Below are 57366 nucleotides of genomic sequence, written 5' to 3' on the forward strand. Positions count from 1 at the left end.
ACCGCAAGACTATTCTCCTGCCCACCGATCCGTGTCTGTTTCAAAGAAAGTGTTCTGCTGCCTGTTCTGGGTGGCGCTGACCGTGTACGGCGTCGTGGCCATCGGGCTCCTGGGCGTGCGCTATTGGGTCTTGCCGCGCGTGGACCAATGGCGCCCCCAGATCGAAGCCTACGCCAGCCAGGCGCTGGGCGCACGCGTCGCGATCGGGGCCATCCGGGCGGATTGGCAGGGCCTGAACCCCAAGCTCGAACTCAGCTCGGTGCAAGTCTATGACGACGTGCCGGAGCCGGTCCTGAGCCTGCCTTCGGTGTCGGCGGTGCTGGCCTGGCGCAGCCTGTTCACCCTGTCGCCCACGTTGCTGCGCCTGCGGGTGGAGCAGCCGGACCTCACCTTGCGCCGCGACGCCGCCAACCGCCTGTGGGTGGCGGGGCAGGGCATCGACCTGAATGCCAGCGATCACCAGTCGGACCTGAATCATCCGGCGCTGCGCTGGCTGACCGGGCAGCGCGAGGTGCAGATCCGTGGCGCCCGGATCCGCTGGCAGGACGAATTGCGCCAGGCGCCGGATCTGGTGCTGAACAATGTCGATCTGCTGGTGCGCAATGGCAGCTTGTCGCATCGCTTCGTGCTGCGCGCCGACGGCGATCCGGTGTTGGCGCGCAAAGTGGACCTGCGCGGAGAATTCAATCGCAGCCTGTTCTCGGCCAATGCCGCCAGCCCGGCCAACTGGAGCGGGCAGCTCTACGCCGCGCTGGATGACGCCGAACCCCTGGCCTGGGCGCCCTGGCTGTCGCCCCCGCCGATCAAGGGACGCATCAGCACCCGCGCCTGGCTGCAGCTCGATCATGGCAAGTTCACCACGCTCACGGCCGACGTGGCCACGCGCGGGGTGGACTGGTCGGCGGCGCCTGGTGCGACCGCGGTGCGCGCCGGCTATGCGCAAGTCCGCATCGAGGGCGTGCCGGGCGATTTCATCGACGGCGAGCGGGTGCCGCTGGCCCGCAGTTCCGGCGCGGCCAACCTCTCGGTCATTGGCCATGCCGAGCAATTGCGCGTGGCGCTGCCGGGCATATTCGAACAACCCGAGCTGGGAGCCGACGAGGTGGCGCTGGACGCCCGCATCAAGGGAACCAGCGAACACGACTGGTTCATCGACGTGGCCCAACTGCGGATCGCCAATGACGATCTGGATGTGCGCCTGCAGGGGCAGTGGCGCAGGGAAGGCAAGAGCGCGGCGGGTAGCGTCGACATGCGCGGCACGCTGGTGCGCGGCGCCATGAACGCGATCCATCGTTATCTGCCGCTGGAGGTGAACGCGGACGCGCGCGAATGGCTCGCGACCGGATTGCCGGCCGGCCAGATGGAGTCGGCGTCGATTGTGCTCAAGGGCGACCTGGACGAATTTCCCTTCGGGGCGGCCGGATCGAGCGGCGAGTTCGTCATCGCCGGCGCCTATTCCGGCGCCAAGGTCGACTACGCGCCGGCGCGCCCTCACCGCAAGGGCTGGCCGATGCTGGAGAACCTGTCGGGCAGCTTCCGCATCGACAAGGTTGGGCTGGTGCTCGACAGTCCGGGCGGCGCGCTGGCGCATACCGGCCCAGGCCAGACCGTGACGCTGGGCGCGGTGACCGCCTCCATTCCCGACATGGAACACAATGCGCAATTGACCGTCAATGGTGAAACCAGCGGTCCGGTGCCGGCCTACCTGGCGCTCTCGGAAAGCTCGCCGCTGGGCCAGTTGCTGGACGGCGCGCTGGACGAGGCGCGCGGCACTGGCACCTGGCGCATGCCGCTCAAGTTGAAAGTGCCGTTGATGAACACCGACGACACGCAGGTGGAAGGCAAGATCCAGTTCGCCGACAACACCTTCACCTTCATGCCGGAAATGCCCTTGCTCAGCCAGATGCATGGCGACCTGGATTTTTCGGAGAAGGGCGTGCGCACCAAAGAGATCCGCGCCCAGTTCCTGGGCGGGCCGGTCAAGCTCAGCGGCAGCCTGGCGCAACCGACCGATGCCTTGCGTTTCGAGGGCGTGCTGGCGGGATCCGGGCTGACGCAGATCAGCAATACGCCGTCGATGGGCCGTTTTACCGGGAAGACCGCCTACAAGGGCCGGATCGGCTACCAGCGCGGCGGTTCGGTCGAGTTGTCGGTGGAGTCCGATCTGACCGGCCTGGCGATCGATATGCCGGCACCCGTGGGCAAGCCGGCGTCGCTGGCCCGGCCCCTGAAGTTGCAATGGGGGGCCGCGCAGGATCCGGGAGCCAAGGGCAGGCGCTGGCTCACCGCCAGCCTGGGCGACAATCTCAATGCGCTTTTCGAACGTGATCCGGCCGATGCCTCGCCGTCATACTTCACCCGCGGCGCGCTCGGGATCGAGCGTCCCGCCAGCCTGCCCGAACGCGGCTTGAGCCTGAACGCCAGCCTGCCGGAACTGGACATGGACGCCTGGGAAGCCGTGTCCAACGGCTTCAACCCGCCGCCAGCCAAGGGGCGCGCGGCGGCCCGGCCGCTGCTGCCGGTTGCCGAGCGCGTCAGCCTGAGCGCGGGCCTGCTGCGCGCCAGCGGCTACACGCTGAACGACCTGACCCTGTACGCCACCCGTCCGGCGCCGGCCCAATGGCGCGTGGACATCCAGTCGCGCCAGGCAGCCGGTTCGCTGTCATGGCGCGAAGCGTCCGGCGCGATCGCCGGCCAGATCACCGCCCGTTTCAAGTATCTTGCGCTGGGCGGCGCCGACGACACCAACGAGGCCGACAAGGCGCTTTCCTCCGGCAACGACCTGTCGGACATTCCCGCCATCGACCTGCAGGCCAAGGAATTCCGCCTCTATGGCAAGAACCTGGGCGAATTGCAGGTGCTGGGCACGAATCTGGAGCGTGGTCGCCAGTGGCGCCTGGATAAACTGTCGATCACCAATGACGCCGCGGCCTTGAATGCGACCGGTGCCTGGCGCCTCGAAGGCCCGGAGCGTGGCTTGACGGTGGACGCCACCGCCAAGTTCGAGAACGTCGGCAGCTTCATGGATCGTATCGGCTTTGACCGGGTCGTGTCCGGCGGGACCGGCAGCATCAAGGGCAAGGCGACCTGGCGCAACCTGCCATGGACCCATGACATCGCCGACCTGGTGGGCGACGCCGAGATCAGCCTGGACAAGGGCCGCTTCATGCACGTGAATTCGCGTACGGCGCGCCTGCTGGAGCTGCTGTCACTGCAGTCGCTGCAGCGCCTGGCCCGGCTTGACGTGAATCCGACCAACCTGCTGCGCGACGGCTTTCCTTTCGATACCGTGCGCGGCCAGATCAAGCTGGCCGATGGTTCGCTGAATACCGAGGGCTACAAGATCAATGGCCCGGTCGCGGCCATCGTGCTGGCGGGGGGCGTCAACATCGTGCAGGAGCGTTGGGATCTGAAAGCGGTCGTGATCCCCAATCTCGACGCCAGTGGCGCAGCCATGGTGACGGCGCTGGCGGTCAATCCGCTGATCGGCCTGGGCGCCTTCGTGACCCAATGGGTGCTCAAGCAGCCGCTGGCCCGCGCCATGACCATGGAATACGCCGTGACCGGCAGCTGGGACGATCCCAAGATCGACCCGATCGACGCGTCGGGCAAGCCGGCGCCCAAGCAGACGCCCAAGCCACGCAGCCTGGAAGAGTTCATCGAGCACTGATCCGGCTGCCCCAGCGATCGCTGGCATGGCGATACAGACCCCCAAAAAGCATTTGGCGAGGACCGCCGTGGGGCAATCCTCGCCAAATCGATGCGTGCGCCCGGCATGCGGGCGGCGACGGCTTATTTCTTCTTCATCATGTCGAAGAATTCGGCGTTGGTCTTGGTGGCGCGCATCTTGTCCAGGATGAATTCCATGGACTGGACTTCGTCCATGTCGTGGATGAACTTGCGCAGCACCCAGACCTTCTGCAGCAGGTCCGGCGCGATCAGCAGTTCTTCGCGGCGGGTGCCCGACTTGTTCAGGTTGATGGACGGGTAGACGCGCTTTTCCGCCAGGCGACGCTCCAGGTGCACTTCGGAGTTGCCGGTGCCCTTGAATTCTTCGTAGATGACTTCGTCCATGCGGCTGCCGGTCTCGATCAGCGCGGTGCCCAGGATGGTCAGCGAGCCGCCTTCCTCGAGGTTGCGCGCGGCGCCGAAGAAGCGCTTGGGACGTTGCAGGGCGTTGGCGTCGACACCGCCGGTCAGCACCTTGCCGGAAGCCGGCACCACGGTGTTGTAGGCGCGGGCCAGGCGGGTGATCGAGTCCAGCAGGATCACCACGTCCTTCTTCATTTCGACCAGGCGCTTGGCCTTTTCGATGACCATTTCGGCGACCTGCACGTGGCGGGTGGCGGGCTCATCGAAGGTCGAGGCGACCACTTCGCCGCGCACGGTGCGCTGCATTTCGGTCACTTCCTCGGGGCGCTCGTCCACCAGCAGGACGATCATGACCGCGTCGGGGTAGTTGGTGGTGATGGCGTGCGCGATGTGCTGCATCATCACCGTCTTGCCGGACTTGGGGCTGGCGACGATCAGGCCGCGCTGGCCCTTGCCGATGGGGGCGAAGACGTCGAGGATGCGGCCGGTGAGGTTTTCCTCGCTCTTGATGTCGCGTTCCAAGCGCAGCGGCTGGTTCGGATGCAGCGGCGTCAGGTTCTCGAACATGATGCGATGCTTGATCGCCTCGGGCGCCACGCCGTTGACCTTGTCCACCTTGACCAGCGCGAAGTAGCGTTCGCCATCCTTGGGCGTGCGCACTTCGCCTTCGATCGAGTCGCCGGTGTGCAGGTTGAAGCGGCGGATCTGGGACGGCGAGATGTAGATATCGTCCGTGCTGGCCAGATACGAGGTCTCGGGCGAGCGCAGGAAACCAAAGCCATCGGGCAGGACTTCCAGCACGCCGTCGCCAAAGATCTGCTCGCCCTGCTTGGCGCGCCGTTTCATGATGGCGAACATCAGCTCCTGCTTGCGCAGGCGGTTGGCGTTCTCGATTTCCAGGCCAGCGGCCATTTCCAGCAGCTGCGAGACATGCAGCGCCTTCAGTTCGTTGAGGTGCATCGCGGTGAGTGTTGGGGGAAAAGTAAAGGAGGGTTCTGGCGGCGCGCCACGGACGGGCTCGCGCGGTATTGAATGCGCGCCGCCCCCAGGGCGGCGCGTTCGTTCACAGCACGCAGTTTACAACGCGCCGTCCAGGAATGCCGTAAGTTGCGACTTCGACAGCGCGCCAACCTTGGTGGCGGCAGCCTGGCCGTCTTTAAAGAGCATGAGGGTGGGGATGCCACGGATGCCGTACTTGGCGGCGGTGCCCTGGTTCTCGTCCACGTTGAGCTTGGCGATCGTCAGGCGACCGGCGTATTCGGTGGCGACTTCTTCCAGGATCGGGGCGATCATCTTGCAGGGGCCACACCAGGCAGCCCAGTAGTCCACCAGCACCGGCTGGCCGGATTTCAACACATCGGCATCGAAGCTGGCGTCACTGACGTTCTTGATTTGGTCGCTCATGATGGTGTTTCTCGGTTCGGCAGCAAAAGGCGCGTAAAAAGGGACGCGCCTTGCCGTTGTTCTTGTTTGTGGAATGGATTAAAGCATACCACTGTCAATAACAACAGGCATACCACTGTTTATAACAACAGTATTCGCCGCTTTTGTGTAGGATATCGCGGCGCAGTTATCGCGATCCGGCGCATTGAACCCGGATCCGCTGGCTGTGTCTCTATCGTCATCCTACCGAATTCGGAGCTGGTCAGGTCGTGCGCATCCCACCCGGAGCCGCGCAGAATCTGGGCTTATCCGTAAAATGTCGGTTTTTTTCCACAGATGTTGGGGATAACTTGGCCACTCCACGTTACAACGAGGCGTCCATCCGCGTCCTGAAAGGGCTGGAGCCCGTGCGGCAGCGCCCGGGCATGTACACCCGCACCGAAAACCCCCTGCACATCGTGCAGGAAGTCATAGACAACGCCGCGGACGAGGCCCTGGCCGGCCACGGCAAGCAGATCCTGGTTACGCTGCACATCGATGGCAGCGTCTCCGTCGAGGACGACGGCCGCGGCATTCCGGTCGGCCTGCACCCCGAGGAAAACGCCCCCGTGGTCGAGCTGGTCTTCACCCGGCTGCACGCGGGCGGCAAGTTCGACAAGGCTGGCGGCGGCGCCTACGCCTTTTCCGGCGGCCTGCACGGCGTCGGCGTGTCCGTCACCAACGCCCTGGCCACCCGCCTCGAAGTGGTGGTGTGGCGCGATGGCGCCGTCAACCGGCTGGTGTTCAAGGGCGGCGACGTCGCCGAACCGCTGGCGCCCTACGACCAAGGCGGCCGCAAGAAATCCGGCACCCGCGTGCGGGTCTGGCCCGACGCCAAATATTTCGACAGCCCCAATATCCCGCTGGGCGAGCTGACCCACCTGCTGCGCAGCAAGGCCGTGCTGCTGCCGGGCGTGAAGGTCTCGTTGGTCAACGAAAAGACCGGCGACACCAAGACCTGGCAGTACCAGGACGGCCTGCGCGGCTACCTGTCCGAGGCGCTGGCGGGCGCCGAGCTGATGGTGCCGTTCTTCGAGGGCCAGCAGTACGCCGGCGCCGACCACGAAACCTTCGCCGAAGGCGAGGGCGCCCAATGGGTGGTGGCCTGGACCGAAGACGGCAACGCGGTGCGCGAGTCGTACGTCAACCTGATCCCGACGCCGGCCGGCGGCACCCACGAGTCGGGCCTGCGCGAAGGCCTGTTCGGCGCGGTCAAGGGCTTTGCCGAGCTGCACAGCCTGCTGCCCAAGGGCGTCAAGCTGCTGCCCGAGGACGTGTTCGCGCGCGCCAGTTTCGTGCTGTCTGCCAAGGTGCTGGACCCGCAATTCCAGGGCCAGATCAAGGAACGCCTGAACAGCCGCGACGCCGTGCGCCTGGTGGGCGGGTTCGCCAAGAGCGCGCTCGACCTGTGGCTGCACAGCAATGTCGAATACGGCAAGAAGCTGGCCGAACTCGCCATCCGCCAGGCGCAGGCGCGCCAGCGTTCGGCGCAGAAGGTCGAAAAGCGCAAGAGTTCCGGCGTGGCGGTGCTGCCCGGCAAGCTGACCGACTGCGAATCCAGCGATGCCACCCGCACCGAGGTTTTCCTGGTCGAGGGCGATTCGGCCGGCGGCTCGGCCAAGATGGGCCGCGACAAGGAATTCCAGGCCATCCTGCCGCTGCGCGGCAAAGTGCTCAATTCCTGGGAAGTCGACCGCGACCGCCTGTTCGCCAACAACGAAATCCACGACATCTCGGTCGCCATCGGCGTCGATCCGCACGGCCCGGGCGACACCCCCGACCTGTCGGGGCTGCGCTACGGCCGCATCTGCATCCTGTCCGATGCCGACGTCGACGGTTCGCACATCCAGGTGCTGCTGCTGACGCTGTTCTACAAGCACTTTCCCAAGCTGGTCGAGGCCGGCCACGTCTACGTCGCCAAGCCGCCCCTGTTCCGCCTGGACGTGCCGGCGCAGGGCAAGCGCCCGGCGCGCAAGATCTACTGCCTTGACGAAGGCGAGCTGGAAGCCGCGCAGGACAAGCTGCGCAAGGAAGGCTCGCGTGAAAGCAGCTGGGCGGTCAGCCGCTTCAAGGGCCTGGGCGAAATGAATCCCGAGCAGCTGTGGGAAACCACCATGAATCCGGACACGCGCCGGCTGCTGCCGGTGGGCTATGGCGACCAGACCCCCGAAGACACCACCCGCATGTTCGACATGCTGATGGGCAAGGGCGAGTCCTCGCAGCGCCGCGCCTGGATCGAAGAGAAGGGCAACCTGGCGGAGCTGGACATCTGATGTCGTTGCCCTCGTCCCCGCCGCTGTCCGCCGCCATGGCGGTCGACCTGACCGCCGACGACTACGCCGAATTCGCGGCCTATGTGTACAAGCGGCCCGAATTGCGCCGCCGTCGCTACCTGTCGCACCTGCGTTTCGCGGTGTTGATGGTCGTGGTCCTGCTGGGCTACCTGGTCTGGCAGACCTGGGACGGGCATGGCCCGAACTGGGGCCTGCTGCTGCCGGTGTACTTCGAGGGGCTGGCGGTCGGCCTGGGCATCCTGGCGCTGCTGGCGCTGGCCTACGAGTTCGTGCTGCCGGGACTGGTGCGCATGAACACGCGCCGCATGCTGGCCAAGCGGCCGGACGGGATGTTCCTGGGACGTCACCAGCTGGTCTTCGGCGCCGACGGCATCGAGGACAGCATCGCCGACGCCTCGGGGCGCATCGACTGGGTCGACGTGCGGCGGGTCGAGGAAACGCCGCAGCATCTGTATGTCATCCTGGGGACGCTGCAGGGCGTGATCATTCCCAAGCGCGGGCAGGACGCCGCCACGCTGGACGCGGTGCGGGCCCAATTGCGCGAGCACGTGGCCGACTCCCAGCTGCTGGGCGCCGCGCGTTCCCAATGACGCCGTTTCAATGAATTTGTCTACCTGAAACCATCATGACCGACAGCAATCAACAAGGTTTGTTCGACGCCGCGCCCGACGAGGGCGGCGACGCCGCCATCACCCTGGCGCGCTATGCCGAACAGGCCTATCTGGACTATGCAGTGTCCGTGGTGCGGGGCCGGGCCCTGCCCGACGTCGGCGACGGGCAGAAGCCCGTGCAGCGCCGTATCCTGTTCGCCATGCAGGCCATGGGCCTTGCGGCCGGCGCCAAGCCGGTCAAGTCCGCGCGCGTCGTCGGCGACGTGCTGGGCAAATACCACCCGCACGGCGACCAGGCGGCCTATGACGCCATGGTGCGCATGGCGCAGGACTTCTCCCTGCGCTATCCGCTGATCGACGGCCAGGGCAACTTCGGTTCGCGCGACGGCGACAACGCCGCGGCGATGCGCTACACGGAAGCGCGCCTGACGCCGATCGCCAAGCTGCTGCTGGACGAACTGGACGAGGGCACGGTCGATTTCGTGCCCAACTACGACGGCAGCCAGCAAGAGCCGCAGATGCTGCCGGCGCGCCTGCCGGTGATGTTGCTGAACGGCGCTTCCGGCATCGCGGTCGGCATGGCCACCGAAATCCCGCCGCACAACCTGCGCGAAGTGGCGCAGGCCTGCGTGGCGCTGATCAAGCAGCCGCAACTGCCGGACGCCGAGCTGTTCGGCATGATCCCCGGCCCGGACTTCGCTGGCGGCGGCCAGATCATCACGCCGGCCGCCGACATCGCCCAGATCTACGCCGGCGGGCGCGGCTCGCTCAAGGTGCGGGCGCGCTGGCAGTTCGAGGAAATGGCGCGCGGCCAGTGGCAGTTGGTGGTCACCGAGCTGCCGCCCGGCACCTCGTGCCAGAAGGTGCTCGAAGAAATCGAGGAAATCACCAATCCCAAGGTCAAGAGCGGCAAGAAGAGCCTGACGCCCGAGCAGACGCAGGCCAAGGCCGTGATGCTGAACCTGCTGGACGCGGTGCGCGACGAATCCGGCAAGGACGCCGCCGTGCGCCTGGTGTTCGAACCCAAGACCTCGCGCGTCGACCGCGACGAGTTCGTCAACACCCTGCTGGCGCAGACCAGCATGGAAAGCAGCGCCTCGGTCAACCTGGTCTGCATTGGCACCGACGGCCGTCCGCGCCAGAAGGGCCTGCGCGACATCCTGGCCGAATGGCTGGCGTTCCGCACCAATACCGTGCTGCGCCGCACCCGCTTCCGTCTGGACAAGGTCATCGACCGCATCCACGTGCTGGAAGGCCGCATGGTGGTCTACCTGAACGTGGACGAAGTGATCCAGACCATCCGCGAATCGGACGAGCCGCGGGCGGCATTGATGGAGCGCTTCAACCTGTCCGACCGGCAGGCCGAGGACATCCTGGAAATGCGCCTGCGCCAGCTGGCGCGCCTGGAAGGCTTCAAGATCGAGCAGGAGCTCGAGGACAAGCGCAAGGAGCAGGTCGCGCTGCAGGAACTGCTGGACAATCCCAACACCCTCAAGCGCTTGCTCATCAAGGAAATCGAGGCCGACGCCAAGCAATATGGCGACGACCGCCGCACCCTGATCGAGACCGCCGAGCGCGCCGTGCTCGAAACCAAGGTGCTGGACGAACCGGTCACCGTGATCGTGTCGCAGAAGGGCTGGCTGCGCGCCCGCCAGGGCCACGGCCACGATGCCTCGCAGTTCGGCTTCAAGCAGGGCGACGATCTCTATGGCGCCTTTGAATGCCGCACCACCGACACGCTGATCGCCATGGGCGACAACGGCCGTGTCTACTCGGTGCCGGTGGCCGGGCTGCCTTCGGCGCGCGGCGATGGCCAGCCGGTCACCACCATGATCGACCTGGAAAGCGGCACCCGCATCGTCCACACCATCGCGGCGGCGGCCGACAGCCGCTGGCTGCTGGCCACGCGCGGCGGCTATGGCTTTGCCGCCAAGCTGTCGGACATGACCAGCCGCCAGCGCGCGGGCAAGCAGTTCATCACGCTGGAGGCGGGCGACGAACTGCTGCGTCCGGTGCCGCTGTTCGAGGGCGCCACGCAGCTGGCGCTGCTGTCGCAGAAGGGCAAGTTCCTGGTGTTCGGGCTGGATGAAGTCAAGTCGCTGTCCGGCGGCGGGCGCGGCACCATCCTGATGGGGCTGGACGGCGCCGACAAGCTGGACCAGACCGTGCCGATCGGCGCGCTCGGCCTGCGCGCGGCGGGCATCTACCGCAACAAGCACACCGAGGACATCCTGGCGGGCGCGGCGCTGGCCGTGTACGTCGGCAAGCGCGCCCGCAAGGGGCGGGCGCTGGACGTGCGGCCCAAGCAGCCGCTGCTGTCGCCGGTGCTGGGCTGACCTGCCGGCGGGCGACGCGGCCATCAACGGCGGACCCTCGGGTCCGCCGTTTTTTCATCCCTTGGCTTGACCGTCGCCCGTGGCGTGATATTTAATAGATAGATCAATCAGTCTATTAATTAATCCTCCGTCAGCCGCATGCGCAAGATCGATCCCGCCCGGCAACTGGAGCGGCGCCGCCAGATACTGGCCGCGGCCGCCGAGTGCTTCGCCGAAAATGGTTTCCACGCCACCTCGACCGCGCAGATCTGCGCACGCGCCGGGATGAGTCCCGGCAACCTGTTCCACTACTACGCCAGCAAGGCCGAGATCATCGAGGCGCTGATCGCCTCGGATACCGACACATTGCGCGAACGCCGGCAGGCGGATCCTCCGGCGGCCGATGCGCGTGCCGCCTTGATCGGCTGGATCGACGAGAACCTGGCGCAGTACCGTGATCCGGGCTTTGCCCGCCTGGGCATGGAGATCCTGGCGGAGGCGGTGCGCAATCCTCGGGTGCACGCGCTGGTCATGGCCAACGAGAACGAACGCAAGGCGTCGCTTTCGGCGCTGCTGGCGGCCGTGTGGCGCAACCTGCCGCAAACCGCCATGCCGCGGCCGGTGTCGGAAATGGCCGACATGCTGTTGCTGCTGTTGGATGGGATCTACAGCCGGTCCGTGGTCGATCCGCAATTCGACGCGGCGGCGGGCGGCCGCTTGCTTGACGCGGCGTTGCAGGGGTGCCTGCCGCCGGCGCCCGGCGCGGCGGGAGAGCGGCCATGAGCGCCGCCCACGGCAGCATCGCCAATGACGCCACCGGCGGCGCAAACGGTGTCGCGATGGCGCCGCCGCGGCTGGCGCAGGTCGACGCGTTGCGCGGCTTCGCCTTGCTCGGCATCCTGGTCGTCAACATCGGCGTATTCGCCTCGCCGTTCTATGCCAATGGCATCGCCGATCCGGCGTTTTCGAGCCGGGCGGACCTGGCCGTGCGGTGGCTGGTGGCGTGGCTGTTCGAGACCAAGTTCTACCTGCTGTTCTCGTTCCTGTTCGGCTATAGCTTCACCTTGCAGATGGCCGCCGCCGAGCGCGGCGGCGCGGCCTTCGCGCCGCGTTTCCTGCGCCGCCTGGCAGGGCTGGCGGCGTTGGGCCTGGCGCACGCCGTGCTGTTCTACCAGGGCGACATCCTGTTGACCTACGCGCTGCTGGGGCTCGCCCTGATGGCCGTTCGCGGCATGGCGCCGGGCCGTGCCTTGCGCCTGGCGTTGTGGCTGATCGGGCTGGTGTCGCTGGCCTGGGCGCTATTGGCCGGCCTTAGTCTGCTGGACCCCGCCGGCACCGAAGCCCTGAGCCGTTCTGGCGCCGCCGCGTACGTGGCCGACGCGCAGGCGGCGCTGGTGGCCTACCGCGGTACCATCGGCACCACTATCGCGCGGCACTGGTACGAACTGACCTCCAGTATCTGGGGTGTCATCCTGCTGGTGCAGGGCCCCTTCGTTTTCGCGATGTTCCTGGTCGGATATGCCCTGGGGCGCCGGCAGGCGCTGGCCGATCCATGGCGGCAGCCGCGCGTGCTGTGGCTGCTGTGCGCGCTGGGGGCCTTGCCCGGACTGGCGGGATCCGCCGCCTATGCGACCAGCGCGCTGCCTGCGATGAGCGCCCTGTGGGAGACGCCGGGCCTGGCGGTGGATCTGTTCACCGCGCCGTTGCTGAGCATGTCATACGCCGCCGCCTTCCTGCTGGCGATGCGCACGCGGCCGGGAGCCTGGCTGGCGCGCTGCCTGGCGCCGGCGGGCCGCATGGCGCTGACCAATTACCTGATGCAATCGTTGCTTTGCGCCTTGATCTTCAAGGCGTGGGGGCTGCGGCTGTCGGGCAGTGTTTCGCCCGGGGCGGGGGTGCTGATCGCGGTGGCCATCTTCGTGGCGCAGTTGCCGCTGTCGGCATGGTGGCTGCGCCGCCATGCCTACGGCCCGGTCGAGTGGTTGCTGCGCGCGCTGACCATCGGCGCCTGGCCCGCCTGGCGCCGCGTGGCGGCGGAACAGGGAAGCTAGCGCGGGGTCAGGCGCCGCCGCCAGCGATGGCGGCGTCGATGGCGCCCGCCAGGCGCTCGGTCAGTTGGTCCAGTTCGTCGTCGGAGATGATGAAGGGCGGGGCCAGCAGCACGTGGTCGCCGTGGCGGCCGTCGATGGTGCCGCCCATCGGATAGACCATCAGGCCGCGCGCCATGGCTTCGCGCTTGATGCGCGCATGCAGCGACAGCGCCGGATCGAAGGTCGCCTTGCTGGCGCGGTCGCGCACCAGCTCCACGCCCATGAACAGGCCGCGGCCGCGGATGTCGCCGACGTGCGGGTGCTCGCCCAGGGCTTGCTGCAAGCGCTGGCGCAAGCCGTCGCCCTGGGTGCGCACGCGCGCCAGCAGATGGTCGCGCTTGATCACCTCCTGTACCGCCAGCGAGGCCGCGCACGCGGTGGCGTGGCCCAGGTAGGTGTGGCCGTGCTGGAAGAAGCCGCTGCCTTGCTGCATCGCCTGCACGATGCGCTCTTGCGCCATGACCGCGCCAATCGGCTGGTAGCCGCCGCCCAGGCCCTTGGCGATGGTGATCAGGTCGGGCGTGATGCCTTCCTGCTCGACCGCGTAGAGCGTGCCGGTGCGGCCCATGCCGCACATCACCTCGTCGGCGATCAACAGCACGCCATGGCGATCGCAGACTTCGCGGATGCGGCGGAAGTAGCCCGGCACCGCGGTCACCGCGCCCGAGGTCGCGCCCACCACCGGCTCGGCGACGAAGGCCATCACGCTGTCGGGGCCGAGGCGCTGAAAGGTCTGCTCCAATTCCTGCGCCAGGCGTTCGGCGTACTGGTCGTCGGTTTCGCCGTCGTGGCGGTCGCGATAGGCGTAGCAGGGCGCAACGTGGGCCACGTCGATCAGCAATGGCGCGAACTGCGCCCGGCGCCAGGCGTTGCCGCCGACCGCCAGCGCGCCCAGCGTGTTGCCGTGATAGCTCTGGCGCCGCGCGACGATATGGCGGCGCTGCGGCTGGCCGATCTCGACGTAGTACTGGCGCGCCATCTTCAGCGCGGCCTCGACGGCTTCCGAGCCGCCAGAGACGAAGTAGGCGTGCGAGGTGCCGGCGGGCGCGTCCGCGACCAGCGTCGCCGCCAGCCTTTCGGCCACCTCGGTGGTGAAGAAACTGGTGTGGGCGTAGGCCAGCGCGTCGATCTGCGCATGCATCGCGGCCTGCACGTCGGGATGGTTGTGGCCCAGGCACGAGACCGCCGCGCCGCCGGAGCCATCCAGGTAGGCGCGGCCCTGCTGGTCATAGAGCCACACGCCCTGGCCACGGACCGCGACCGGGGGTGTGCTGCGCAGGGAACGATGAAGGACTCGGGTGCTGGTCATGGCGAGGAACTCCGGGGCGGGAACGTTGGCAAGGGGCGTGAAATGTCGGGGCTGGCGTGAGCGCGGGGCGCGGGCGCGTTCAATCAGGGACCGGAGCGCGGTCGCGGCCGCGCCGCGGCGGCGGCTCCTGCCAATAGGCGCCTTCGTCCCGCAATCGTGTTTCGATCTCGGCCAGTCGTTGCAGCACCTCGTCGCCGCCACGGGCCGCGAGCCGCGCGATCAGGTGTTCGGCCAGGCCCAGCAGGCCCGCGGTGCTGTGGAAGAACGAGGCGGGGCCGCGCGGCGCCGATGCGTCCGCGCCGGCCTCGGCGGGGCGGGCAAAATGCAATACATGGCGGGCGGCCCGGGCCATCGGGCTGGCGAGGCTGTCGGTCAGCGCCAGCACGGTGACACCGCGGGCGGCGATCTGGGCCGTCAGGCGCACGGTGGCGCCGGGATAGGGGGCTTGCGACACCACTACCAGCACATCGCCCGCCTGCAGGCTGTCGGCATCTTCGGCCGACGCGCCGCCCAGGCCATCGATCAGGATGCCGTTGCGGCGCAGCAGGTGGTAGGCATAGCGCATCTGGAAGGCGATGCCGAAAGCGGAGCGCGTGCCCAGGAAGCCGACCTGGCGGGCCCGCAGCAGGGCATCGACGGCGGCGTCCAAAGCGGCGTCGTCGTTGACCTGCCGGATCGAGGCCAGGGCTGCTGTCTGCCATTGCGTCAGCGCGTCCTGCCCGCGGCCGCCGGACTGCCGGGCGTGCGAGGCTTGCAGGCGCGCCGCGCGCTCGCGCAGCCCACCCTCGGCGGCACCGGCCAGCGCGCGCTGGAACGGGGCGCGGAAGGCCTCATAGCTGTCGTGGCCCGCGGCGCGCGCCAGCCGCAGCATGGTGGCGGGCGACACGCCCACCGCCTGCGCCTGCCGGCGCATCGACCAAAGCCCCACTTCGGCCGGGTTGGCCAGCACCCATTGGGCGGCGCGCTGCAGCTCGGCGGGCAGCGTGGCGCTGAGGTGGCGCAGATGGTCTTGCAGAGGCGCGATCATGGCAGCAGGGAAGGAGCAATAAAACAAATGCTACATCCGTCTCGGCAAAAAGAAAAACAGATGTTTTATTTGCGGAATGTAGAACAATTCTGGCAAATCGTAACGCCGGCGTTTCCCTGGAACGCCCCCGGCGACTTGACGGCGGATTGCGCGGAAATGATTACAAAATGAGGGTCAATCCGGTTTGACACGGGGATGGGTCACCCATATCATTCGTATAGAAATCAATTTAGCTGAACTAATTCAGTCATGAATAAACAGACCGTAACCGACCCCGCGCAGCAATACGACCTGCGCATCCTGCGGGCGCTGCGCCGGATCACGCGATCCATTGCGTTGCATTCGCGCCAGCTGTCCGCGGTGAGCCACATTACCGCGCCGCAGCTGATGTGCCTGCGCACGGTCATTGCAAACGGGCCGCTGACGGCCACGGCGATCAGCCGCGAGATCCACGTCAGCCCCAGCACGGTCGTCGGCATTCTCGACCGCCTGGAAGACAAGGGCCTGATCCGCCGCGAGCGCGGCCGCGAAGATCGCCGCATCGTCTTCGTGACGGCCACCGATGCCGGCCGCGAAGTCGCGCAGCAGGCGCCGTCGCCGCTGCAGAAGCACCTGGCCGACGCGCTCAACGCGTTGCCGGAGCTGGAGCAGGCCACCATCACCCTGTCGCTCGAGCGCATCGTCGCGCTCATGGAAGAAGAGAGCGGGGTGGCGACGGAAACCCAGGGCGACGTCTCGTCGCCCATCCTCGAGGTGCCCACGGGTGGCGCGCCTCCCGAATCAGGATTGGTTGTATGAGAGCAAACGAACTGAACGACCCTACGACCTCAAGTGCCGTGGCGCCGGCGGCGGGCAGCAAAACGCATCTGTTGCGTGAGCCCCGCCGCAAGGACGGCGCCGCGATCCACCAGCTCATTTCCGAGTGCCCGCCACTCGACCTCAATTCCCTGTACGCGTACCTGCTCCTGTGCGAGCACAACCGCGGCACCTGCGTCCTGGCCGAAAGCGCCGGTGGACGCATCGATGGATTTATCTCCGCTTACGTGCTTGCCGACAGGCCCGACGTGTTGTTCGTCTGGCAGGTCGCCGTGCACACCCGCGCACGCGGCCAACGGTTAGGCCGCGCCATGCTCCGGGCGCTCTTGCAACGCGAGGGGCTCGTGCATGTTCGTCATCTTGAAACCACGGTGGCGCCTGACAACCAGGCCTCGCGCCGCACGTTCGCCGGCCTGGCCAGCGAGCTGGGCGCCCACGTCTCCGAGCAGCCGTTCTTCGATCGGCAGCTTTTCGGCGGCGCGGACCATGACGACGAGATGTTGTTGAGGATAGGCCCGTTCACCCTGCCCGCCCCCTAGGCGGCAACGCGGTTCTGTCGAAAACCGGGATGGCTTTGACGCATCCGGATGCGCCCGGCGCGCATGCGGAAGGGATCTGGCCGTCTGTCAACTTATGAGATGAAAGGGAGGATTAATCACATGGACTTGAAAATCTTTGACCGGATGGAGTCGGAAGTACGAGGCTATATCCGGTCGTTTCCCGTGATCTTCAGCCAGGCCAGGGGTTCGACGCTGGTCGATGAGGAAGGCAGCGAGTACATCGACTTCTTCAGTGGCGCCGGCACCTTGAACTACGGCCACAACAATCCGATCCTCAAGGAAAAACTGCTCGAATACGTGCAGGCCGATGGCGTGGTGCATGGCCTGGACATGGCCACCAGCGCCAAGAAAAGCTTCCTCGAGGCGGTCGACCGCGTGCTGCTCAAGCCGCGCAACTGGCAATACACCCTGCAGTTCACCGGCCCCACCGGCACCAATGCGGTCGAGGCGGCGCTCAAGATCGCGCGCCAGGTGAAGGGGCGTCCCAATGTGATTTCCTTCACGCACGGTTTTCACGGCGTCAGCGGCGGCTCGCTGGCGGTGACCGCCAACATGAAGTTCCGCGACGCCTCCGGCTACCCGCTGGCCAACACCACCTTCATGCCCTATGACGGCTACTTCGGCCCGGACGTGGACACCATGGCCTACCTGGAGCGCATGCTGGAAGATCCCAGCAGCGGCATGGACAAGCCCGCCGCCGTCATCGTCGAGACGGTGCAGGGCGAGGGCGGCGTCAACGTTGCCACGCTGCGCTGGCTCAAGGAACTGGACAAGCTCTGCAAGCGCCACGACATGCTGCTGATCGTGGACGACATCCAGGTCGGCTGCGGCCGCACCGGCACCTTCTTCAGCTTCGAGGCCGCCGGCATCCGCCCGGACATCATCACGCTGTCCAAGTCGCTGTCGGGCTTCGGCCTGCCGATGTCGTTGGTGCTGATGAAGCCCGAGCTGGACGTCTGGAAACCCGGCGCCCACAGCGGCACTTTCCGCGGCAATAACCTGGCGTTCGTCACCGCCACCCAGGCGCTGGAGACCTACTGGGCCAACACCGCGTTCACCGCCGAGATCCAGCGCAAGGAGCGCCTGGTGCGCGACTGGCTGGAGAACCTGGTGCACAGCTATCCCAACGCCGGCCTGTCGGTGCGGGGCCGCGGGCTGATCCAGGGCCTGGTGAGCAACGCCACCCCGGCGCTGTCCAACCGCATCGCCGCCAACGCCTTCAAGCGCGGCGTGGTCATCGAGACCTCGGGTGCGCATGACGAAGTGCTCAAGCTGCTGCCGGCCCTGACCATCGAGGAAGAACTGCTGTCCAAGGGCCTGGAAGTGATCGAGGCCAGCGTGGCCGACGCGCTGGCCGAAGAGGGGCAGTCCGCCCGCATCCTGAAATTTGGAGGAAAACGTCAATGATCGTACGCAATGTCAAAGATGTGATCGGCACCGCCGACGAAGTCCGCACCGATACCTGGGTCAGCCGCCGCGTGCTGCTCAAGAAGGACGGCATGGGCTTCTCCTTCCACGAGACCACTATCTTCCCGGGCGGTCGCACCCACATCCACTACAAGAATCACCTGGAGGCGGTGTGGTGCATCGAGGGCGACGGCTCCATCGAGACGATTGCCGACGGCAAGAAGTATGAACTTGGCCCGGGCGTGGTCTACGCGCTGAACGAGCATGACGAGCATTGGCTGTGCGGCGGCAAGGAGCCGCTGCGCGTCATCTGCGTCTTCAACCCGCCGCTGACCGGCCAGGAAGTGCATGACAAAGAGGGCGTCTACGCCCTGCCTGAAGCCGAAGCCCAAGCGGCCTGATACAAGGAGGTTCGCATGATCTCACCTGCGCAGGATCCGTACGCCTCCCGTACGGATCGAAGTTCCGCCATCATTTCCCGCCAGGATCCGGTGGTCTATGGAGAAGGCAAGTACGCCGACGCCCTGAGCGGCGAGCAGATCGGCAGCTACGAGCGCGATGGTTTCCTGCTGCTGGAGAACCTGTTCTCCGAAGCCGAAGTGCGGGCGTTGTCGGCCGAGGTCGAGCGCATGACGCGCGACCCGTCGATCGTGCGCCGCGAGGAGTCGATCACCGAGCCCGGCAGCAACGCCGTGCGCTCCATTTTCATGGTGCACGTCCTGAACCCCGTGCTGGCGCGCCTGGTGCGCGATCCGCGGCTGGTCAACGTGGCGCGCCAGATCCTGGGGTCCGAGGTCTACATCCACCAGTCCCGCGCCAACATGAAGCCCGGCTTCAAGGGCAAGGAGTTCTACTGGCACTCCGACTTCGAGACCTGGCACGTGGAAGACGGCATGCCGTCGATGCGCGCGCTCAGCTGCTCGGTGCTGCTGACCGAGAACAATGACTGCAACGGCCCGCTGATGCTGGTGCCGGGCTCGCATCGGCAGTTCATTTCGTGCGTCGGCGAAACGCCCAACGACCACTACAAGCAGTCGCTCAAGAAGCAGGAGTACGGCGTGCCGGATCCGGTCAGCCTGCAATTGCTGGTCGAGCAGGGCGGCATCCGCACGATGACGGCCAAGGCGGGGTCGGTGGTGTTCTTCGATTGCAACACCATGCACGGCTCCAACAGCAACATCTCGCCGTGGCCGCGCGCCAACGTGTTCATGGTCTACAACAGCATGGAAAACACGCTGGAGCCGCCCAAGTACGGCCTGACCCCGCGTCCCGAGCACATCGCCACCCGCAAGGCGTTCAAGGCGGTCACGCCGCTCGACACGTTGAAGCTGGTCGGCAGCTAGCGCTGCACCTTGTCCGCGGCGGATGCTTGCCGGCGCTGGTCGGGGCGTGGCCTGACCCACCGCGCGCGGGGGCGACCCATGCCGTTCCCGCTGCGCGCTTTCCCGTGAGGGAAAGAACGCCCGCGCCGCTTGCATGCGCCGCAGCCCAGGCCTTTCGGCCTGGGCTTTTTTTCGTCGTTCCGCTATGCTCTGCCGTCTTTCCCTGCCGGAAGTCGCATCATGTCCGCCCGTATCCTCAGCCTGCATATCTACCCCGTCAAATCCTGTGCCGGTATCGACCTGTCCGAGTCGCCGGTGGACCGCGCCGGGTTGGCCCACGACCGCCGCTGGATGCTGGTGGGGGCGGACGGCCATTTCATGACGCAGCGCCAGTGGGCGGCCATGGCCCTGATCCGCACGGCGCTCACGGCCGATGCCTTGCGGCTTTCGGCGCCCGGCATGCCGGACCTGGACGTGCCGCTGGACGGCTCGGCGCTGCAACCCGGCGTCGAAAGCGTGGGTGTCTGGAAGGACACGCTCGACGCGCGCCGCGAGAGCGAGGCGGCGGCGCAGTGGTGTTCGGATTTCCTCAAGACGCCTTGCCGCCTGTACAAGGTCGACGCCGGCGCGACGCGGCCCGCCAAGCCGGAATGGGTGGACAAGTGGGCCGAAAGCCATCCAGATCTGGCGCAGACGTTCGGGGGAGATCACTTCTTCGGCTTTGCCGACGGCTTCCCCCTGCTGGTGGCGAACCAGGCATCGCTCGATGACCTGAACGCGCGCCTGCGGGCCAAGGGCGTGGCGCCGGTGCCGATGGACCGGTTCCGGCCCAATATCGTGGTGCAGGGCGAGTGGCAGGCCTTCGAGGAAGACCATACCGCCATGATCACCACGGGCGCGGTCAGCATGGCGTTCGTCAAGCCGTGCACGCGCTGCTCGATTCCCGACATCGATCAGCGCACCGCCGTGCAGCACGACGAGCCGGGCCGCACGCTGGCGGGCTACCGCAACCTGGAGATCGGGGTGGTGTTTGGCCAGAATGCCATCGTCGATGCGCCGGCCGGCGCCCGCCTGAAGGTGGGCGACGCGGTCGACATCGAACTGGATTTCTAGCCCGCCGCGCCCCGGCGCGCGGCCGGGGCGGCGGTATCCGGCCGCCGATCAGGCCGACGACAGCTTCAGGCCGATCAGGCCCACGACGATCAGCGCCACGCTGGCGATGCGCAGCCAGCTGATGGATTCATCGAACAGGATGATGCCGGCCACGAAGGCGCCGACGGTGCCGATGCCGACCCACACCGCGTAGGCGGTGCCCAGCGGCAGCGTCTTCATGGCCAGCGCCAGCAGCCAGAAGCTGATGAGCATGCCGCCGACGGTGACGAGCGACGGCATCAGGCGCGTGAACCCATGGGTATATTTGAGGCCGACGGCCCAGACGATTTCGAACAGGCCGGCCAGTACAAGGATGATCCAGGTCATGACGACTCCTACTTGAGAGGGGTCGTCCCCGGATTGATGCGCTTGCGGCAATGGCCAATGCCGTCGTTGCCGATGGCAAATGCCGCCATGTCGCGGCCAGCGCAGCAACGGGCCGTCCCGTCGCGGCAAAAATTATAGAATACCGGCTTCCGACGGCAAAACCGGGTGCCGTTCGGCTGCATGCCCGCAGGTGCGCGCCATCCGCGGGTGTTTCACATTCATCGCATCACTTCGCGTTCCGGCACGCGAAACCAGGATATTTCCATCATGCAACGCATCATGCTGCGGGCAAAGCTGCACCGCGTCACGGTCACCGAAGCCGACCTGCACTACGAAGGGTCTTGCGGCATCGACGAAGACCTGCTGGACGCTGCCGGCATGCGCGAGTTCGAACGCATCGAACTCTACAACATCAACAACGGCGAACGCTTCGACACCTACATCATCAAGGCGGCCCGCGGCAGCGGCATCATTTCGCTCAATGGCGCGGCCGCGCGCCGGGCGCAGGTCGGCGACCTGATGATCATCTGCACCTACGGGCCGATGTCCGAAGAGCAATCCGCCACCCACAAGCCGCAGGTCGTGCTGGTGGACGACGCCAACCGCGTCAAGGAAATCCGCAAGTTCCCGGCCTGAGGCCGGGCCGGGCGGCGTGCCGTGGGGTGTGTCCCATGGGCGCCGTCAACCCTGATCCCCCTGATACGTTTCATCATGAGCTTCCAGGTCATCATCCAACCCAGCAAGCATCAATTCCCGGTCGAGCCCGGCCAGACCGTGCTCGACGGCGCCCTGGCCGCGGGCATCGTGCTGCCCTACAGCTGCCGCAACGGCGCCTGCTCCACCTGCAAGGGCAAAGTGGTGTCCGGGGAGTTCGACGCCGGCCAGTACCCCGCGCAGATCCTCTCACCCGAGGAGCTGGCCGACGGCTACACCCTGTTCTGTCAGGCCCGGCCCGCCTCCGACATGGTGGTCGAGTCCACCGAAGTGCGCCTGGCCAGCGACATCCAGATCCGCAAGCTGCCCTCGCGCGTGCAGACGATGGAAAAGGCGGCGCCGGACGTGACCGTGCTCAAGCTGCAATTGCCCGCCTCGGAGCAATTCCGCTACTACGCCGGCCAGTACATCGAGATCATCCTCAAGGACGGCCGCCGCCGCAGCTATTCCATGGCTGGCGCGCCGCACACCGGCAGCCCGCTGGAACTGCACATCCGTCACCTGCCGGGCGGCGTGTTCACCGACCACGTGTTCGGCGCCGGCGACACGCAGATGAAAGAACGCGAGATCCTGCGGCTGGAAGGGCCGTTCGGTTCGTTCTTCCTGCGCGAAGACAGCGACAAGCCGATCATCCTGCTGGCCAGCGGCACGGGCTTTGCGCCCGTGAAGGCCATCGTCGAGCACATGATCCACAAGAACATCCGCCGTCCGGTCGCGCTGTACTGGGGCGGTCGTCGCCCGCGCGATCTGTACATGGACGCGCTGGCGCAGTCGTGGGCCCGTGACCTGCCGGACTTCCGCTACGTGCCGGTGGTGTCGAACGCGCTCGAGGAAGACGGCTGGAGCGGCCGTGACGGTTTCGTCCACGAGGCCGTGTTGCAGGACATCCCCGACATGTCGGGCCACCAGGTCTACGCCTGCGGCGCGCCGCCGATGGTGGACGCCGCCCGGCGCGAGTTCAGCGCCCAGTGCGGCCTGCCGCCCGAGGAATTCTATGCGGACGCCTTCACGTCCGAGGCCGATCTGGCGAAAGCCGCGACTTGACCGAGATCAGGCCGCGCGCAACGCGAAGGGGAGGGATCCGGCATCGGCGGATTCCTCCCCTTTTTTTGATGGCGGCGGGCGTAGGCGAGGGCGGGGCGCCGGGGTAAACTGCGGTGTCATCTTGGCAGCGGCTTGCCGCGGGGGGGCGGACATCGTGTCCGCAGGGCCCGCGGGTACGCAGGGAGCAATGCGGGCATGAAAGTAGCGGTATTGGGTAGCGGCATCATCGGAATCTCCAGCGCCTGGTGGCTGAACCAGGCCGGCCACGACGTCGTGGTCATCGACCGCTGCACCGGACCCGCCCAGGAGACCAGCCTTGCCAACGGCGCGCAGATCTCGGTCTCCTATGCGGAGCCCTGGGCCAATCCGCAGGCGCCCCTGAAGCTGCTCAAATGGATGTTCCAGGACGACGCGCCGCTGTTGTTCCGTCCGCAGCTGGACCTGCGCCAGTGGATGTGGGGCCTGGCCTTCCTGCGCGAATGCCTGCCGGGCCGGCTGGCGCCGAACATCCGCGCCATGGTGCGCATGGCCGAATACAGCCGCGCCACGCTGCGCGGCATGCGCGCCGAGCTGGGCATCGAATACGACCACCTCGAGCGCGGCATCCTGAATTTCTACCGCGATCAGCACGAATTCGAGAACTCGCAGCGCGCCGCCGGCCTGATGCGCGACTTCGGCGTGGAGCGCCGCGTGGTGTCGACGGACGAGGTCATCGCCATCGAACCGGCCTTGGCGCCGCATCGCAACACCATCGTCGGCGGCGACTACACGCCCGAGGACGAGAGCGGCGACGTGCACCTGTTCACCGTCGCGCTGGCCGAGCGCTGCGCGCGCGCCGGCGTCGAATTCCGCTACAGCACCCGCGTCACCCGGCTCATCACCGAGGCCGGCGCGGTCAGCGGCGTCGAACTGATCGAACCCGATGGCCGCTACGGCGCCCTGGCCGCCGACGCCTACGTGGTGGCCATGGGCAGTTTCAGCCCCTCGCTGCTGCGCCCGCTCGGCATTCCGTGCAATGTCTATCCGGCCAAGGGCTATTCGGCGACCTTCCCGGTCCTGCAACCGGGCGCCGCGCCCACGGTCAGCCTGACCGACAGCAGCCACAAGGTGGTGTTTTCGCGGCTCGGCGACCGCCTGCGCATGGCCGGCACCGCCGAGCTGTCCGGCTATTCGCGCGGCCTGAACACCGGCCGCTGCGAAGCCATGACGCGGCTCGCCCGCGAACTCTTTCCCGACGCGCTCGATTTCGAGCGCGTCAGTTATTGGTCGGGCCTGCGCCCGTCCACTCCCTCGAACGTGCCCATCATCGGCCGTAGCCGTATCCCCAATTTGTATATCAATACCGGACACGGTACTCTCGGCTGGACGATGGGCGTCGGCTCGGGCCGGGCACTGGCCGATCTGCTGAGCGGACGCCGTCCAGAACCGGAATTCCCTTTTCTTGGTCTATGAACCTATGAAGAAATTGCAATTGGCGGGCATTGCCCGCGCGATGTTCGCCAGCCGGCGCACATGGGTGTTTGGCGCCGCCATGGCGGTCGCGGGCGCGGTCCACGCCGCACCCGTCGAAATCCAGGTCTGGCACACGCTGCCGGACGCCAACAAGGCCGAGTTCGAGAAACTGGCCAAGCAGTACAACAAGGAACAGGACCAGGTCAAAGTGACCCTGCGCGCCTTCGCCTCGCAGGCGCAGCTGCAGCAGGAAGCCACCGCCGCGGTCAAGGCCAAGAAGGCCCCCAACCTGGTGCAGCTGAACGACAACCACTCGCCGGAAGTGGTGGCCGAGCACAAGGCGATCCTGCCGATGTACGACCTGCTGGCCAAGTATCCGGTCAAGGACCTGAACTGGTTCGTGCCGGCCACCAGCAGCTTCGTGCGCGACGGCAAGGGCCGCCTGCTGGCGTTCCCCTGGATGGCCGAAGTGCCGGTGATGTTCTACAACACCGCCGCCTACAAGAAGGCCGGCCTCGATCCCAACAAGCCCGCCCGCACCTGGACCGCCCTGCAGGGCGAGCTGCTCAAGCTGCGCGACGTGGCCGACCTCGACTGTCCCTATGCCTCCAGCGACCAGGTCACGGTCCACCTGGAAAACCTGGCGCCGGTGAACAACCAGCAGTACACCAGCAACAACAACGGCCTGGACGCGGTCACCAAGAAGAGCGCGGCGCCGGCGATGCAGTTCGACACGCTCTACATGCGCCACATTTCGCTGATGGTCAGCTGGAAGCGTTCGCTGCTGTTCATGGCGCACACCGCCGACAACAGCGCCGACAAGCTGTTCGCCAAGGGCGAGTGCGCCGTGCTGACCGGCTCCTCGGGTTCGTTCGGCCAGTTCCTGAACACCAAGTCGCTGGCGTTCGGCGTGGCCCCGCTGCCTTACTATGACCAGGTCACCCAGAACGGCGGCCAGCCGTTCGTGAGCGGTTCGGCGCTGTGGGCGCTGGAAGGCCGTCCCAAGGACGAGGAAAAGGCCACGGCGCAATTCCTGGCCTGGCTGTCCAAGCCCGTCATCGCGGCCGAATGGCACCAGCGCACCGGCTACCTGCCGCTGACCGAGGCCGCTTTCCGCGCCTCCGACGTGTCGTTCTACAAGAGCATTCCCGGCGCCCAGGCGGTGGTGGCTTCCATGAGCAACCGCCCGGTCGCCAACAGCCGCGGCTTCCGCATGGCCAACTACGATCGCATCGAGCCGGTATTCAACCAGCAGCTCAACGATGCGCTGGAAGGCAAGACGCCGCCGGTGGCGGCCCTGAACAACGCCGCCAGCCAGGCGCGCAGCATCGCCACGCAGCGCTGAGGCCGCGCCAGCCGGCCCGGCGCCCGCGCGCCGTCCGGCAGCGCCCGCAAGCCCGGTTTTCGAACCGGGCTTTTTTCTTGCCCGCGTCCTTGCCGCGTCGGGAGGAGGGCGATTCGATCCATGCGTACATGCCGGTCTGCCTTTCCGGCCCGCAGGGGTTCACCATGCCCGGCGTGGTGCGATCCGTTCCCGGGTCGCCGTTCCTGGGATGGTGGGGCACATGGTACGAATCCTCTTTCTCGCCGGCGCGCTGTCGAGCCTGGCCGGTTGCGCATGGACGCCTGGCGCGGCGCCGATGGCAGGGGCCGGTTGGCGGGCATCCGGCGTGGCCGTGCCGGGGTTCCGTTTCGATTGGCTGTTGTCCGGCGATCCCGCGGTCGCGCCGATGCAGGTGTTCGACGATGGCCGGGAGACCTGGCTGCAGTTCGCGCCGGGCCAGGCGATACCCGCCATCTTCGGCGTGGACGCCGATGGCGAGCGGGTCGTTCCCTACGTGCGCCGCGATCCCTACGTGGTGCTGGCCGGCAACTGGGATAGCTTGTGGTTTCGTGGCGGCAGGCTGCTTGCCCGGGCGCGGCGCGCCCCGGCAGGGGGGCTCGATCAAGGCGCGGCGGATGGCGATGCGCCGGCCGGGATGTCCCCCAGGGTGCAAGGCGCCGACAACCCTCTATAATCAACGATTCGCCTAAATCCTGCTTCATCCACGATGAAATCCTCCGAGATTCGCCAGCAGTTCCTGCAATTCTTCAAGTCCAAGGGACACACCATCGTTCCTTCGTCGTCGCTCGTGCCGGGCAACGATCCGACCCTGCTTTTCACCAATTCGGGCATGGTCCAGTTCAAGGACGTCTTCACGGGCAAGGAATCGCGGTCGTACACGCGTGCCACGTCGTCGCAGCGCAGCGTGCGCGCCGGCGGCAAGCACAACGACCTGGAGAACGTGGGCTACACCGCCCGCCACCATACGTTCTTCGAAATGCTGGGCAATTTCAGCTTCGGCGATTACTTCAAGCGCGATGCCATCCAGTACGCCTGGGAACTGCTGACGCAGGTCTACAAGCTGCCGGCCGAGAAGCTCTGGGTCACCGTCTACCAGGAAGACGACGAGGCCTATGACATCTGGGCCAAGGAAGTCGGCGTGCCGACCGAGCGCATCATCCGCATCGGCGACAACAAGGGCGCGCGCTACGCGTCGGACAACTTCTGGCAGATGGCCGACACCGGCCCCTGCGGCCCGTGCTCGGAAATCTTCTACGACCACGGCCCCGAGATCTGGGGCGGCCCCCCGGGATCGCCCGAGGAAGACGGCGACCGCTACATCGAGATCTGGAACCTGGTGTTCATGCAGTTCGAGCGCGACGCCGCCGGCAACATGCCGCGCCTGCCGCGTCCCTGTGTCGATACCGGCATGGGCCTGGAGCGCATCGCGGCCGTGCTGCAGCACGTCCACTCCAATTACGAAATCGACCTGTTCCAGAACCTGATCGCCGCCGCCGCGCGCGAAACCGGCGTCAAGGACCTGGAAAACAATTCCCTCAAGGTCATTGCCGACCACATCCGCGCCTGCTCGTTCCTGATCGTCGACGGCGTCATTCCCAGCAACGAAGGCCGCGGCTACGTGCTGCGCCGCATCGTTCGCCGCGCGCTGCGCCACGGCTACAAGCTGGGCCAGACCAAGCCGTTCTTCCACCGCCTGGTGCCCGACCTGGTCGCCGAGATGGGCGAAGCCTATCCCGAACTGGCCGCCACCGCCGAGCGCGTGGCGCAGGTGCTCAAGCAGGAAGAAGAACGCTTCGGCGAAACGCTGGAACACGGCATGCGCATCCTCGACGGCGCGCTGGCCAACGTGCCCAAGGGCGGCCAGCTGGACGGCACCACGCTGTTCACGCTGTACGACACCTACGGCTTCCCCGTGGACCTGACCGCCGACATCTGCCGCGAACGCGAAGTCGACGTCGACATGGCCGGCTTCGAGGTCGCCATGGAACGCCAGCGCGACCAGGCCCGCGCGGCCGGCAAGTTCAAGATGGCCGAGGGCCTGAGCTACGAAGGCGCGGAAACGCGCTTCGAGGGCTACGAAAAGCTCGAACTCGACAACGTCAAGGTCACGGCCCTGTATGTCGACGGCACCCAGGTGCAACAGGTCCAGGCCGGCCAGAGCGCCGTGGTGGTGCTGGACGCCACCCCGTTCTACGCCGAGTCCGGCGGCCAGGTCGGCGACACCGGCCTGCTCGAAGCCGCCGGCGTGCGCTTCGCCGTGGGCGATACGCTCAAGATCCAGTCCGGCGTGTTCGGCCATCACGGCACGCTGGAAGAGGGCAAGCTGGCGGTCGGCGACACCGTGCTGGCGCGCGTGGACGCGGTGCGCCGCGCCCGCACCGTGCGCAACCACTCCGCCACCCACCTGATGCACAAGGCCCTGCGCCAGGTGCTGGGCGCGCACGTGCAGCAGCGCGGCTCGCTGGTCGACCCCGACAAGACCCGTTTCGACTTCGCCCAGGACGCGCCCCTGACGGCCGAGCAGATCGCCCGCGTCGAGGCCATCGTCAACGCCGAAATCCTCGCCAACCAGCCCACCGTGGCCCAGGTCATGGCCTACGATGACGCCGTCAAGGGCGGCGCCATGGCGCTGTTCGGCGAAAAGTACGGCGACACCGTGCGCGTGCTCGACATCGGCTTCTCGCGCGAACTGTGCGGCGGCACCCACGTCGGTCGCACCGGCGACATCGGCCTGTTCAAGATCGTGTCCGAAGGCGGCGTGGCCGCCGGCGTGCGCCGTATCGAGGCCATCACGGGCGACAACGCCCTGGCCTGGGTACAGAACCAGAGCGCCTTGCTGGCCCAGGTGGCCGGCATGCTGCGCAGCACGCCCGCCGACCTGCCCGCCCGCATCTCGCAGGTGCAGGACCAGGTCAAGCAGCTCGAAAAAGACCTGGAACAATCGCGCAGCAAGCTCGCCGCCAGCGCCGGCAACGACCTGGCCAGCTCCGCGGCCGTCGAGGTCAAGGGCATCAAGCTGCTGGCCGCCAGCATCGGCGACGTCGATCCCAAGGCCCTGCGCGGCATGGTCGACAACCTGAAGGACCGCCTCAAGCCCGCCGTGGTGCTGCTGGCCACCGGCTCGGCCGATGGCAAGATCAGCGTCGTCGGCGGCGTCACGGCCGACCTGACCAACCGCATCAAGGCCGGCGACCTGGTGGGCTTCGTCGCCAGCCAGGTGGGCGGCAAGGGCGGCGGCCGTCCGGACATGGCCATGGGTGGCGGCACCGACATCGCGGCCTTGCCCGCCGCGATCGCCAGCGTGCAGAAGTGGGTCGATGAGCGCCTCTGACATGGACAACGCGTCCGGCGCGCCAGCGCCGTCCTTCGACCAGGAGGTGGATGCCAGCGGCCTGACCTGCCCCTTGCCCATCCTGCGCGCCAAGAAAGCCCTGGCGCAGATGGAAAGCGGACAGGTGCTGCGCGTCGTCACCACCGACCGCAACGCCATCCGCGACTTCCAGGCGTTCTCGCGCCAGACCGGCAATGTGCTGGTCGCGCAGCATGAGGCGGACGGCCGCGGCGTGCATTTCCTGCGCCGCCGCTAGCTAGGCGATTGCGACGCGATACATGAAAAAGGCCAGCCTCTCCCCAGGCTGGCCTTTTTGTTGGCGATCGCCGCGCCTTATTTGTGGATCGCCGCCGCCACCGCTTGCGTGATGGTGAAGTCCACCAGGTCGCCTTCCTTGAGCTGCGCCAGCCGGGCCTGCAGGGCGGGGTCCTGCACCTGGATCGTGCGCAGGCCGCCTTGCGGACCCTTCAATGTCACGAGGTTGGCGCTCTTGTTGATGTGCCAGATTTCCGCGGTGATGGTGGTCTGCCGGCCCATCGCGCCACCTGGCTTGGCGCCCTTGGCGCTGCGCGTGGCGGCGGTCTCGGTGACCACCTCCGGTGCGCCGGAGCCTGCCCGGCGCACGTCGATGGCGACCGACTCGTAATAGTCCAGCGTAAGCGAATCGCCCGGCTTGATTTGCTTGAAGTTACGCACGTTCGGTCCGGCCTGCACATCCACTACATTGCCATTGGTGCCTTGCAGGGTGATGGCGCGGCTGGCGGGGTCGACCGCCGTGACCTTGCCGGTGACGGTGGTGAGCGCCGCGCCGACCACCCGGGCCTGGGCCGCCATCGGCAGCGCCAGCAGGCCCGCCAGCAAACCTGTGGCCGCCAGGCGCGCGACAGGGGTGAAGACAGTTTTACGGTTCTTCATGGTGTTGCACCCTCCGGTAGAGGAAGTTTGGGAAAAACACTGGGGAGAAATGGGGCGCGGTCAGCCGCTGCGAAACCGCGGACGTTTGCGCGGGCGCAGGGGGCGCGAGGACGGAGAAGGGCGGCGCCGTTGCGGCGCGGCAGGGGGAGGCGGGCTTGCGGATGTGGCGCAGGATGACATTCCGATCTCTCCAATCGGGGAAATGCTTCACACGCACTTGCAAAGGGCGCCATTCCGGCAGGGCATCCCGGGTGGAAACCCCGCCCGGCCACTTTCGTGCGCCCTCGCGCAGCACAGCGGCCCGTGACGGGCTACACTCTGTCTGCGGCGGGCTCCGGCCCGTATTTTGATTTTGTAGAATACCGTATGTGGTGCATATGTGGTGTTTTCGCGTATGAATCGCGCCGCGACTTCCGAGATTCAGCACGGGCATTTGCCAGCTGGCTTGTTTAAGTGCTAGAATTTCCCGTTTTTCACAACTAATTCAAGGGATTACCTATGGTGGTGATTCGCCTGGCCCGCGGTGGGTCCAAGAAGCGTCCGTTCTACAACCTGGTGGCCACCGATTCGCGTAACCGTCGCGACGGCCGTTTCATCGAGCGCGTGGGTTTCTACAACCCCGTCGGCAATGAAGGCGCCGAAAACCTGCGCATCGCGCTGGATCGCGTGCAGCACTGGACCAGCAACGGCGCCCAGCTGTCGCCGGCCGTCGAGCGTCTGGTCAAGGACTACTCGGCCAAGGTTTCCGCCGCGGCTTGATGCCCGCGTCGTACGCCTGAACCCTGCTAGTTTCCAGCTACGCTGTACGAAACCGATAGCCCGATACATGTCTGATGCCGCACATTCCAACGCGGCGCCTGCGGACTTGATCGAGCTGGGTCGCATCAGTGCGGCCTACGGTGTGAAAGGCTGGGTCAAGGTGCAGCCGCATTCGGCCAATGCCGAAGTGCTGCTCTCAGCTTCTCAATGGTGGTTGACTCGCCCTGTGCCTGAATTGGCGCGGGGCGCTGTCGCGTCTGCGCCTGTCGCATACAAGGTCGTGCAAGTCCGTTCGCAGGGCGCCACCGTGGTGGCCCAGCTGGCGGGCATCGCCGACCGCGACCAGGCCGAAGCGCTGCGCGGTTTTTCCGTGCAGGCGCCGCGGGGCTCCTTCCCCGCGCCCGAAGAAGACGAATACTACTGGGTCGATCTCATTGGTTGTTCGCTGTACACCACGGCGGATGGCGAGGCTGCGCTCATTGGCGTGGTCGATGAAGTCTTTGACAACGGCGCCCACGCCGTCTTGAAAGTCTTGCGCCAGCAGGCCGGGGCCAATGGTCCCGAACCTGTCCTGACCTCCAAGGGAAAGCCCGCCGAAATGCTCGTTCCGTTCGTGCGCGCGCATATCCATGCCGTCGATCTGGCCGCGCGCCGCATCGACAGCGACTGGCCCGCGGATCTTCTCTGATGCGCATTGACGTCGTGACGCTCTTTCCCGAAATGTTCGGGGTGGTGCGTGACCTGGGCGTCACCGGCCGGGCCCACGCCCAGGGCCGGTGGGCCCTGCATGCGTGGAATCCGCGCGATTTCACCAATGATCCTCACCGTACCGTGGACGACCGCCCCTATGGCGGCGGCCCCGGCATGGTGATGATGGCGGCCCCGCTGGAGGCCGCCGTCAATGCCGCCCAGGCGGCGCGCGCGGCCCAAGGCCTGGGGCCGGCCCCGGTGGCGCTGCTCGCGCCCGTGGGCAAGCGCTACGACCAGGCCGGCGCCGAGGCGCTGGCCGCCAGCGACGGTCTGATCCTGATCTGTGGTCGCTACGAAGGCGTCGACCAGCGTTTCATCGAGCGCTGTGTCACGCATGAAATCTCGCTGGGCGACTTTGTGTTGTCCGGCGGGGAAATCGCCGCGCTCGCCGTCATCGACGCCGCGGTGCGCCTGTTGCCGGGCGTGCTGAACGACGGCGACTCCGCGCTGCAGGACTCCTTCAACGACACGCTGTCCGGCCTGCTGGACAGCCCGCATTACACGCGCCCCGAAGTCTACGAGGGCGCGCCCGTGCCGGCGCCGCTGCTCAGCGGCCACCATGCCAACATCTCGCGCTGGCGCCGGGAGCGCTCGCTGGCGCTGACCGCTGCGCGTCGCCCCGAACTGATCGAGTCGGCCCGCGCCCAGGGATGGTTGTCGCTGGCCGACGAACGCTTCCTGGCCGAGCTGGCCGGCGAGCCGTTGCCGCCGCTTCCCGCCAAGCGCCGCCGCGGCGGCAAGCCCAAGGCTTCCTGAGCCGGCGCAGGCATCTCCGGGGCCCGTGCCAGGACGTACCCTCCGCCGGTTCCGGCGGGGCGCATCTCTCTGCCGTTCTTCGGCAGGTTTCCTCCGCAAGCTTTTTCCCTTTTTCCAAGACTGGATCGGCCTAGGGATGCTCCTAGGTTGTAGCGGCCCGCCTCGCTCCTTAGTATTGAAAATTACATAAAAATGAAATTTTCATATGAGTCGATCCTCATCTTCCGCTGCGCATGACGATGCGGCGCTGTCCAAGCCGGCGCTGGCGCCGGGGCGGCCCGAATCGGCCGTCGACATGTGGCTGGGCCAGCAGCTGCGCCAACTGCGCAAGCAGCACGGCCGCTCGCTGGCGGACGTGGCGCAGGCCTGTGGCATGTCGCTGGGCCTGCTCAGCCAGATCGAGCGCGGCCTGAGCTCGGCCTCGGTCAAGACCCTGCATCAGTTGGCGCGCGAGTTCGGCGTCTCGGTCAATACGCTGCTGCGCAATGCCGAACACACCGAAGGCGAGGATGGCGGGCGCGTGGCCCGCGCCGGCACGCACCGCTACATCGACTTGCGCGAGAAGGGCATCGTCAAGGAGATGTACACGCCGCCGGCCTGCCGCAGCATGGATCTGTGCCGCGCCACCATCGAGCCGGGCGGCTCGACCGGCAACGAGCTGTTCGTGACCGGGCAGGGCGAGCAGATCGGCGTGGTGCTCAAGGGGGCGCTGGAGTTGTGGGTGGGCGACCGGGTCGTGCTGCTCAAGGAGGGCGACAGCTTCTGTTATGCCAGCAGCACGCCGCGTCGCTGGCGCAATCCCGGGTCGCAGGTGACCGAGGTCATCTGGGCCATCTCGAATATCAATCAAGCCGCGGGGGATGGGACGCAACCGCCGCCCTGAGCGCGCGGGCAGTGAATCGGCGCGATGACACTGGGGATCATCCGCCTTCCGGGCGCTGCCCGGAACTCTTTGCCAAGATGAGGAAATGTCATGAAATTCAAGACTCTGGTTGTCTCTGTATTCGCAGCATTGTCCACGGCCACGGCCGCGCAGGCCCAGACGGTATTGAAGGTGGGGTCCACGCCCACCGGCAGTCCGTTCACCTTTCTCGACACCAAGACCAACTCCATCGAGGGGGTGATGGTCGATATCGTGAAAGCGGTCGGCAAGGAGGCCGGCTTCGAGGTCCAGATCGAGCCCATGGCGTTTTCCGCCCTGATCGGTTCGCTGACCTCCAAGCGCATCGACATCGTCTCGGCGGCCATGTTCATCACGCCGCAACGCCAGCAGGTGGTGAGCTTTTCCGAGCCGGTCTATCGCTACGGCGAGGGCCTGATGGTGCCCAAGAGCGACAACAAGGAATACAAGTCCTTTGCCGACATGAAGGGCATGACGGTCGGCGTGCAGGTGGGCACCGCCTTCGTCGAGCCGATCCAGAAGAGCGGCGTGTTCAAGGAGGTGAAGCTCTACGACAATCCGCCGGACATGATGCGCGACGCCAACGCCGGCCGCATCCAGGGCGGTTTCATGGACTATCCCATCGCCGCCTACATCCTGACCCAGGGCAACTATCCCAACCTGAAGATGGCGCAGTCCTATCAGCCCACCGTCATGGGCAGCCTGGGGCTGGCCACGCGCAAGGACGACACCGCCTTGCTCGAACGTATCAACAAGGCATTGGCCAAGCTCAAGGCCGATGGCGCCATCGACCGGATCCTGAAGAAGTGGGGGCTGGGCGGCTGATGTCGCGGGTCGGCGCGCATGCCCGAGGGGCCGCCGATCGGCTTTGGGGAACGCGCCTGACTGAACGCCCGCGCGCATCGCGGCGGGTTCGCGCAGGGATGGCCGCGGCTCGTCCGGCGGCCCGCCGCGGGCCCGCGGCGGGCGCGGTTTTTTTTCGTGTCAACCGGTCCTGGTCGGGATGGATGGAGTCATGACGGAATTCTTCAAGGACGCGGCAGAGTACCTGCCGATATTGCTGGAGGGCGCCAAGCTCACCATCCTGGTGACGCTGGGCTCCCTGGTGCTGTCCACCCTGCTGGGGCTGGTGTGGGCGCTGATGCGGGTGTCGGGCAACAAATACCTGTCCAGGTTCAGCGCGGGCGTGATCAACCTGCTGCGCGGCATCCCGATCATCGTGCTGCTGTTCTACATCTACTTCGTGATGCCGGACATGGGCATCGCGCTGACGGCGGTGCAGGCCGCCATCATCGGCCTGGGCATCGCCTACTCGGCCTACCAGGCCGAGAACTTCCGCGCCGGCATCGAGGCCATCGACCGCGGCCAGATCGAGGCGGCCATGGCGATGGGCATGAGCTGGAGCATGACCATGCGGCGCGTGGTGCTGCCGCAGGCCGTCAAGATCGTGCTGCCGCCCTACGGCAACATCATGATCATGATGCTCAAGGACTCGTCGCAGGCGTCCACCATCACGGTGGCCGAGCTTGCCCTGCAGGGCAAGCTGATCGCGGTGTCGACCTTCAAGAACGCAACCGTGTTCTCGCTGGTGGCGCTGATGTACCTGGTGATGTGCGTGCCGCTGATCCTGCTGGTGCGGCATCTGGAAAAGAGGAGTGCCGCCAAATGATCGAACTCAAGGGGGTGCGCAAGAGCTTCGGATCGCTGGAGGTGCTCAAGGGCATCGACGCCGAGGTCAGCAAGGGCGAGGTGGTGTGCGTGATCGGGCCATCCGGCTCGGGCAAGTCCACCATCCTGCGCTGCATCAACGGGCTGGAGCGCTACAACGCCGGCCGCATCACCGTGGATGGCGAACTGGTGGATTGCGATGCGCCGTCCATCGTCTCCATCCGCACGCAGGTGGCGATGGTGTTCCAGCGCTTCAACCTGTTTCCCCATCGCACCGCGCTGGAGAACGTGGTGGAAGGGCCGATCTACGTGAAGGGCGAGCCGCGCGCGCAAGCTTTGGCGCGCGGCCGGGAATTGCTGGCCAGCGTCGGCCTGGCCGACAAGGCCGACGCCCATCCGCCGCAACTGTCCGGCGGCCAGCAGCAGCGCGTGGCGATCGCGCGGGCGCTGGCCATGCAGCCCAAGGCGATCCTGTTCGACGAACCGACTTCGGCGCTCGATCCCGAGCTGGTCGGCGACGTGCTGGGCGTGATGCGCAAGCTGGCCGAGGCCGGCATGACCATGGTCGTCGTGACGCACGAGATGAGCTTCGCGCGCGAGGTCGCCGATCGCGTCATGTTCTTTGACGGCGGCGTCATGGTGGAGCAGGGCGCCGCCCGTGAAGTGCTGAATCACCCGCAGCACCCGCGCACGCAGGATTTCCTGCGCCGCGTGCTGCATCCCATGTGAGGAACCATCATGTCGCAGACGCCGTTTCCGCTTTCCCCGTCGCTCTGGGCCGCCACCGCGGCGGCGCCGCCGGACACGCAGCCGCTGGCGCAGTCCACGCAGGCCGATGTGCTGGTGGTGGGCGGTGGCTACGCCGGCCTTAGCACCGCGCTGCACTTGGCCGAGCAGGGGGGGCGCGTGGTGTTGCTGGAGGCGCGCGAGATCGGCTTTGGCGGCTCGGGGCGCAACGGCGGCCAGGTCATCCCGGGCCTGAAATACGATCCTGACGCGCTGATCGCGATGTTCGGCGGTGAGCGCGGTGAGCGCCTAGTGCGCTTCGCCGGCGCCACCGCCGATTCGGTCTTCAACCTGATCGAGCGGCACGCGATGGACGTGCCGCACGTGCGCAATGGCTGGATCCAGGGCGCGCACAACCCCGCGGCGCTGGAGCTGGCGCACGCCCGCGCCGCGCAATGGGCGCGGCATGGCGCCGACGCGCAACCGCTGGACAAGGCGCAGGTGGCTCGCCTGATCGGCACCGATCGCTACCTGGGCGGCTGGGTCGACCGGCGCGCGGGCGCGGTGCAGCCGCTGAGCTATGCCCGCGGACTGGCGCGCGCCGCCTTGAACGCCGGCGCCGTGATCCATACCGACACGCCCGTTACCGGGTTCAAGCGCGACGGCGGCAAGTGGACCGCCACCACCGCTGGTGGCCCCAGCGTGACCGCCGACCGGGTGGTGATGTGCACCAATGCCTACGGCGCCGACCTGCTGCCCGGCCTGAAACCCTCCATCATCGACGCCAATACCTTCCAGGTGGCCACCACGCCCTTGCCGGAGCGGCTGCGCGCGGGCATCTTTCCGGAAGGCCACGTCACGTCCGATACCCGCAACCTGCTGCTGTATTTCCGTCTCGATCACCAGGGGCGGCTGCTGATGGGCGGGCGCGGTCCCTTCCGCGAGCCCAAGGGCCCGCAGGACTGGGCCCACCTGGAGCGGGTGATGGTGAAGATGTTCCCGCAGGTGGCGGGCACGCCGTTCGAGTACCGCTGGTGCGGCCGCGTGGCCATCACCCGCGACTACCTGCCGCACCTGCACGAACCGCAGCCCGGCTTGCTGGTGGATATCGGCTGCCAGGGGCGCGGCGTGGGCCTGCAGACCAGCATGGGCCGCGCCATGGCGCAATACCTGGTCAGCGGCGATGCCAAGGCGCTGCCGGTGCCGCTGTCGCCGGTGAAGCCGTTCCCGCTGTATGGTTTGCGTCGCCTGTACGTCAACGCGGTGGTCACGTGGTATCGCATGACCGACGGCGGGGTGTAGGCAGGCAGGATCGCGCAGGCGAAAAAAAGCCCCGGACGCCGTCCGGGGCTTTGCATGGGCGCCAGTCTGGCGATCAGTTGCCCAGCTTGCCGCGCTGTTCACGCACCTTTTGCAGCGTCTCGCCGAATTGCGCCATGCGGGCTTTTTCCTGCTCGACCACGGCGGCCGGGGCGCGCTCGACGAAGCTGGCGTTGGACAGTTTGCCGTTGGCCTTGGCGATCTCGCCTTCCAGGCGGGCGATTTCCTTGTCCAGGCGCACGCGCTCGGCCGCCACGTCGATCTCGACATGCAGCATCAGGCGGCTCGCGCCCACCACCTGCACCGGCGCGCCGGCGTCGGGCAGGGTGTCCAGCACGTCGACCTGGCTGAGCTTGGCCAGCGCGGCCAGGTAGGGGGCGTTGCGCGTCAGCGTGGGCGCATCGCCCTGGGCGCACAGCGGCACCTTCTGGGCCGGCGACAGGTTCATCTCGCCGCGCAGCGCGCGCACGGCCTCGACCTGGGCCTTCAATTCGGCGACGTCCGCTTCGGCGGCGGTGTCCACGGCGGCCGGGTTGGCCTGCGGGAACGGCTGCACGCTGACGCTGTCGGCCACGCCCTGCTTGCGCTTGCCGGCCACCACCGAGACCTTCTGCCACAGTTCTTCCGTGATGAACGGAATGATCGGGTGGGCCAGGCGCAGCACGCCCTCCAGCACGCGGATCAGCGTGCGGCGCGTGCCCAGCTGCTGGGCCGGCGTGCCGGTCTGGATCTGCACCTTGGCCAGTTCCAGGTACCAGTCGCAGTATTCGTCCCAGACGTAGCGGTACAGCGCGTTGGCGACGTTGTCGAAGCGGTAGTCGGCGAAGCCGCGCGCCACGTCGGCTTCCAGCGCCTGCAGCTGGCTGACGATCCAGCGGTCGACGAAGGAGGTTTCGCCCGCGTCCGCACCGGTCAGGTCGTGGCCTTCGGTGTTCATCAACACGAAACGGGTGGCGTTCCAGAGCTTGTTGCAGAAGTTGCGGTAGCCCTCGCAGCGTTTGAGGTCGAAGTTGATGTTGCGGCCCAGGGTCGCGTAGGCGGCCATGGTGAAGCGCAGCGCGTCGGCGCCGAAGGCGGGGATGCCGTCCGGATACTGGCGGCGCGTGGCCTTTTCGATGGCGCCGGCCTGCTTGGGGTTCATCAGGCCGTAGGTGCGCTTGGCCACCAGGCCATCCAGGTCGATACCGTCGATCAGGTCGATCGGATCGAGCGTGTTGCCCTTGGACTTGCTCATCTTCTGGCCGTCGGCGTCGCGGATCAGGCCGTGCATGTAGACGTGCTTGAACGGGATCTTGCCGGTCAGGTGCGTGGTCAGCATGACCATGCGCGCAACCCAGAAGAAGATGATGTCGAAGCCGGTGACCAGCACGCTGGACGGCAGGTAGCGTTCCAGGTCGGGCGTCTGGTCGGGCCAGCCGAGGGTCGTGAAGGGCGCCAGGCCCGAGGAGAACCACGTGTCGAGCACGTCCGGATCGCGCTTGAGCTCGCCGGTGACGCCGGCGGCGCGGGCCTGCTGGATGGCTTCGGCTTCGTCGTGGGCGACGAACACCTGGCCGTCTTCCGCGTACCAGGCGGGAATCTGGTGGCCCCACCACAGCTGGCGCGAAATGCACCAATCCTGGATGTTGTTGAGCCACTGGTTGTAGATGGTGGTCCAGTTGTCCGGGTAGAACTGGATGCGGCCGTCGGCCACGACTTCCAGCGCCACTTCGGTGATGCTCTTGCCCGGATTGAGCGTGCCCTCGGGGGCCGGCTTGCTCATGGCGACGAACCACTGGTCGGTCAGCATGGGCTCGAGCACGACGCCGGTGCGGTCGCCCTTGGGCTGCATCATCTTGTGCGGCTCGACCTTGACCAGGTAGCCCTCGGCTTCCAGCTGGGCGACCACGGCCTTGCGGGCCTCGTAGCGCTCCATGCCCTGGAACTGCTTGGGACCGTTCTCGTTGATGTGCGCGTCGAGCGTGAAGATCACGATCAGCGGCAGGTCGTGGCGCATCGCGCAGGCGTAGTCGTTGAAGTCGTGCGCGCCGGTGATCTTGACGCAACCGGTGCCGAATTCAGGGTCGACGAAGTCATCCGCGATGATGGGGATGTTGCGGTCGCACAGCGGCAGTTCGACTTCCTTGCCGACCAGGTGCTTGTAGCGCGGGTCTTCGGGGTGCACGCACAGCGCGCCGTCGGCCAGCATGGTCTCGGGGCGGGTGGTGGCGATGGTCATGCCGCGCAGGGTGACCGTCTGGCCGTCCTTGTCGACGATGGTCTGCGGACCGTCGACGAAGGGGTAGAGGATGTGCCACATGTGGCCATCGGTCTCTTCCGACAGGACTTCCAGGTCGGACACGGCCGTCAGCAGTTTGGGGTCCCAGTTGACCAGGCGCTTGCCGCGGTAGATCAGGCCCTGTTTGTGCAGGCGCACGAAGGTTTCCACCACGCCGCGCGACATGCGTTCGTCCATGGTGAAGTATTCGCGCGGCCAGTCGGCGGAGGCGCCCAGCCGGCGCACCTGGCCGGTGATGGTGCTGCCCGATTTTTCCTTCCATTCCCACACTTTCTCGAGGAATTTCTCGCGGCCGAGGTCGTGGCGCGAAACCTTCTGGGCGTCGAGCTGTCTTTCAACCACGATCTGCGTGGCGATACCGGCATGGTCCGTCCCCGGAATGAAGACGGTGTCGTCGCCCAGCATGCGGTGGTAACGGATCAGACCGTCCATGATGGTCTGGTTGAACGCATGGCCCATGTGCAGGGTGCCTGTCACATTGGGCGGCGGGAACTGGATGACGTAGGGTTGCGCTTCCGTCCCTGTTTTTACGTGCGACCCGGCGGCGAAGTAGCCGCGCTTGTCCCACTCGGCGTACCAGCGGGATTCGAGTTCGGCGGGTTCGAAGCTCTTGGAGAGTTCCGGGGAGTCGGTCGCGGCGGGCGCGGCGTTCGGGGGAGCGGCTTGAGTCATTACAGGGTTCCGGCAGACAGGGCGCCCGGTCGATGGAAACGGGCAAGCAAACCGCTCATTTTAAGATGTAATGCGGTCGTATCGGCGTGTTAGAATACCGGGTTACTGTAAACCTTTTAGAAGTCCCTGAATTCATTGAGGTTTCGCCAAAAGTTCATTGAAAAAACGCTGAGGATTTCAGCACAATGGACCGAGCGAACATTCAGTGCGGGATAACTCCGAAGGGTTGGCAGTGTCGAATCCCCGCCTTGGCACAGGCGGCCGGGACGGCCCGGAACACGCTGTCGTGACACAGCGGGTCCGAGTCGCTTGCGCGCCCATGGCGCGCTGCCGCTTGAAGGGTGACACCGACAAGCGCAGGCCACGCCAGGCAATCATAGAAACCAGTCAGTATCCGTTTTTGGAGTTCCCATGTCCGTCCAACGCACCCTCTCGATCATCAAGCCCGACGCCGTCGCCAAGAACGTCATCGGCCAGATCGTCGCCCGCTTCGAGCAAGCCGGCCTGAAGGTCATCGCCGCCCGCCTGGCCCAGCTGTCGCGCGCCGACGCCGAGCGTTTCTACGCCGTGCACAAAGAGCGCCCCTTCTTCAAGGACCTGGTCGACTTCATGGTCTCGGGCCCCGTGTTCGTGCAAGTGCTGGAAGGCGAAGACGCCATCCAGAAGAACCGCGACCTGATGGGCGCCACCGATCCCAAGAAGGCCGCCCCGGGCACCATCCGCGCCGACTTCGCCGACAGCATCGACGCCAACGCCGTGCACGGCTCGGACGCGCCGGAAACGGCCGCTGTCGAAGTGGCTTTCTTCTTCCCCGAAATCAACATCCACAGCCGTTGATTTCCAGGAAATCGTTTTAGCGTCATAGCAATACCAGGTCATGGAATCCGTCGAACGAATCAATCTGCTGGGGCTGGACGGCTCCGCCCTGTCCGAACTCGTCGGGCAGTGGGGCGGCAAGCCGTTTCGCGCCCGCCAGCTGCAGCGCTGGATGCACCAGCGCGGCGCCGATTCGTTCGACGCCATGACCGACCTGGCCCGCGATTTCCGCGGCCAGCTGGCGTCGCGTTGCGTCATCGAGGCGCTGGCCGTCAATACCGAGCAACGCTCGTCCGACGGCACCCGCAAGTGGCTGTTCGACGTGGGCCAGGGCAACGCCATCGAAACCGTCTTCATTCCTGAAGACGACCGCGGCACCTTGTGCATCTCCAGCCAGGCTGGCTGCGTGGTGAACTGCCGTTTCTGCTCGACCGGCCACCAGGGGTTCAACCGCAACCTCAAGACCAGCGAGATCATCGGCCAGCTATGGTGGGCCAAGCGCGTGCTGGAAGCCGACATCGGCACCGCGCGCCTGGAAAGCGCCCGCGCCACCGACGATACCCGCGTCATCAGCAACGTCGTCATGATGGGCATGGGCGAGCCCCTGCTCAACTACGACCAGGTGCTGCCGGCCCTGCGCCTGATGCTCGACGACAACGCCTATGGCCTGTCGCGCCGCCGCGTCACGGTGTCGACCTCCGGCGTCGTGCCGATGATGGACCGCCTGTCGCAGGACTGTCCGGTGGCGCTGGCCGTGTCGCTGCATGCGCCCAACGACGCGCTGCGCGACGAGCTGGTGCCGCTGAACAAGAAATACCCGCTGAAGGAGTTGCTGGCCGCGTGCGAACGCTACCTGGCTTTCGCGCCGCGCGACTTCATCACGTTTGAATACTGCATGCTGGATGGCATCAACGACACCGACCAGCACGCCAGGGAACTGATACACATTGCCCGCCAGATCCGCTGCAAGCTGAACCTGATCCCGTTCAATCCCTTCCCCGCCTCCGGCCTGAAGCGTTCGCCTTCGGCCCGCGTCAAGGTGTTCGCCCAGCGTCTGATGGACGCCGGCATCATCACGACGGTGCGCAAGACCCGGGGGGACGATATCGACGCCGCTTGTGGTCAACTGGCTGGAGAAGTGCGCGACCGTACCCGCATCACCGAGCGGAACGCCGCGCAGCGCCAGACCATACCAATTAGACAGGTGCATGCATGACGCAGGATATCGCTTCTGCAGTTTCAGAGACGCCCGCGAGCGCGGGCGGTTCGGGCAATGTGGGCTCGGCGCTGCGCACGCTGCGCCAATCCAAGGGCTGGTCGCTCGATGAAGTGTCCAGCCGCATCAAGTTTTCGGCCAAGCAGATCGAGGCGCTGGAAAACGAGCAGTGGGGCGAACTGCCCACCGGTGTGTCGCTGCGCGGCCTGATCCGCAACTATGCCCGCATGCTGGGCGCCGATTCCCAGGCGATCGTCGACTCGCTCGATCCCAAGGCCCGCGTCACCGGCCCGGTCAAGCTGAGTCCGGGCGCGCTGCATTCGGCGCATTCCATTCCCCAGTCGGGCGCCGACGACGATCGCGCGTCGTCGACCTCCTGGGGCTGGCTGATCGCCATCGTGCTGGTGCTTGCCGCCGGCGTCGCCTATGCCTTCTGGCAGGGCTGGCTGCCGCAGCAATGGCTGGCGTTCGACTGGCTTCCCAAGCTGTCCAAGTAAATACCGGTTTCGCCGATGCAAGATTCCTCTCTGCCTTGCCAGGATGCGCCGCCGCCCTCCGTGGGCGCGGCTCCCCGCCGCGCCACGCGTTCGGTGGCGGTGAAGTGGGGCGACCGCACGGTCATGATCGGCGGCGACGCGCCGGTGGTGGTGCAGTCCATGACCAACACCGACACCGCCGACGCCATCGCCACGGCGATCCAGGTCAAGGAACTGGCGCAGGCCGGCTCCGAGATGGTGCGCATCACGGTCAATACGCCCGAAGCCGCCAAGGAAGTGATGGCGATCCGCGAGCAGCTCGACCGCATGGGCGTGGACGTGCCGCTGGTGGGCGACTTCCACTACAACGGCCACAAGCTGCTGACGCAATTCCCGGACTGCGCCCAGGCGCTGTCCAAGTACCGCATCAATCCCGGCAACATGGGCGGCGGCAAGCGCCGCGACGACAACTTCGCCCAGATGATCGAGGTGGCCTGCCGCTACGACAAGCCGGTGCGCATCGGCGTGAACTGGGGCAGCCTGGACCACGAACTGATGGCGCGCAAGATGGACGAGAACAGCCGCCGCGCCCAGCCCTGGGAAGCGCAGGCGGTGATGCGCGACGCGCTGGTGGTGTCCGCCATCAGCAACGCCCAGCGCGCCGAGGAACTCGGCCTGCGCCGCGATGCCATCATCCTGTCGTGCAAGGTCAGCCACGTGCAGGACCTGATCGCGGTCTACCGCGACCTGTCGGCGCGCTGCGACTATCCGCTGCACCTGGGCCTGACCGAAGCCGGCATGGGCAGCAAGGGCATCGTCGCCTCGACCGCCGCGCTGGCCGTGCTGCTGCAGCAGGGCATCGGCGACACCATCCGTATTTCGCTGACGCCGGAACCCGGCGGCGACCGTGGCCGCGAGGCCGTGGTGGCGCAGGAAATCCTGCAGACCATGGGCCTGCGCGCGTTCACGCCCATGGTGGTGGCCTGCCCCGGTTGTGGCCGTACCAGCAGCACGTTCTTCCAGGAACTGGCCGATAGCATCCAGTCCTACCTGCGCCGGCAGATGCCGGTGTGGCGCGCCCAGTACCCCGGCGTCGAAAGCATGAACGTCGCGGTCATGGGCTGTGTGGTCAACGGGCCTGGCGAAAGCCGCCACGCGGACATCGGTATCAGCCTGCCGGGCACCGGCGAGGTGCCGGCCGCGCCGGTGTTCGTCGACGGCGAGCGCACGGTCACCCTGAAGGGCGACCATATCGCCGAAGAATTCCAGGCCATCGTTGAAGACTACGTCGCGCGCCGCTACGGCGCGCTCGCCTCTCATTAAAAGAAAGGGTGTGGCCGCGAGGCGCGCTTGCCGGCGCGCGGGGCGGCATGATCAAGATGACTCAAGCTTTCCAGAAAGTCGCCGCCATCCGCGGCATGAACGACCTGCTGCCAGGGCCCAGCGCCCGCTGGGAGCAATTCGAGGAAATCGTGCGCGGCTGGCTGCGCGGCTATGGCTATCGCAACGTGCGTACGCCCGTGCTTGAGCATACGCGCCTGTTCACGCGCGGCATCGGCGAAGTGACCGACATCGTCGAAAAAGAGATGTACACGTTCACCGATGCGCTCAATGGCGAATCGCTGACCATGCGGCCCGAGATGACCGCCGGCATCGTGCGCGCCTCGATCGAGCACAACCTGCTGTACGACCGCCCGCAGCGCGTCTATTCGATCGGCCCGGTGTTCCGCCACGAGCGCCCGCAGCGCGGCCGCTACCGCCAGTTCCACCAGATCGACGTCGAGGCGCTGGGCTTCGCCGGTCCCGACGTGGACGCCGAACTGATCGTCATGCTGGCCCGCCTGTGGAAGCTGCTGGGCCTGACCGACGTGCGCCTGGAACTGAACTCGCTGGGCCAGCCGGCCGAGCGGGCCGCGCACCGCGCCGCGCTGATCGCGCACCTGGAAAAGCACGTCGACATCCTGGACGAGGACGGCAAGCGCCGCCTGTATACCAACCCGCTGCGCGTGCTGGACACCAAGAACCCCGCCATGCAGGAAATGGCCGACAGCGCCCCGCGCCTGTTCGACTTCCTGGGCGAGGAATCGCGCGCGCACTTCGACGGCGTGTGCCAGCGCCTGACCGACGCCGGCATCGAATACCGCCTCAACCCGCGCCTGGTGCGCGGGCTCGACTACTACAACCTGACCGTCTTCGAATGGGTCACCGACCGCCTGGGTTCCCAGGGCACGGTGTGCGGCGGCGGCCGCTATGACGGCCTGATCGAACTGCTGGGCGGCAAGCCCGCGCCGGCCGTGGGCTTCGCCATCGGCATGGAACGCCTGCTGGATCTGTGGGAGCAGAGCGTGCAGGTCGAAGCGCCGGCCGAGTGCGACGTCTATGTCGTGCACCAGGGCGAAGACGCGCAGCGCCTGGCCGCCCGCGTCGGTGAAGACCTGCGCGACGCCGGCCTGGCGGTGGTGGTGCATGCCGGCGCCGCCAGCTTCAAGTCCCAATTCAAGCGCGCGGACGCCAGCGGCGCCCGGGTTGCGGTTATCCTTGGCGCCGATGAAGTGGCTTCGCAGACCGCCAGCATCAAGTTCCTGCGCGCCGACGCCCAAGGCGATGGCGCGCAGCAGCAAGTCCCGTTGGCGGGCTTGGCCGACGTATTGAATCTCAAGGGTTAGCATGGCATACGATCTGGAAGAACAGGAAAAACTCGACGCGATCAAGGCGTGGTGGGCCCGTTACGGCACCCTGGTGATGCTGCTGGTGGCCGCCGTGGCGCTGGCCTGGGGCGGCTGGTGGGGCGCGAAGGCCTACCAATCGCACAAGGCCAACCAGGCCATGGGCTATTTCGAGGCGCTCGAAGACGCGGCCCGCCTGGGCGGCGCCGATTCGTCGGTGCGCATCAAGGCCGCGGCGGCGACCCTGCGCGAGCAATACGGCTCGACCGGCTACGCCACCCGCGGCGCGCTGGTGGCGGCCCAGGCGCTGCAGGCCCAGAAGGACGTCGACGGCGCGCGCCAGCAGCTCGAATGGCTGGCCGGCCAGTCCAAGAACCCCTCGATGCAGGCCGTCGCCCGGCTGCGCCTGGCGGGCCTGTTGCTCGACCAGAAGCAGTACGACGCCGCGCTGGCACAGCTGAACAATGCGCCGGCCGCCTTTGCCGCCTTGTTCGCCGACCGCCGCGGCGATATCCTCGCGGCGCAAGGCAAGCGCGATGAAGCGCGTGCCGCGTGGCAAAGCGCCATCGATGGCCTGGGCACGGCGAATCCGCTGACCCAGGTCGTGCAACTGAAACTGGATGCCCTGAGCGGAGCGTGACTGTAATGCGTAAATTTGCTTTTGGTCGTACGACGTGGCGTGGCGCGGTATGCCTGACGGGCCTGTTGGCGCTGGGCGGCTGCGGCCTGTTTTCCCATGACGATGGCCGTTACGACCCCGCTCCCCTGACTGAATACAAGGCCGGCATGTCGGTGCGCCAGGTCTGGTCGACCTCGATCGGCAGTGGCTCCGGCCTGGGCTTCGCGCCCACCGTGCTGAACAATGCGATCTACGCCGCCACCCCCGATGGCTCGGTCGGCAAGTTCGACCTGCAAAGCGGCCGTCCCATCTGGAAGTCGCAGGCGGGCGTGAAGCTGACGGCGGGCGCCGGCAGCGATGGCACCACCACCGCCGTGGCTTCGCCCGATGGCGACGTGGTCGCATTCGACGACAGCGGCAAGGTCAAGTGGAAGGTGCGCGCCACCAGCGACGTCAATATCTCGCCGGTGGTGGGGTATGGCATCGTCGTGGTCCGCAGCGGCGACTACCGTATCCAGGCCTTCGATGCCAACAACGGCGAACGCCTCTGGAGCGTGCAGCGCCCCGGCCCGGCGCTGGCCCTGCGCAGCGCCGCGCAGATGGTGCTGGCCGAAGGCCTCGTCATCACCGGCCTGCCGGGCGGCAAGCTGATGGCCATCGCCTCCGACAGCGGCAACGTGCAATGGGAAGGCACCGTCGCCACCCCGCGCGGCGCCAGCGACCTGGAACGCCTGACCGACGTGGTCGGCTCGCCCCAGATTGCCGGCAACCTGCTTTGCGCGGTGGCCTATCAAGGGCGTATCGTGTGCTTTGACGTCACGGCCGGCGGCCGTCCGATCTGGGCCAAGGACTTCTCCAGCGTCAGCGGCATGGTCCTGGATCAGCGCTTTGCCTATTCGGCCGACCAGAACAGCGTGGTCAACGCTTTCGCGCTCGACAACGGCGGCAACGTCTGGAAGCAGGCCGCGCTGAAGAACCGCCAGCTCACCGCTCCGGCCCTGCTGGGCGGCGCGCTCGCGGTCGGCGACCTGGACGGTTACGTGCATTTCCTGTCGCGCAGCGATGGCAGCCTGATGGCGCGCCTGTCCGTGGGCGGTGGCGCCGTGGTCTCGCCGCCGCAGACGACTTCCCAAGGTGTGCTGGTCCAGACGGGCAATGGCAATCTCGTCCTGATCGGCACCAACTAAACCCTCAAGAACAAAGCCTTACACCGTGTCTTTCAAGCCTGTCGTTGCCCTGGTCGGCCGCCCCAATGTGGGGAAATCGACCCTATTCAATCGCCTGACGCGATCGCGCGCCGCGCTGGTGGCCGATTTTTCCGGTCTGACCCGCGATCGCCACTACGGCGAGGGCAGGGTGGGCGAGATCCCCTTCATCGTCATCGACACGGGCGGTTTCGAGCCGGTCGCCAAGGACGGCATCCTGCTGGAGATGGCGCGCCAGACCCGGCAGGCCATCGCCGAGGCCGACGTCGTGGTGTTCCTGGTGGACGCCCGCGCCGGCCTGAACGCGCATGACCACGAGATCGCCACATTGCTGCGCAAGTCGGGACAGCAACGCGTGCTGCTGGCGGTGAACAAGGCCGAGGGCATGGGGGCGGGCGCCGCCATCGCCGAATTCCACGAGTTGGGCCTGGGGCAACCCTATCCCATCTCGGCGGCGCACGGCGACGGCATCGTCGACCTGATCGAACTGGCCCTGCAGGACCTGGCCGAGCCGCCGGCCGAGGAAGAAGAACCTGCCGAAGAGGGCGAGCACGATCACCGCATCAAGCTGGCCATCGTGGGTCGCCCCAATGTCGGCAAATCCACGCTGATCAACACGCTGATGGGCGAAGAACGCGTGATCGCGTTCGACATGCCCGGCACCACGCGCGACGCCATCGAGATCGACTTCGAGCGCGACGGCCGCCGCTACACGCTGATCGACACCGCCGGCCTGCGCAAGCGCGGCAAGGTGTTCGAGGCGGTTGAAAAGTTCTCGGTCATCAAGACGCTGCAGGCCATCGAGGCCAGCAACGTGGTGCTGCTGATGCTGGACGCGCAGACCGAGATCTCCGAGCAGGACGCCCACATCGCCGGCTTCGTGTTGGAAACCGGCCGCGCCGTGGTCGTGGCCGTCAACAAGTGGGATGGCCTGGACGGCGAGGAAAAGGAACGCATCGAGCGCGAGTTCATGCGCAAGCTGCGCTTCCTGTCGTTCGCTCGCGTGCACACCATTTCGGCCCTGCGCGGCCAGGGCATCAAGCCGCTGCTCAAGTCGGTCAATGCCGCCCACGCCGCCGCCTTCGCCAAGTTGTCCACGCCCAAGCTGACGCGCGAGCTGCAGGCCGCCGTCGAGCAGCAGCCGCCGCCCCGCAAAGGCATCTTCCGTCCCAAGATGCGCTATGCGCACCAGGGCGGCCAGAATCCCCCGCTGGTGGTCATCCACGGCAACGCGCTGGATGCGGTGCCGGATTCATACCGCCGCTACCTGGAAACCCGTTTCCGCAACGCGTTCGACCTGGCCGGCACGCCGCTGCGGATCGAATTCAAGTCTTCGCACAACCCCTACGCGCAGGAAAGCTGATCCATGAGCCGTTTCTGGAGTCCCGTGGTCGGGACGCTCAGTCCGTATGTGCCGGGCGAGCAGCCCAAGCTTCAGAACCTGGTCAAGCTGAACACCAACGAGCACCCCTATGGGCCATCGCCCAAGGTGCTCGAGGCGATCCGCGCGGCGTGCGACGACACGCTCAAGCTCTATCCCGATCCGTCGTCCGACCGCCTGCGCCAGGCCGTGGCGAAGGCGATGGGCGTGGCGCCGACGCGCGTGTTCGTGGGCAACGGCTCCGACGAAGTGCTGGCGCACGCCTTTCTGGCGCTGCTCAAGCATGAACGCCCGCTGCGCTTTCCGGACATCACCTACAGCTTCTATCCGGTCTATTGCGGCCTGTACGGCATCGACTACGAGACCCTGCCGCTGACCGACGATTTCCGCATCGACGTCGAAGACTACCTGCCGGGCCGCCGCGGTCAGGCCGGCGCCATCATCTTCCCCAATCCCAATGCGCCCACCGGCCGCGCGCTGAGCGTGGCCGAGATCGAGCGCGTGGTGGCCGGCAATCCGGACACCGTGGTGGTGGTGGACGAGGCCTATGTCGATTTCGGCGCCGAATCGGTGATTCCGCTGACCGAACGCTACGACAATCTGCTGGTCATCCAGACGCTGTCCAAGTCGCGCTCGCTGGCGGGCCTGCGGGTCGGTTTCGCGGTGGGCAGCCCGGAACTCATCGATGGCCTGGAGCGGGTCAAGAACAGCTTCAACTCCTATCCCGTGGATCGGCTGGCCTCGGCCGGCGCGGTCGCGGCGCTCGAGGATGTCGAGTATTTCGAGCAGACCCGCCAGGCGGTGATCCAGACCCGCGGGCGGATGACGGCGGGTCTGCAGGCGCTGGGCTTCGAGGTGCTGCCGTCCAGCGCCAACTTCGTGTTCGCCCGGCATGCGTCGCGCGACGCCGCCGAGCTGGCGGCCGGCCTGCGCGAACGCAGCATCATCGTGCGGCATTTCCGCCTGCCGCGCATAGACCAGTTTCTGCGTATTACGGTGGGAACCGACGTCCAGTGCGAGTTGCTGCTGAAGGCGCTGGCCGAGGTCGTCTGAACCCCGGCTGAAGGGCCTTTCCGGCGGAAAACTCTGGTGTCATCTTTTGCATCCGACACAAGTAGCACGGGCCGGGAAAACCCTGTAGAGTACATGTTTCGGCGTGCCCCACCTGTAAAAAGCGCGTCATCACCCAATAACAAACAAATGGAGCCTGGCCAATGAGCAATAAAGGGCAAACTCTGCAAGATCCGTTCCTGAACACGCTGCGCAAGGATCATGTGCCGGTGTCGATCTACCTGGTGAACGGTATCAAGCTTCAAGGGCAAATCGAATCCTTCGACCAATACGTGGTGCTGCTGCGTAACACGGTCACGCAAATGGTCTACAAGCACGCCATTTCCACCGTCGTTCCCGCCCGCGCCGTGAATTTCCAGGTGGAAGTCCCTGCTGAGTAATCTCGCTCCCGCAGTACCTTTTATTGCCCGCCGGACGGTCGACGTCGGCGGGCATTTTCGCTTTGGCTCCAAAATGGTGCATGTATGCGCGCACTGATCATCAGCGTGGATCTGGGTGATCCCGACTTCACGGCCCACGCCGAGGAATTCGCCATGCTGGCCAAGGGCGCCGGCGCGGAAATCGTCGGCACGCTCACGGCCCGCCGCGACCGTCCCGACGCCAAGTTCTTCATCGGTTCCGGCAAGGCCGACGAAGGCGTGGGCATGGCCCAGGCGCTGTTGGCCGACATCGTGCTGTTCGACCAGCCCTTGTCGCCCGCCCAGCAGCGCAACCTGGAACGGGTATTCAACCTGCGCGTGGTGGACCGCGTGGCGTTGATCCTGGATATCTTCGCGCTGCGCGCCAAGAGCCACGAAGGCAAGCTGCAGGTCGAGCTGGCCCAGTTGCAGCACCTGGCCACGCGCCTGACCCGCATGTGGAGCCACCTGGAACGGCAGCGCGGCGGCATCGGCATGCGCGGCCCTGGTGAATCCCAGCTTGAAATGGACCGCCGCATGATCGGCGCCAAGGTCAAGACGCTGCGCGAACGCCTCGATCGCGTCGAGCGCCAGCGCGTCACGCAGCGGCGCGCGCGGGCCCGCGGCGGTGCCTTGTCGGTGTCGCTGGTGGGGTACACCAACGCCGGCAAGTCGACATTGTTCAATGCCTTGACCCGGGCCGATACCTACGCCGCCGACCAGTTGTTCGCCACGCTGGACACGACCACCCGTCGCATCTGGATCGAAGGGGCGGGCAATGTGGTGGTGTCGGACACCGTGGGTTTCATCCGCGACCTCCCGCATGACCTGATCGCGGCGTTCCGCGCCACCCTGGAAGAGACCGTGCACGCGGATCTGCTGCTGCACGTGGTCGACGCCGCCAGTCCGCAGCGCGATGAACAGATCTTCGAGGTCAACAAGGTCCTGGCCGAAATCGGCGCTGCCGCGATTCCCACCATTCTGGTATACAACAAGATCGACCGCGCTGGCCTGGAACCCCGGGCGGAGCGTGATGCCCATGGTACGATTGCGCGAGTATTTGTAAGCGCCACCGAGCGCGCCGGTTTGGACGCGTTGCGCGGGGCAATTGCGGAGACCGGACAGATTGTGGGAAACAATGCCTCGAATTATCAAACTCTTCAATCTGAATGACCCCGGCTGGGGTCGTGGAAACAATAATGGCTCCGAGCCGCCGCCCAAGCGGCCCCAAGGCAACGGAGACGGTCCGCCCGACCTCGACGAGGTCTGGCGCGATTTCAATAATCGCATCGGATCGTTGTTCGGCCGCAAGGGCGGGGGCGGTAACAATCGCCCTGGCGGCAATCGCGGCGGCATGACGCCGCCGTCACCGCGGGGTGCGCGCATCGGGCTGGGGGTGATCGCCCTGGTCGCGGTCGGCATCTGGGCGGCCAGCGGTTTCTACATCGTGCAGGAAGGCCAGGTCGCCGTCGTCACGCAGTTCGGCAAATACAAGAGCACTTCGCAAGCCGGCTTCCAGTGGCGCCTGCCTTACCCCATCCAGAGCCATGAAATGGTCAACGTGTCGCAACTGCGCACGTTCGAAGTCGGTTTCCGTGGCGGCGCCCGCAACAAGGTGCTGCCCGAGGCGCTGATGCTCACGACGGACGAGAACATCGTCGACATGCAGTTCGTCGTGCAGTACCGCCTGCGTGCCGATGGCGCGCCCGACTACCTCTTCATGACGCGCGACCCGGACGATTCCGTGCGCCAGGCGTCTGAAACCGCCATGCGCGAAGTGGTCGGCAAGCAGTCCATGGACTTCGTGCTGTACGAAGGCCGGACCACGGTCGCCAGCCAGGTCCAGGCGCTGATGCAGCAGATCCTCGACCGCTACCAGACCGGCGTGCAGGTCAGCACGGTCGCCATCCAGAACGTGCAGCCGCCCGAACAGGTGCAGGCCGCGTTCGACGACGCCGTCAAGGCCGGCCAGGACCGCGAACGCCAGATCAACGAAGGCCAGGCCTATGCCAACCAGGTCGTGCCGCTGGCCAGCGGCCAGGCTTCGCGCATGATGGAGCAGGCCGAAGGCTACCGCGCCAAGGTGACGGGCGATGCGCAGGGTAATACCGCGCGCTTCACCAGCATCCTGGCCGAATACGAGAAGGCGCCGCAGGTCATGCGCCAGCGCATGTACCTCGAAAGCATGCAGGAGATCTTCACCCGCGCCAGCAAGGTCATGGTCGACACCAAGAGCAACAACAACATGTTGTACCTGCCCCTGGACAAGATCATGCATCTGGCCGCGCAGGACGCCAGCAAGTCCGCGGCCGGCAGCGCCGGTTCGTCGACCCTGATCAATCCGCCCGCCCAGCCGCCGCTCCGCGGCAACGTGGCGCCGGTTCCGCAACCCTCCGGCAGCAGCAATAGCAACGCGCTGCCCCGCGACCGCCAGTCGCGCTAACCCGGAGGATTTCTGATCATGCAACGTCTTATGCCCATCCTGGTCGGCCTGCTCATCGTGCTGGCCGCCCTTTCTTCCTGCGTGTTCGTGGTGCGCGAGCGCGACTACGCCCTGGTGTTCTCGCTGGGTGAAGTGCGCAAGGTCATCAGCGAGCCCGGCCTGTACTTCAAGGCGCCGCCGCCGTTCCAGAACGTGGTGACGCTGGACAAGCGCATCCTGACCATCGAAACCAACGAAGCCGAGCGCATCCAGACTTCCGAAAAGAAGAACCTGCTGATCGACTCGTACGTCAAGTGGCGCATCGCGGATCCCCGCCTGTACTACGTGACCTTCGGCGGCAACGAACGCGCCGCGCAGGAACGCCTGCAAGCGCAGATCCGCGACGCGCTCAACGCATCGGTCAACGTGCGCACGGTGCGCGACGTGGTCTCGACCGAACGCGACAAGATCATGGCCGAGATCCTCACTAACGTGGCCAAGCGCGCCGAGCCGTTGGGCGTGCAGATCGTCGATGTGCGCCTGCGCCGCATCGAATTCGCGCCCGAGATTTCGGAATCGGTGTACCGCCGCATGGAAGCCGAACGTACCCGCGTCGCCAACGAGCTGCGCTCGATCGGCGCCGCCGAGGGCGAGAAGATCCGCGCCGAAGCCGACCGCCAGCGCGAAGTGATCGTGGCCCAGGCCTACGCCAAGGCCCAGACGATCATGGGCGAGGGCGATGCCGCGGCCGCCGCGATCTACTCGCAGGCCTACGGCAAGAACCCGCAGTTCTATACGTACTACAAGAGCCTGGAAGCCTACCGTGCCTCGTTCTCGAAGCCGGGCGACGTGCTGGTGGTCGACCCCAGCTCCAGCTTCTTCCAGTTCATGAAGGATCCCACCGGACAGGCGCTGGCCCCGGTGACGGTGCCCGCCAAATAAGGCGAGCGGCGCTCGCGCCAGCCCCAAGCCCCTTGGTTTTCCAAGGGGCTTTTTTCCGCCGGCGCGATGGGCGGGAGGGCAATCGGGGACGGTTACACGGTGGGGGATGGTCCGGCTGGCGCTGCTGGCTGAACCATGTACAATACCGCGTAAGCTAGAAAACATTCCGCAGCGGCTGAGCGGGCTTACGCCCCCTCAGCCGCTTTTTCGTTTGGGCGACGCCCACGCATCTCTAGGCGTTATTCAGGTAAACATTCATGGGTAACTGGTTGCTGCCCGAGAGCCTTGCCGACGTACTTCCGGCAGAGGCCCGGCGCATCGAGGAATTGCGCCGCGAACTTCTCGATCTGTACCGTACTTACGGCTTCGAGCTGGTCGCGCCGCCCCTGGTCGAGTACATCGATTCATTGCTGTCCGGCACCGGCAGCGATCTGGATCTGCGTACCTGCAAGCTGGTCGACCAGCTGTCGGGCCGCACGCTGGGCGTACGCGCCGACATGACTCCCCAGGTCACGCGCATCGACGCGCACTTGTTGAACCGCGCCGGCGTGACCCGCCTGTGCTACTGCGGCAACGTGCTGCACGCCCGCCCGGCGGACCTGCTGTCCAGCCGCGAGCTGCTGCAGATCGGCGCCGAGATCTACGGCCATGCGGGCTTCGAGGCCGACCTCGAAATCGTCCAGCTGGTGCTGGAAACCGTGGCCATTGCCGGTGTGCGCAATCCGCGCCTGGTGTTGTGCCATCCGGGCGTGCTGCGCGCCATCGTCGAATCCGATCCGGCCGCCGCCGCGGTGTCGCAGGACGTCATCCGGCTGATGCGCGAAAAAGACGTGCCGGGCCTGACCGAACTGGCCGCGCGCACCGCCGGCATGCGGGCCGAAACGCTCAAGGCGCTGCAACTGCTGCCCAAGCTCTATGGCGGACCCGAAGTGCTGAAGCGGGCCCGTCACGATTTGCCGCTGCTGCCCGGCGTCGTCGCGGCGCTGGATGCGCTGCAGGTGCTGGTGGATGGCATGGCCAATGTCGATGTGGGCGTCGACCTGGCCGACGTGGATGGCTACGGCTACCACTCCGGCATCAAGTTCGCGCTGTACGCCGAAGGCTGGCGCGATGCGCTGGTGCGCGGCGGCCGCTATGACGATGTCAGCCTGGCGTTCGGACGCGCGCGTCCGGCCACCGGCTTCAGTCTGGATTTACGCAAGCTGGCGGCGGGTTTGCCGCCGGCGGAACGGGCGCGTGCGGTTCGCGCGCCCTGGGGGCAAGCCCCCGCCCTGACCGAGGCGGTCCGCCGCCTGCGCCGGTCAGGGGAAATCGTCGTTCAGGTATTGCCCGGTCACGAGCAGGATCAGGACGAATTCGTTTGCGATCGCGAGCTGGCGCTGCAGGATGGCGCCTGGACGGTCAGAACGCTGTGACTAACTCCCTCTCGGCAACGAGAGGGCCGCGGGGAGATTTCCGGATTTCCCGAGAAACTCGATATTGATTCGTAACATGAGCAAGAACGTAGTCGTAATCGGCACCCAGTGGGGTGACGAGGGCAAGGGCAAGATCGTCGATTGGCTGGCGGAATCCGTCCAGGGCGTGGTCCGCTTCCAGGGCGGTCACAATGCCGGCCACACGCTGTGGATCAATGGCAAGAAGACGATTCTTCGCCTGATCCCGTCGGGCATCATGCATCCCGGCGTCACCTGCTTCATCGGCAACGGCGTGGTGTTGTCGCCGGAAGCCTTGCTCAAGGAAATCGAAGAGCTCGAGGCCGCCGGCCTGGACGTGCGTTCGCGTCTGCGCATCTCCGAGATCTGCCCGCTGATCCTGCCGTACCACGTGGCCGTCGACAAGGCCCGTGAGGCGCGCAAGGGCGATGGCAAGATCGGCACCACCGGTCGCGGCATCGGCCCGGCCTACGAAGACAAGGTCGCCCGCCGCGCCCTGCGCGTGCAGGACCTGTTCAACCCCGCGCTGTTCGACGAAAAGCTCGCCGAAGTGCTGGATTACCACAACTTCGTGCTGACCCAGTACCTGGGCGCCGAAGCCGTTTCGGCCAACGAAGTGCGTGATCAGGCCATGGCGCTGGCGCCGGCGATCGCCCCGATGGTCGCGGACGTCTCCAGCACGCTGTTCACCATGCAGCAGGAAGGCAAGCGCCTGCTGTTCGAAGGCGCGCAGGGCGCGCTGCTGGACGTCGACCATGGCACCTACCCGTACGTCACCAGCAGCAACTGCGTCGCTGGCGCCGCCTCGGCGGGCGCCGGCGTCGGTCCGCAGTCGCTGGACTACGTCCTGGGCATCACCAAGGCCTACACCACGCGCGTCGGCTCGGGCCCGTTCCCCACGGAACTGGTCGACGAGATCGGCACCCGCCTGGCCACCATCGGCAAGGAATTCGGTTCGGTCACCGGCCGTCCGCGCCGCTGCGGCTGGTTCGACGGCGCCGCGCTCAAGCGCTCGGTCCGCCTGAACGGCATCACCGGCCTGTGCATCACCAAGCTGGACGTGCTCGACGGCCTGGAAACCATCCAGCTGGGCGTGGGCTACCGTGTCAACGGTGAATTCCGCGACGTGCTGCCGTACGGCGCGCATGCCGTGGCGCAAGCCCAGCCGGTGCTGGAAGAACTGCCCGGCTGGAGCGAATCCACCGTCGGCATCACCGAGTACGACAAGCTGCCCGAGGCCGCTCGTCGCTACCTGGAGCGCGTGGCCGAAGTCTGCGGCGTGCCGATCGACCTAGTGTCGACCGGTCCCGACCGCAACGAAACCATTGTGCTGCGTCATCCCCTGAAGGGCTGACATCGGGTTATCATTCGCAAGGCCGCCGCCGGTCTCCTACCGGCGGCGGCCTTTTCGTATTTTCACGCAGGAGATCCTTGCCTATGAGCGCGCCAACCAGTGACGATAGCCATCTGTGGGTGACGTGGGACGACTACAACCGCTTGATCGAGCGCCTGGCCTTGCAGGTGCACCAGTCCGGTTGGGAGTTCGATAAGATTCTGTGCCTGGCGCGTGGTGGCATGCGCGTGGGCGACGTCATGTCCCGCATTTTTGATGTGCCGTTGGGCATTCTGGCGACCAGCAGCTACCGCGAAGCTGCGGGCACCAAGCAGGGCGATATGGATATCGCGCAGTTCATCACCATCACGCGCGGCACGCTGTCCGGGCGGGTGTTGCTGGTGGACGACATGGTGGATACCGGCAAGACGTTCATGAAGGTGTACGACCACCTCAAGAGCCAGTTCGCCGACATCACCGAATTGCGCAGCGCCGTGCTGTGGTGGAAGGGGCATTCCCAGGCGCAGCCCGACTATTACGTCGACAAGCTGCCGACCAACCCCTGGATCCACCAGCCGTTCGAGGATTACGACAGCCTGCGTCCGCACCAGCTGGAAGCCTGGATCCGCAAGGGTTCCAAGGGCTGAAATCATACGGGGACGGATAATCTGGCGATCCTGGCCGCCGATGCACGGCATGATGGTGCGAGGGCAGGGCGCCAGACTGTTCCCCGGGTAGTCAAAATAGCCATGACCATGCTAGAATCGCTGGTTATCGCTAAACCGAACTTGGCTTGTTACTCTTTAGGTAGTCTTTGGGTAACGCAACCGGCCCTGGAGACTCTTGCCAGTCAGCAGCCAGCCGGCCCTAGAGCCAGCCGATTTTAGGACTTTAGCGCTGCAAGGCTCTTGGCGCTGGCGCCTGGAAGCAAGGAGTTCAGCGGGCAGGGAATCCTGTGCGCGGGGCTCTTGAACTCTTGGTCCGGACAGCATGCGCGATTACTATTGTCGCGTGCGTAGTCTGCGGCCTGAGCTTACAGGCGGTTCGCCGTCCGGAACCACGTGGCGTTGCTGGTAAGCAAGCCAGGTTTGTCATCAACTTTTGTTACCCTACAAGCAGGCCAATCACTTTATGCCTATCGTTCGACTGAAGGAAAACGAACCGTTTGAAGCCGCTCTGCGCCGCTTCAAGCGCACCATCGAAAAGACCGGTTTGCTCACCGAACTGCGTTCGCGCGAGTTCTATGAGAAGCCCACGGCCGAGCGCAAGCGCAAGCACGCCGCCGCTGTGAAGCGCCACTACAAGCGCATCCGTAGCCAGCAACTGCCCCCGCGCCTGTATTGATTTCTGATTCCAGAATCTATTGATTCCAGAATCATTCATCCAGGAATTACTCGCCCGGGTCGACGTCGTCGATGTAGTCGGGCGATACGTGCAGTTGCGAAAGGGTGGGGCCAACCTGCTTGGCCTGTGCCCCTTTCATAACGAAAAAAGTCCGTCGTTCACTGTCAGCCCCACCAAGCAGTTCTATCACTGCTTCGGTTGCGGAGCCCACGGCAGCGCCATCACCTTCCTGATGGAACACACGGGCGCCAGTTTCCCCGAAGCCGTGCGCACGCTCGCGGCTTCGGCGGGAATGACGGTCCCCGAAGAAAATCGCAGTCCGCGCCAGCAGCAGGAAACCGCGCGCCGCAAGGCCGAGGAGTCCCGCCATACGCAAGTGCTGGACGCCGCCCAGGCCCATTACCTGAAGCAGTTGCGCGCATCGCCCGCGGCGATCCGTTATCTGAAGCAACGTGGCCTGACCGGCGAGATCGCGGCGCATTTCGGCTTGGGCTGGTCCGGCACGGACCGGCACGGGCTGTCGCAGGTTTTTCCCAATTACGAAGATCCCACGCTGGTGGAATCAGGGCTTGTCATCGAATCCGAGGATGGCCGCCGCTACGACCGCTTCCGCGAACGGATCATGTTCCCGATCCGCAATGCGCGCGGCAGCCTGATCGGCTTTGGCGG

Annotated in this window: 52 protein-coding genes (1 of these 52 running past the window's edge); 45 read left to right on the forward strand and 7 right to left on the reverse strand. The window is 66.3% G+C overall.

Features of this window, described 5'->3' with window-relative positions:
* Positions 1 to 31 precede the first annotated feature (31 nt).
* A complete protein-coding gene (locus DK459_RS22390; protein WP_058664088.1) occupies positions 32 to 3670 on the forward strand; it encodes a YhdP family protein in 3639 nt (1212 codons plus the stop codon).
* Between the two features lie 122 nt (positions 3671 to 3792).
* On the opposite strand, the gene rho is transcribed toward DK459_RS22390, so the two are convergent.
* Positions 3793 to 5052: a transcription termination factor Rho gene (gene rho, locus DK459_RS22395; protein ID WP_006387816.1), complete on the reverse strand. Its 1260-nt coding sequence runs from the start codon at positions 5050 to 5052 to the stop codon at positions 3793 to 3795.
* Positions 5053 to 5169: 117 nt separating this feature from the next.
* A complete protein-coding gene (gene trxA, locus DK459_RS22400) occupies positions 5170 to 5496 on the reverse strand; it encodes a thioredoxin TrxA (RefSeq protein ID WP_006387817.1) in 327 nt (108 codons plus the stop codon).
* Between the two features lie 329 nt (positions 5497 to 5825).
* On the opposite strand from trxA, the gene parE reads away from it, so the two are divergent.
* From parE to DK459_RS22425, 5 genes are all read left to right on the forward strand, one after another.
* The gene (gene parE, locus DK459_RS22405) at positions 5826 to 7787 is read left to right on the forward strand and encodes a DNA topoisomerase IV subunit B (protein WP_026383474.1); all 1962 of its coding nucleotides are present in this window, start codon (positions 5826 to 5828) and stop codon (positions 7785 to 7787) included.
* Positions 7787 to 8398 carry a YcxB family protein gene (locus DK459_RS22410; protein WP_049053492.1) on the forward strand — a complete coding sequence of 204 codons (612 nt, stop codon included), beginning with the start codon at positions 7787 to 7789 and terminating at the stop codon, positions 8396 to 8398. The genes parE and DK459_RS22410 overlap by 1 nt, the downstream gene beginning before the upstream one ends.
* Before the next feature lie 35 nt (positions 8399 to 8433).
* Positions 8434 to 10755 carry a DNA topoisomerase IV subunit A gene (gene parC, locus DK459_RS22415; RefSeq protein WP_024068333.1) on the forward strand — a complete coding sequence of 774 codons (2322 nt, stop codon included), beginning with the start codon at positions 8434 to 8436 and terminating at the stop codon, positions 10753 to 10755.
* A gap of 138 nt (positions 10756 to 10893) precedes the next feature.
* Positions 10894 to 11517, forward strand: a complete 624-nt coding sequence (locus DK459_RS22420) for a TetR/AcrR family transcriptional regulator (protein ID WP_054444364.1) — start codon at positions 10894 to 10896, stop codon at positions 11515 to 11517.
* 56 nt (positions 11518 to 11573) lie between these two features.
* Positions 11574 to 12785, forward strand: coding sequence for a DUF418 domain-containing protein (locus tag DK459_RS22425; protein ID WP_035183347.1), 1212 nt, complete (start codon positions 11574 to 11576; stop codon positions 12783 to 12785).
* A gap of 7 nt (positions 12786 to 12792) precedes the next feature.
* On the opposite strand, the gene DK459_RS22430 is transcribed toward DK459_RS22425, so the two are convergent.
* On the reverse strand, positions 12793 to 14133 hold the full coding sequence (locus DK459_RS22430; protein WP_054444365.1) for an aspartate aminotransferase family protein: 1341 nt from the start codon (positions 14131 to 14133) through the stop codon (positions 12793 to 12795).
* Between the two features lie 79 nt (positions 14134 to 14212).
* Positions 14213 to 15160, reverse strand: a complete 948-nt coding sequence (locus DK459_RS22435) for a MurR/RpiR family transcriptional regulator (protein WP_054449219.1) — start codon at positions 15158 to 15160, stop codon at positions 14213 to 14215.
* A 249-nt stretch (positions 15161 to 15409) separates the two neighbouring features.
* On the opposite strand from DK459_RS22435, the gene DK459_RS22440 reads away from it, so the two are divergent.
* The 6 genes from DK459_RS22440 (at position 15410) to DK459_RS22465 (ending at position 20378) form a co-directional block, all read left to right on the forward strand.
* Positions 15410 to 15958, forward strand: coding sequence for a MarR family winged helix-turn-helix transcriptional regulator (locus DK459_RS22440; protein ID WP_006387826.1), 549 nt, complete (start codon positions 15410 to 15412; stop codon positions 15956 to 15958).
* On the forward strand, positions 15955 to 16515 hold the full coding sequence (ectA, locus tag DK459_RS22445; RefSeq protein ID WP_006387827.1) for a diaminobutyrate acetyltransferase: 561 nt from the start codon (positions 15955 to 15957) through the stop codon (positions 16513 to 16515). The genes DK459_RS22440 and ectA overlap by 4 nt, the downstream gene beginning before the upstream one ends.
* Before the next feature lie 120 nt (positions 16516 to 16635).
* Positions 16636 to 17943 carry a diaminobutyrate--2-oxoglutarate transaminase gene (gene ectB / locus DK459_RS22450; RefSeq protein ID WP_006387828.1) on the forward strand — a complete coding sequence of 436 codons (1308 nt, stop codon included), beginning with the start codon at positions 16636 to 16638 and terminating at the stop codon, positions 17941 to 17943.
* A complete protein-coding gene (locus tag DK459_RS22455; protein WP_006387829.1) occupies positions 17940 to 18344 on the forward strand; it encodes an ectoine synthase in 405 nt (134 codons plus the stop codon). Before ectB ends, DK459_RS22455 begins: the two co-directional genes overlap by 4 nt.
* 15 nt (positions 18345 to 18359) lie before the next feature.
* A complete protein-coding gene (gene thpD / locus DK459_RS22460) occupies positions 18360 to 19286 on the forward strand; it encodes an ectoine hydroxylase (RefSeq protein ID WP_006387830.1) in 927 nt (308 codons plus the stop codon).
* 219 nt (positions 19287 to 19505) lie between these two features.
* Positions 19506 to 20378 (forward strand): MOSC domain-containing protein, encoded by an 873-nt coding sequence (locus tag DK459_RS22465; protein WP_049053498.1) that lies wholly within the window; start codon positions 19506 to 19508, stop codon positions 20376 to 20378.
* A 48-nt stretch (positions 20379 to 20426) separates the two neighbouring features.
* On the opposite strand, the gene sugE is transcribed toward DK459_RS22465, so the two are convergent.
* Entirely contained in the window at positions 20427 to 20744 is a 318-nt protein-coding gene (gene sugE, locus DK459_RS22470; protein WP_006387832.1) for a quaternary ammonium compound efflux SMR transporter SugE, read from the reverse strand.
* Between the two features lie 267 nt (positions 20745 to 21011).
* On the opposite strand from sugE, the gene panD reads away from it, so the two are divergent.
* From panD to DK459_RS22505, 7 genes are all read left to right on the forward strand, one after another.
* Entirely contained in the window at positions 21012 to 21380 is a 369-nt protein-coding gene (panD, locus tag DK459_RS22475) for an aspartate 1-decarboxylase (RefSeq protein WP_006393954.1), read from the forward strand.
* A 75-nt stretch (positions 21381 to 21455) separates the two neighbouring features.
* Positions 21456 to 22502 carry a CDP-6-deoxy-delta-3,4-glucoseen reductase gene (locus DK459_RS22480; RefSeq protein ID WP_006387834.1) on the forward strand — a complete coding sequence of 349 codons (1047 nt, stop codon included), beginning with the start codon at positions 21456 to 21458 and terminating at the stop codon, positions 22500 to 22502.
* Positions 22503 to 22697: 195 nt separating this feature from the next.
* Positions 22698 to 23954, forward strand: coding sequence for a D-amino acid dehydrogenase (locus tag DK459_RS22485; protein ID WP_054449218.1), 1257 nt, complete (start codon positions 22698 to 22700; stop codon positions 23952 to 23954).
* Positions 23955 to 23958: 4 nt separating this feature from the next.
* Positions 23959 to 25299, forward strand: coding sequence for an extracellular solute-binding protein (locus tag DK459_RS22490; RefSeq protein ID WP_006387836.1), 1341 nt, complete (start codon positions 23959 to 23961; stop codon positions 25297 to 25299).
* Positions 25300 to 25519: 220 nt separating this feature from the next.
* A complete protein-coding gene (locus DK459_RS22495) occupies positions 25520 to 25972 on the forward strand; it encodes a TrbG/VirB9 family P-type conjugative transfer protein (RefSeq protein ID WP_049053504.1) in 453 nt (150 codons plus the stop codon).
* A 33-nt stretch (positions 25973 to 26005) separates the two neighbouring features.
* Positions 26006 to 28630, forward strand: a complete 2625-nt coding sequence (gene alaS, locus DK459_RS22500) for an alanine--tRNA ligase (protein ID WP_054441196.1) — start codon at positions 26006 to 26008, stop codon at positions 28628 to 28630.
* Positions 28617 to 28886: a sulfurtransferase TusA family protein gene (locus tag DK459_RS22505; protein ID WP_026383462.1), complete on the forward strand. Its 270-nt coding sequence runs from the start codon at positions 28617 to 28619 to the stop codon at positions 28884 to 28886. The genes alaS and DK459_RS22505 overlap by 14 nt, the downstream gene beginning before the upstream one ends.
* 77 nt (positions 28887 to 28963) lie before the next feature.
* Here the strand turns inward: DK459_RS22505 and DK459_RS22510 are convergent, their stop codons facing one another.
* Entirely contained in the window at positions 28964 to 29545 is a 582-nt protein-coding gene (locus tag DK459_RS22510; protein WP_054499786.1) for a hypothetical protein, read from the reverse strand.
* Between the two features lie 498 nt (positions 29546 to 30043).
* Between DK459_RS22510 and rpsP the strand changes: the two genes are divergently transcribed.
* From rpsP to DK459_RS22550, 8 genes are all read left to right on the forward strand, one after another.
* The gene (gene rpsP, locus DK459_RS22515) at positions 30044 to 30304 is read left to right on the forward strand and encodes a 30S ribosomal protein S16 (RefSeq protein ID WP_006387841.1); all 261 of its coding nucleotides are present in this window, start codon (positions 30044 to 30046) and stop codon (positions 30302 to 30304) included.
* A gap of 67 nt (positions 30305 to 30371) precedes the next feature.
* Positions 30372 to 30992, forward strand: coding sequence for a ribosome maturation factor RimM (gene rimM, locus DK459_RS22520; RefSeq protein WP_006387842.1), 621 nt, complete (start codon positions 30372 to 30374; stop codon positions 30990 to 30992).
* Positions 30992 to 31810, forward strand: a complete 819-nt coding sequence (gene trmD, locus DK459_RS22525; RefSeq protein WP_006387843.1) for a tRNA (guanosine(37)-N1)-methyltransferase TrmD — start codon at positions 30992 to 30994, stop codon at positions 31808 to 31810. Before rimM ends, trmD begins: the two co-directional genes overlap by 1 nt.
* 205 nt (positions 31811 to 32015) lie before the next feature.
* On the forward strand, positions 32016 to 32693 hold the full coding sequence (locus DK459_RS22530; protein WP_006387844.1) for a helix-turn-helix domain-containing protein: 678 nt from the start codon (positions 32016 to 32018) through the stop codon (positions 32691 to 32693).
* Between the two features lie 90 nt (positions 32694 to 32783).
* Positions 32784 to 33536: an ABC transporter substrate-binding protein gene (locus DK459_RS22535; RefSeq protein WP_006387845.1), complete on the forward strand. Its 753-nt coding sequence runs from the start codon at positions 32784 to 32786 to the stop codon at positions 33534 to 33536.
* A gap of 190 nt (positions 33537 to 33726) precedes the next feature.
* A complete protein-coding gene (locus DK459_RS22540) occupies positions 33727 to 34380 on the forward strand; it encodes an amino acid ABC transporter permease (RefSeq protein ID WP_006387846.1) in 654 nt (217 codons plus the stop codon).
* Positions 34377 to 35108, forward strand: a complete 732-nt coding sequence (locus DK459_RS22545) for an amino acid ABC transporter ATP-binding protein (RefSeq protein ID WP_006387847.1) — start codon at positions 34377 to 34379, stop codon at positions 35106 to 35108. Before DK459_RS22540 ends, DK459_RS22545 begins: the two co-directional genes overlap by 4 nt.
* A 9-nt stretch (positions 35109 to 35117) precedes the next feature.
* Entirely contained in the window at positions 35118 to 36407 is a 1290-nt protein-coding gene (locus DK459_RS22550; RefSeq protein WP_110135076.1) for an FAD-binding oxidoreductase, read from the forward strand.
* A gap of 73 nt (positions 36408 to 36480) precedes the next feature.
* Here the strand turns inward: DK459_RS22550 and DK459_RS22555 are convergent, their stop codons facing one another.
* Entirely contained in the window at positions 36481 to 39375 is a 2895-nt protein-coding gene (locus DK459_RS22555; RefSeq protein ID WP_054449212.1) for a valine--tRNA ligase, read from the reverse strand.
* Between the two features lie 411 nt (positions 39376 to 39786).
* On the opposite strand from DK459_RS22555, the gene ndk reads away from it, so the two are divergent.
* The 18 genes from ndk to dnaG form a co-directional block, all read left to right on the forward strand.
* Positions 39787 to 40212, forward strand: a complete 426-nt coding sequence (gene ndk / locus DK459_RS22560; protein WP_006387851.1) for a nucleoside-diphosphate kinase — start codon at positions 39787 to 39789, stop codon at positions 40210 to 40212.
* 40 nt (positions 40213 to 40252) lie between these two features.
* Positions 40253 to 41407, forward strand: coding sequence for a 23S rRNA (adenine(2503)-C(2))-methyltransferase RlmN (gene rlmN / locus DK459_RS22565; RefSeq protein ID WP_006387852.1), 1155 nt, complete (start codon positions 40253 to 40255; stop codon positions 41405 to 41407).
* Positions 41404 to 41904, forward strand: a complete 501-nt coding sequence (locus DK459_RS22570; protein ID WP_006387853.1) for a helix-turn-helix transcriptional regulator — start codon at positions 41404 to 41406, stop codon at positions 41902 to 41904. Before rlmN ends, DK459_RS22570 begins: the two co-directional genes overlap by 4 nt.
* A gap of 15 nt (positions 41905 to 41919) precedes the next feature.
* Complete coding sequence (gene ispG, locus DK459_RS22575) at positions 41920 to 43206, forward strand: flavodoxin-dependent (E)-4-hydroxy-3-methylbut-2-enyl-diphosphate synthase (RefSeq protein ID WP_006387854.1); 1287 nt, start codon at positions 41920 to 41922, stop codon at positions 43204 to 43206.
* Between the two features lie 56 nt (positions 43207 to 43262).
* Positions 43263 to 44549 carry a histidine--tRNA ligase gene (gene hisS / locus DK459_RS22580; RefSeq protein WP_026383459.1) on the forward strand — a complete coding sequence of 429 codons (1287 nt, stop codon included), beginning with the start codon at positions 43263 to 43265 and terminating at the stop codon, positions 44547 to 44549.
* A gap of 1 nt (position 44550) precedes the next feature.
* Positions 44551 to 45189: a tetratricopeptide repeat protein gene (locus DK459_RS22585; protein WP_006387856.1), complete on the forward strand. Its 639-nt coding sequence runs from the start codon at positions 44551 to 44553 to the stop codon at positions 45187 to 45189.
* Positions 45190 to 45194: 5 nt separating this feature from the next.
* Positions 45195 to 46355 carry an outer membrane protein assembly factor BamB gene (gene bamB, locus DK459_RS22590; protein ID WP_020926930.1) on the forward strand — a complete coding sequence of 387 codons (1161 nt, stop codon included), beginning with the start codon at positions 45195 to 45197 and terminating at the stop codon, positions 46353 to 46355.
* A gap of 25 nt (positions 46356 to 46380) precedes the next feature.
* Positions 46381 to 47736, forward strand: a complete 1356-nt coding sequence (gene der, locus DK459_RS22595; RefSeq protein ID WP_006387858.1) for a ribosome biogenesis GTPase Der — start codon at positions 46381 to 46383, stop codon at positions 47734 to 47736.
* 3 nt (positions 47737 to 47739) lie between these two features.
* Positions 47740 to 48807 carry a histidinol-phosphate transaminase gene (gene hisC, locus DK459_RS22600; protein ID WP_070542996.1) on the forward strand — a complete coding sequence of 356 codons (1068 nt, stop codon included), beginning with the start codon at positions 47740 to 47742 and terminating at the stop codon, positions 48805 to 48807.
* 161 nt (positions 48808 to 48968) lie between these two features.
* Positions 48969 to 49205: an RNA chaperone Hfq gene (gene hfq / locus DK459_RS22605; RefSeq protein ID WP_006218585.1), complete on the forward strand. Its 237-nt coding sequence runs from the start codon at positions 48969 to 48971 to the stop codon at positions 49203 to 49205.
* Between the two features lie 84 nt (positions 49206 to 49289).
* Positions 49290 to 50396: a GTPase HflX gene (gene hflX / locus DK459_RS22610; protein ID WP_006387860.1), complete on the forward strand. Its 1107-nt coding sequence runs from the start codon at positions 49290 to 49292 to the stop codon at positions 50394 to 50396.
* Positions 50362 to 51666 (forward strand): FtsH protease activity modulator HflK, encoded by a 1305-nt coding sequence (gene hflK, locus DK459_RS22615; RefSeq protein WP_024068352.1) that lies wholly within the window; start codon positions 50362 to 50364, stop codon positions 51664 to 51666. The genes hflX and hflK overlap by 35 nt, the downstream gene beginning before the upstream one ends.
* A gap of 18 nt (positions 51667 to 51684) precedes the next feature.
* On the forward strand, positions 51685 to 52587 hold the full coding sequence (hflC, locus tag DK459_RS22620; RefSeq protein WP_024068353.1) for a protease modulator HflC: 903 nt from the start codon (positions 51685 to 51687) through the stop codon (positions 52585 to 52587).
* Positions 52588 to 52844: 257 nt separating this feature from the next.
* On the forward strand, positions 52845 to 54002 hold the full coding sequence (locus tag DK459_RS22625; protein WP_024068354.1) for an ATP phosphoribosyltransferase regulatory subunit: 1158 nt from the start codon (positions 52845 to 52847) through the stop codon (positions 54000 to 54002).
* A 76-nt stretch (positions 54003 to 54078) separates the two neighbouring features.
* Positions 54079 to 55374: an adenylosuccinate synthase gene (locus DK459_RS22630; protein WP_006387864.1), complete on the forward strand. Its 1296-nt coding sequence runs from the start codon at positions 54079 to 54081 to the stop codon at positions 55372 to 55374.
* A gap of 83 nt (positions 55375 to 55457) precedes the next feature.
* Positions 55458 to 56000: a phosphoribosyltransferase gene (locus DK459_RS22635; RefSeq protein ID WP_006387865.1), complete on the forward strand. Its 543-nt coding sequence runs from the start codon at positions 55458 to 55460 to the stop codon at positions 55998 to 56000.
* Positions 56001 to 56484: 484 nt separating this feature from the next.
* Positions 56485 to 56697: a 30S ribosomal protein S21 gene (rpsU, locus tag DK459_RS22640; protein WP_006218592.1), complete on the forward strand. Its 213-nt coding sequence runs from the start codon at positions 56485 to 56487 to the stop codon at positions 56695 to 56697.
* Between the two features lie 19 nt (positions 56698 to 56716).
* A protein-coding gene (dnaG, locus tag DK459_RS22645; protein ID WP_070542014.1) for a DNA primase crosses the window boundary here: on the forward strand, positions 56717 to 57366 show its beginning. It continues 1414 nt past the right edge of the window; 650 of the gene's 2064 nt are visible here — the first part of the coding sequence; its start codon is at positions 56717 to 56719; its stop codon lies beyond the right edge, outside the window.

Source organism: Achromobacter sp. RW408 (assembly GCF_003184165.1).
GTDB classification, from domain to species: Bacteria; Pseudomonadota; Gammaproteobacteria; order Burkholderiales; family Burkholderiaceae_B; genus Achromobacter; species Achromobacter xylosoxidans.

Bases quoted from the DNA above. Each gene is read 5' to 3' on its own strand.
- rpsP (WP_006387841.1), top strand. From the start codon at position 30,044: ATGGTGGTGATTCGCCTGGCCCGCGGTGGGTCCAAGAAGCGTCCGTTC.
- DK459_RS22635 (WP_006387865.1), top strand. From the start codon at position 55,458: ATGAGCGCGCCAACCAGTGACGATAGCCATCTGTGGGTGACGTGGGAC.
- rho (WP_006387816.1), bottom strand. From the start codon at position 5,052: ATGCACCTCAACGAACTGAAGGCGCTGCATGTCTCGCAGCTGCTGGAA.
- DK459_RS22535 (WP_006387845.1), top strand. From the start codon at position 32,784: ATGAAATTCAAGACTCTGGTTGTCTCTGTATTCGCAGCATTGTCCACG.
- DK459_RS22435 (WP_054449219.1), bottom strand. From the start codon at position 15,160: ATGATCGCGCCTCTGCAAGACCATCTGCGCCACCTCAGCGCCACGCTG.
- DK459_RS22550 (WP_110135076.1), top strand. From the start codon at position 35,118: ATGTCGCAGACGCCGTTTCCGCTTTCCCCGTCGCTCTGGGCCGCCACC.
- DK459_RS22505 (WP_026383462.1), top strand. From the start codon at position 28,617: ATGAGCGCCTCTGACATGGACAACGCGTCCGGCGCGCCAGCGCCGTCC.
- ndk (WP_006387851.1), top strand. From the start codon at position 39,787: ATGTCCGTCCAACGCACCCTCTCGATCATCAAGCCCGACGCCGTCGCC.
- ispG (WP_006387854.1), top strand. From the start codon at position 41,920: ATGCAAGATTCCTCTCTGCCTTGCCAGGATGCGCCGCCGCCCTCCGTG.
- trmD (WP_006387843.1), top strand. From the start codon at position 30,992: ATGCGCATTGACGTCGTGACGCTCTTTCCCGAAATGTTCGGGGTGGTG.
- DK459_RS22625 (WP_024068354.1), top strand. From the start codon at position 52,845: ATGGGTAACTGGTTGCTGCCCGAGAGCCTTGCCGACGTACTTCCGGCA.
- DK459_RS22455 (WP_006387829.1), top strand. From the start codon at position 17,940: ATGATCGTACGCAATGTCAAAGATGTGATCGGCACCGCCGACGAAGTC.
- DK459_RS22420 (WP_054444364.1), top strand. From the start codon at position 10,894: ATGCGCAAGATCGATCCCGCCCGGCAACTGGAGCGGCGCCGCCAGATA.
- DK459_RS22410 (WP_049053492.1), top strand. From the start codon at position 7,787: ATGTCGTTGCCCTCGTCCCCGCCGCTGTCCGCCGCCATGGCGGTCGAC.
- DK459_RS22440 (WP_006387826.1), top strand. From the start codon at position 15,410: ATGAATAAACAGACCGTAACCGACCCCGCGCAGCAATACGACCTGCGC.
- rimM (WP_006387842.1), top strand. From the start codon at position 30,372: ATGTCTGATGCCGCACATTCCAACGCGGCGCCTGCGGACTTGATCGAG.
- DK459_RS22510 (WP_054499786.1), bottom strand. From the start codon at position 29,545: ATGAAGAACCGTAAAACTGTCTTCACCCCTGTCGCGCGCCTGGCGGCC.
- hflC (WP_024068353.1), top strand. From the start codon at position 51,685: ATGCAACGTCTTATGCCCATCCTGGTCGGCCTGCTCATCGTGCTGGCC.
- DK459_RS22430 (WP_054444365.1), bottom strand. From the start codon at position 14,133: ATGACCAGCACCCGAGTCCTTCATCGTTCCCTGCGCAGCACACCCCCG.
- sugE (WP_006387832.1), bottom strand. From the start codon at position 20,744: ATGACCTGGATCATCCTTGTACTGGCCGGCCTGTTCGAAATCGTCTGG.
- alaS (WP_054441196.1), top strand. From the start codon at position 26,006: ATGAAATCCTCCGAGATTCGCCAGCAGTTCCTGCAATTCTTCAAGTCC.
- DK459_RS22540 (WP_006387846.1), top strand. From the start codon at position 33,727: ATGACGGAATTCTTCAAGGACGCGGCAGAGTACCTGCCGATATTGCTG.
- DK459_RS22485 (WP_054449218.1), top strand. From the start codon at position 22,698: ATGAAAGTAGCGGTATTGGGTAGCGGCATCATCGGAATCTCCAGCGCC.
- bamB (WP_020926930.1), top strand. From the start codon at position 45,195: ATGCGTAAATTTGCTTTTGGTCGTACGACGTGGCGTGGCGCGGTATGC.
- panD (WP_006393954.1), top strand. From the start codon at position 21,012: ATGCAACGCATCATGCTGCGGGCAAAGCTGCACCGCGTCACGGTCACC.
- rpsU (WP_006218592.1), top strand. From the start codon at position 56,485: ATGCCTATCGTTCGACTGAAGGAAAACGAACCGTTTGAAGCCGCTCTG.
- parC (WP_024068333.1), top strand. From the start codon at position 8,434: ATGACCGACAGCAATCAACAAGGTTTGTTCGACGCCGCGCCCGACGAG.
- hflX (WP_006387860.1), top strand. From the start codon at position 49,290: ATGCGCGCACTGATCATCAGCGTGGATCTGGGTGATCCCGACTTCACG.
- ectB (WP_006387828.1), top strand. From the start codon at position 16,636: ATGGACTTGAAAATCTTTGACCGGATGGAGTCGGAAGTACGAGGCTAT.
- hflK (WP_024068352.1), top strand. From the start codon at position 50,362: ATGCCTCGAATTATCAAACTCTTCAATCTGAATGACCCCGGCTGGGGT.
- DK459_RS22570 (WP_006387853.1), top strand. From the start codon at position 41,404: ATGACGCAGGATATCGCTTCTGCAGTTTCAGAGACGCCCGCGAGCGCG.
- DK459_RS22545 (WP_006387847.1), top strand. From the start codon at position 34,377: ATGATCGAACTCAAGGGGGTGCGCAAGAGCTTCGGATCGCTGGAGGTG.
- thpD (WP_006387830.1), top strand. From the start codon at position 18,360: ATGATCTCACCTGCGCAGGATCCGTACGCCTCCCGTACGGATCGAAGT.
- hfq (WP_006218585.1), top strand. From the start codon at position 48,969: ATGAGCAATAAAGGGCAAACTCTGCAAGATCCGTTCCTGAACACGCTG.
- hisC (WP_070542996.1), top strand. From the start codon at position 47,740: ATGAGCCGTTTCTGGAGTCCCGTGGTCGGGACGCTCAGTCCGTATGTG.
- DK459_RS22555 (WP_054449212.1), bottom strand. From the start codon at position 39,375: ATGACTCAAGCCGCTCCCCCGAACGCCGCGCCCGCCGCGACCGACTCC.
- DK459_RS22495 (WP_049053504.1), top strand. From the start codon at position 25,520: ATGGTACGAATCCTCTTTCTCGCCGGCGCGCTGTCGAGCCTGGCCGGT.
- DK459_RS22480 (WP_006387834.1), top strand. From the start codon at position 21,456: ATGAGCTTCCAGGTCATCATCCAACCCAGCAAGCATCAATTCCCGGTC.
- DK459_RS22630 (WP_006387864.1), top strand. From the start codon at position 54,079: ATGAGCAAGAACGTAGTCGTAATCGGCACCCAGTGGGGTGACGAGGGC.
- DK459_RS22530 (WP_006387844.1), top strand. From the start codon at position 32,016: ATGAGTCGATCCTCATCTTCCGCTGCGCATGACGATGCGGCGCTGTCC.
- rlmN (WP_006387852.1), top strand. From the start codon at position 40,253: ATGGAATCCGTCGAACGAATCAATCTGCTGGGGCTGGACGGCTCCGCC.
- hisS (WP_026383459.1), top strand. From the start codon at position 43,263: ATGACTCAAGCTTTCCAGAAAGTCGCCGCCATCCGCGGCATGAACGAC.
- DK459_RS22490 (WP_006387836.1), top strand. From the start codon at position 23,959: ATGAAGAAATTGCAATTGGCGGGCATTGCCCGCGCGATGTTCGCCAGC.
- ectA (WP_006387827.1), top strand. From the start codon at position 15,955: ATGAGAGCAAACGAACTGAACGACCCTACGACCTCAAGTGCCGTGGCG.
- DK459_RS22585 (WP_006387856.1), top strand. From the start codon at position 44,551: ATGGCATACGATCTGGAAGAACAGGAAAAACTCGACGCGATCAAGGCG.
- DK459_RS22465 (WP_049053498.1), top strand. From the start codon at position 19,506: ATGTCCGCCCGTATCCTCAGCCTGCATATCTACCCCGTCAAATCCTGT.
- trxA (WP_006387817.1), bottom strand. From the start codon at position 5,496: ATGAGCGACCAAATCAAGAACGTCAGTGACGCCAGCTTCGATGCCGAT.
- DK459_RS22425 (WP_035183347.1), top strand. From the start codon at position 11,574: ATGGCGCCGCCGCGGCTGGCGCAGGTCGACGCGTTGCGCGGCTTCGCC.